This window comes from Streptomyces sp. NPDC087859, from assembly GCF_044742595.1.
Taxonomy (GTDB): domain Bacteria; phylum Actinomycetota; class Actinomycetes; order Streptomycetales; family Streptomycetaceae; genus Streptomyces; species Streptomyces canus_F.
The window spans coordinates 55,237-100,110 of record NZ_JBIUUU010000031.1 but is presented as its reverse complement, the minus strand read 5'-3'; the positions used below and the strand labels follow the sequence as shown (position 1 = coordinate 100,110).

Sequence of the window (44,874 nt, the reverse complement as noted above, 5' to 3'; positions counted from 1 at the left end):
GCGGTGCATGACCGCGACATCAACGCGGCGCGCAACATCCTGGCCGCCGGGCTGGCGGCGTCTGCCTGTGGAGACGGTGTAAGACCTCAACGGGAATCCTCCCGGACGGGGCAGTCGTCGCTGAAGCAGGAACCCCAGCGGGCGACCGCTGGAATCCCCCGCCTTTAGGCGGAGGAGGAAGTCAAGCCGCTCGCTGGATGCCGATGGGCCAAGAGGCTGCCCTGCAAAGCCGGTTGCGGCAGCCTGCCGCGCCCATGACGTCGCAGGGGTTCCAGGTCGGCAACTCGAACGGCAGGTGCTTCCTGCCAGGGCGGGCTGGCCATCCGGCCTTCAACACGGCTGAGGCCGGCGCCCACGGATCAATGAGCCCGTCGTTGAGTCAACGCGTTTGCGCCTGCACTCGGTGTCCCCGGTCTCGGACTGCCTTGAACAGCTGAAAGACGTCAAATCGGGGGCGCGTAGGCGCTGTTGTTGGAAAGAATGACCGCCATGACGTACGAAGGCACCTCCATCGACCCGACCAGGCCCAGCATCGCCCGCGTCTACGACTACCTGCTGGGCGGCAAGGACAACTACGCCGTGGACCGTGAGATCGGCGACGTGTTCAGACGCGACCTGCCCGGCTCGGTGGCCATTGCCTTTGCCAACCGCGCGGCCCTGACCCGGGCGGTCAGAGAGATCGCGAGGACCACCGGCATCCGGCAGTTCGTCGACCTGGGCAGCGGCCTGCCGACGGCGGACAACGTCCACGAAGTCGCGCAACGCCACGCCCCCGAGTCCCATGTGGTCTACGTCGACAACGATCCCCAAGTCCTGGTCCACGGCAGGGCACTGCTGGAAAAGAACGAACGCACCCGCGTCGTCCCGGGCGACGTGCGTGACCCCGAAGCAATCCGCACCCACCCGGATACCGCCGAACTCATCGACTTCACTCGACCCGTGGCCGTCATCCTCAGCGCCATCCTCCACCACGTCAACGACGACGAGGACCCGGCGGGCATCGTCCGCTACTGGCGCGAGCACGTCCCCTCGGGAAGCTACTTCTTCATCAGCCACTTCCGCTCAGGCGACAACCCGGAGACTGCGGAGGCTGAGGCGGTCCTCCAGCAGACGTTCGGCCGCGGACGGTGGCGCACCGACGCGGAGATCGCCTCCCTGCTGGACGGCCTGGAGATCCTCGACCCGGGGATCGTTCCCGCGTCCCTGTGGCGCCCCGATGACACCGACAGCACCAGGGACATCGGCCAGGGAAGAGAACTCACCGTCTGGGAACATCTCATCGCGGCCGGGCTGGCCCGGAAGGCCTAGACGCGTAGTTCCGAACGCGGTCAGCCCGATCTCCTCGGGGTGATGCAGCGGATCGGTGCCGTGAACCTCGTAGCGCCGGGTGAGCCTTCTGCCCCACGGGATTGCCGCTGCCGGGAGGGGCCGTATGGCGCGGTGGCAGGGGGTGGAGGCCGCACCGGAGCGCGGGCGGCCGGCACGGGTTCACCGCAAGAGGCCGGTCTTCTTCTTGCTCCGGCGTCTTCGCGCAGACAGCGCCGGTTCGGCGAGAGCTTTCACCTTGTCACCGCTGACGTGACCGAGCGTGGTACAGAACTGCTCGCGCTACGGCGAATACGGCGACCTCGGTGATCTTCGCGCTGCTTTCGAACGCGGCACCGGCCCTGATCAGACGGTCGCCAAGCGGGCCCTGGCCCTCATTTTGGGCAGAAACTCATGGAACCGCCTCACGTCCGAAGCGCCGAGCAGTGCCCACCCCGCATATCCCCGGAACACCGCAGCACGCGCCCACACACGAGGTCACGGCGGCGCGTGACGCTACAGGCCGTGCATCCGCGGCGTCGAAGTGGGCCGACCGCAGCAGATGCCGGTGCAATGAGGTCGGCCGCGCCCTTCTCAGTGGTGGCGGGGGCGGGGCAGGAGTGCGAACGCGCTTTCCGCGATCGAGGTCAGGCGGTCGGGACTGTGGCCGTACGCGCCTACGACATCGCTCCCGCGGATGACGGTCAGCAGAAGGTACGCGAGGTCGTCGGGATCCGCGTCGGGGTCGATGTCACCGTTGCGCTGCGCCGCTCGCACACACTCGGCCACCGCTGTCCGGACCACGGAGAAGCAGTCGTTGGCCAGGCGTTTCACCTCGGGGTCGGAGGCGCCGATCTCCAGGGCCATCTTGGCGGCGAAGCAGGCCGCCGCCGTCCGGTCGGGGGCGGGGGGTACGTCGGCGGCGAGGGGCACCCCGTGGACGGCGCGGAGCAAGTAGGCGTGCAGTCGTTCCAGGGCGCCCTCGTCCGGTCCGGCGAGCATCTTCCGCGGACCCTGTGCCAGCCGGGCGAAGTAGCCGGTCATCGCCTGCAGTAGCACGCCGTGTTTGCCGTCGAACGCGGCGTAGAGGCTGCCGCGGCCCAGGCCGGTGGCGGCGCTGATGTCGTCGACGCTCGTGCCGTTGTAGCCCGAGGTGCGGAACTGTCGCTCGGCGGCATGCAGGACGTGGTCGGGGTCAAAGCTTCGTGGTCTCGCCATACATAGAAGGTAAAGCCGACCCACCCTTCTTGACAAGTCAGTACAGAACCGCCTAGGTTCCTTACTGTTCAGTCCACAACCATCCTGAGCTCACCGGACAGGCTTCGTCCGGGCTTGCAGGACCGGTGCGACCGTGTCGACCTGAGCACAGGCGACCCCACACAGGGCACGACGAAGTCATGTCCACAACCGAAGGAACCACCATGCAGACAGCTTCCCCAGTGGCCCTCGTGACGGGTGCCTCCTCCGGGATCGGGCGGGCGGCTGCGCTCGCCCTCGTGGGCGCCGGCTTCGCGGTGGTCGGCACGAGTCGCAACGCGGCGAACGCCAAGCCGATCGCCGGGGTGACGTTCCTCGATCTCGACGTGGCCAGCGACGAGTCGGTCCGCTCCCTGGTCGGGGAGGTGATCGATCGGTTCGGCCGGATCGACGTCCTGGTCAACAACGCAGGCGTGGGCGCGGTCGGCGCCGGCGAGGAGAGCTCCATCAACCAGGCCATGGAGGTCTTCGACATCAACGTCTTCGGTCTGATGCGGATGACCAACGCAGTGCTGCCCCACATGCGCGCCCAGCGCAGTGGCCGCGTGATCAACGTTTCCTCGGTACTGGGTCTGATCCCAGCCCCCTTCATGGCCGTCTACGCCGCCACCAAGCATGCGGTCGAGGGCTACTCCGAGTCCGTCGACCACGAACTTCGCGAGTACGGCGTGCGGATGCTGCTGGTCGAGCCGGCCTACACAAGCACGAGCTTCGAGGCGAGCAGCATGGCACCCGACTCGCCCCTGCCGATCTACGCCGCACAGCGGGAGGTCTCCCGAGACGTGCTGGCCACGGCCGTGCGCAACGCCGACGCCCCGGCCGTTGTCGCGAAGGTGATCGTCGCGGCCGCCACCGATTCCAAGCCCAAGCTCCGGTACACCGCCGGCCCGATGGCCCAACGCGTCAGCCTCCTGCGCCGGATCGTGCCCTCGCGCGCCTTCGACCAACAAATCCGCAAGCTCAACCGACTGGCCGGCTGACCCCGCACTACACCCGGCGCCCGAAAAGACGCACATGTCCAAAACCAGAGACACTGAAGCCAGCATCAGCCTCTCTCGTCCGACCGCTCCTGGAAAATGGCTGACACCCATGGAATTCGAACACGTCACCTTCGACCTGCCACACGGCACCTTTCACGCGCTGCAGGGTGGTGACCCCGATGGTCAACCGACGGTCGTCCTGCACGGCTTCCCGGACCACCCGCCGACTGCGAAGCCCTTCCTCGCCGAGCTCGCCCGCCAAGGACGTCGCGTCGTCGCACCCTGGCTTCGCGGTTACGCGCCGTCCCCGACCGCGGGACCGTTCGACTTCGCATCCCTCACCGGCGACGTGCTCGCGCTGATCGACCGCTGGTCTCCCGGGCGACCCGTGGAGTTGGTCGGCCACGACTGGGGCGCCCTGATCACCTACGATGCCGTCGTCACCGCGCCGGAGCGGATCGAGCGCGCGGTCACGCTCGCAGTCCCCCACCCCATCACGTTCCTGAGCCGGCCGCGCCTCGCTCAGCTACGCCGGATCTGGTACATGGGGCTCTTTCAACTGCCGGGAAGCGGCTGGATAGCCGGCGCCCGCGATCTCGCCTTCATCGACCGCCTCTGGCGTCAGTGGTCGCCCGGCTTCTCGCTCGATCCAGCTCTGCAGGCGGAGCTGCACGAGCACCTGCGGGCGAGCATGCCCGCGCCTCTGAAGTACTACCGGGCGATGATGCGACCCAGCATGATCGGGGCGACGCGCCGCCTGTCTCATCCGATCGAGGTGCCCCTGCTGCAGCTTTACGGTGCCGACGACGGCTGCTTCCTCCCCCCGAAGGTCGACGACCGACATCGCTTCGCCGCCCCGCACGCGATGGAGATCGTCCCCGACGTCGGTCACTTCCTGCACATCGAGGCCCCCGAGGCGATCGCGGAACGGATCGCGGCATGGGCCAAGTAGCGGATCACATCCCTCGGAATGGGGAACGTACGGCACAGGCCCCGGACGCTGCGCGGACCGTCATCCTGACCGTGGACGACGATCCCGGGGTGTCCCGTGCCGTCGCCCGGGACCTGCGACGGCGCTACGGCAAGTCGTACCGGATCGTGCGCGCGGAGTCCGGCGAGTCCGCGCTGGAGGCGCTGCGCGAGCTGAAGCTGCGCGGTGATCTGGTCGCGGTGATCCTGGCCGACTACCGGATGCCGCAGATGAACGGCATCGAGTTCCTCGAACAGGCCATGGACGTCTATCCGGGCGCCCGGCGCGTGCTGCTGACCGCGTACGCGGACTCGGACGCGGCGATCGACGCGATCAACGTCGTCGACCTCGACCACTACCTCCTCAAGCCGTGGGACCCGCCGGAGGAGAAGCTCTACCCGGTGCTCGACAACCTGCTGGAGGCCTGGCGGTGCAGTGACTTCCGGCCGGTGCCGAGCACCAAGGTCGTCGGGCACCGCTGGTCGGCCCGCTCGTCGGACGTACGGGAGTTCCTGGCCCGCAACCAGGTGCCGTACCGCTGGTACTCCACCGAGGAGCCCGAGGGGCAGCGGCTTCTCGCGGCCTGCGGGCAGGACGGGCAGCGGCTGCCGGTGGTGATCACGGCGGACGGTACGGCGCTCGTCGAGCCGGAGGTGCCCGAACTGGCCGCGCACGTGGGGCTTGCGACGACACCCACGGCCGACTTCTACGACCTGGTCGTCATCGGCGGCGGGCCGGCCGGGCTGGGCGCGGCCGTGTACGGGGCCTCGGAGGGCCTGCGTACGGTGCTCGTGGAGCGGTCTGCGACCGGCGGGCAGGCCGGGCAGAGTTCGCGGATCGAGAACTATCTGGGCTTCCCGGACGGGGTGTCCGGCGGCCAGCTCACCGACCGGGCGCGACGCCAGGCCACAAAGTTCGGCGCCGAGATCCTCTCCGCACGGGAGGTGACCGGTCTGGAGAGCAGCGGGGCGGCGCGGCTCGTACGGTTCGCGGACGGGTCGGCGATCGCGGCGCACAGCGTGATCCTGGCGACCGGTGTGTCCTACCGGCAGCTGGAGGCGCCGGGTGCCGACGAGCTGTCGGGCCGCGGGGTGTTCTACGGGTCCGCGCTCACCGAGGCCGCCGCCTGCCAGGGCCACGACGTGTACATCGTCGGCGGCGCCAACTCGGCCGGGCAGGCGGCGATGTACCTGTCCCGGGGCGCCAAGTCGGTCACCCTGCTGGTGCGCGGAGCGGACCTCACCGCGTCGATGTCGCACTATCTGATCCAACAGATCGCCGAGTCGCCGAACATCTTCGTACGGGCCCACACGGTCGTCGAGGCCGCGCACGGCGACAACGACCTGGAACAGCTGACGTTGCGCGACACGACGAGTGGTCAGACCGAACTGGTCGACGCGCAGTGGCTGTTCGTGTTCATCGGCGCGGCCCCGCTGACCGGCTGGCTGGAGGGTACGGTGTTGCGGGACGAGCGCGGGTTCATCCTCGCCGGGCCCGATCTGACCGCCGACGGGCGGCCACCGGCGGATTGGGAGCTGAACCGGCCGCCGTACCACCTGGAGACCAACATCCCCGGCGTGTTCGTCGCCGGGGACGCGCGCGCGGAGTCCGCGAAGCGGGTCGCGTCCGCCGTCGGAGAGGGAGCCATGGCCGTGATGCTCGTCCACCGGTATCTGGAGCAGTCGTGAGCGGGCGGCCGATGCCGTGCAGCGCGGCGGAGATCAGTTCGCTGTTCCTCTTCGAGAAGCTGAACGCCGAGCAGATCGGCAGGCTGTGCAGCGAGGGACGGGTCGAACTGTTCGACCCTGGGTGGGTGTTCGCCGAAGGCGACCCGGCGACCGACTTCTACGTGATGATCGAGGGCACGGTCGTCATGTCGCGCCGGGTCGGCGACGACGACATCGAGGTGAGCCGCACGTCCCAGCCAGGGGTGTACGCGGGGGCCGTGATGGCGTACCTCGGGGACGGAAAACCGCAGCGGTACATGAACTCGGTGCGGGTGCCGGCGCCGACGCGGTTCTTCGTCCTGCCCGCCGAATCGTTCGCGAACTTCATCCACGAATGGTTTCCGATGGCGGTCCATCTCTTGGAGGGGCTCGCCCTCGGTTCGCAGACCTTTCAGCGGGCCGTCGGGCAGCGCGAACGGCTGCTGGCGCTGGGCTCGTTGTCAGCGGGTCTCACCCATGAGCTCAACAACCCGGCCGCGGCGGCCGTACGGGCCACCTCGGCGCTCAGGGACCGGGTCGCGCACATGCGCAACAAGCTCGGTGTCATCGCCTCGGGCCCCTACCACGGCGACGCCCTGAAGGCCCTGGTCGACCTCCAGGAGCGTACGGCCGAGCGGGTCTCCAAGGCGCCGGCACTGAGTCCGCTCGAGGCGTCCGACCGGGAGGACGAACTCGCCGACTGGCTCGACGACCACGGTGTCCAGAACGGCTGGCAGATCGCGCCGACCTTCGTGCAGGGCGGTCTCGACGTCGACTGGCTGGAGCAGATCGCCGCGGCATGCGACCAGGAGGAGATCCTGCCGAGTGCCATCGGATGGCTCAACTACACGGTCGAAACCGAGCTGTTGATGTCCGAGATCGAGGACTCCACCACCCGTATCTCGCACCTCGTCGACGCCGCCAAGCAGTACTCGCAGCTGGACCGGGCCCCCTACCAGGTCGCCGATGTCCACGAACTCCTCGACAGCACGCTGCTGATGCTGTCGGGCAAGATCGGTCCCCAGGTCAAGGTCGTGAAGGAGTACGACCGTTCGGTGCCGAGGATTCCGGCCTACCCGGCCGAGCTGAACCAGGTGTGGACCAACCTGATCGACAACGCCGTCTCCGCCATCAAGGGCGCGGGCGGCGAAGGGACGCTGACCGTACGCACCGCTCTGGTGCACGACCGGCTGCTGGTGGAGTTCCGCGACACGGGCCCGGGAGTGCCGGCCGAGATCCGCGGCCGGATCTTCGACCCGTTCTTCACCACCAAACCGGTGGGCGAGGGCACGGGGCTGGGGCTCGACATCTCCTGGCGGATCGTCGTCAACAAGCACCACGGTGACCTGAAAGTCGAGTCCGTACCCGGCGACACCCGCTTCCAGGTGCTGCTCCCCCTCACCGCAACCGAGCCCGATACCGTCCCCGACCCGGACCAGGAGCCCTCATGACCAAGGGCACCGGCATCGACCCCAGCGTCCCGCCCTGCGGGGCAGGGACGAGTCGCTGACCCGTCTCGCCGGTGTGCTGGGCTGGCCCCGTGTCCGTCGCCCCGGGTACACGGTCACCGCGAAGGACACGGTGTTCCACGTCAACTATCACGCTTCCTACAGGGACCCCGCACGAGGACGACGCTTGTGAGCTCCTGGCGAACCTCCGTGAAGACGTGAGCGCCCCGTGGTCGCGACAGCCCTGTACGGGATCGAAACCAGCGAAGCCGACTGCCGCCATTTGGGTTGCTGGTCGAATCGAGGGGCGGGCATGGGCTCCTCGGGTCGCGGAAGGGCAGGGACAGTGCTGCGGTCAGGTGGCTGGCCGGGACAGGCTGCGAGGCGGGTGAATGCGCTGGTCAGCTCGTGTCGCCAACGCCAGGTAGCGGAGATCCGGAGGCAGGCGGAGCCTCTTCGGCTCGGCGGTGGCCAACTCGCCGTCCAGCAGCAGGGTCTGGGTCCAGACGAGCAGGCGGATGCGCTCCTCCACGCGGTAGCGGGCCTCCAGGCGTCGCGCGGTTCCCCACCCGTGACCGGGGTGTCGGTGAGAAAGGCCAGGTGCTCTCACGCCGCACGATGACGCGGGTGCCGTCGGGGTAGCCGGTGAGGTCGATCATGCCGGTCAGCTCGGCGGCCTCTGCTCCGTCGCGCAGGGATCCGTCCTATTCCAGGGCCGGGTGCCAGACCCGGTCGGGCAGGGCCCGGATGTGGTGCAGGAAGCACCGCAGCGGGTGGTAGCCGAAGCCGCGCTTGTAGGCGGCTGCCTGCTCCTTCTCGGAGTGGCAGGTGACCAGGGTGGCGTCGAGGTCCAGGACCAGGCAGGGCAGGTCGCGCCCGGCCGCGCGGGACGCTGGTACGCCGTCGCGGGTGTCGGCGGCTTGCAGTCAGGCGAGATTTCGCGTGCGGTGGCCCGGGCTTCTCGCAGGGCGGCCAGTGGGGGAGGGCCGATGTCGGCGCGAAGCGCCAGGCGGTGGGTGTGGAGGCGACCGGGCCGAACACATCGCGTTGGCCACACAGGACAGCGAGGTCAGTGATGGTCTCGCCGCCGTCGGCGTCACGGCCAGGTCGACCGTCACCCGGCCGGGGGCGTGCCCCGTGCCGCGCGGCCGCAGCCGACGCAACGCGCTGGTGAAGGCGCTGGTCAGCCCGGTGACTTCGGCCAGATCGGCCGGCAGGCGGGATCCGGCATGGCCGACCATCCCGCGACCGTCGGCCGAGACGAGAATTCGCGGACGTGACCCGGTGGTGTGCACGTGGAAAGTGCCTTCCCCCGCGAGACGGCAGAAGCCTTGGACAGCCCTGTCGTCCCAGGTCGGAAGGCACTTTCGCTGTGCCGCTCATGATCCGGACACGTCCCCGAGCGAAACACGCGGGCCAGGGCGTGTTCCCGTGCCCGTTGCCTCGCCGCCGGGCTCAGAAGCCGGGGAAGACCCTGCGCAGGTCGTCGAGGGTGACGGTGTCGCCGGTGAGGGTCACGGAGGGCGGGGTGTGGGCGGGGGCGTGCCGACCGGCGACGAGTCGCAGCCACCACTCGGCGGGAGCCGTCAGCACGGCGTCGGCGTTCTCGGGTTCGCCGGTGAGCGCGACCGTCTCGCCGACCGAGAGACCGAAGGTGCGCTCGGGTGCGGTGGTGTGCACCGCGATGGCGACGGGGCCGTTCTCCAGGGCGTCCGCCTTGCCGAGGAAGCCCAGCATCATGCCGGCCTGGTCGAGAAGCGGCCCGGTCGCAGCGGACGCCAGGGTCGTCGACGGGTCGAAGGCCACCTCGACGTCCCACGAGTGGTGGGCGAGCTCGCTGAGCCGGAGCCCTGCCGCAGTCGCGACGTCCACCGGCGCGGGCAGGAAGCCGAGGTCGATCCGGAGGTCGCTGCGGGCCCCCGCGTCGAGGCCCTCGTAGCGTTCGACCAGCGCCTGGTTGGCGGCGACGAAGCCTTCGGCGCGCTCGGCTGGGGTCATCGCGTCCCAGCGGGCCCACACCGACTTGTTGAAGTCGCCGTCGGGGGCACCCGTACCGTCCGTCGCGCCCTCCAGTGTGGCCAGGCCTATTTCGGCGCCGCTGCCCAGATGGCTGAGCACCTGGGAGACGTCCCACTCCGACGCGCCGGACGGGCGGGTGAGATCGGCGGCGGTGAGTCTCTGCACCACGGCGGTGAGGTGGTTGTGTCCGCTGCGGAGGGCGTCGATGATTCGGTCTGTGGCTTCGGTCATCGGGTCTGTCCTTCGTGGATACCCCGGCCTTCAGGCCGGGGAGGAAACGAAGCTCCTGCGGAGCAGGGCAGGGAAAGCCGGTTCGCCGCCAGGGCGGACCGGCGTGCGCCGTCCACCGGACGACACCCGCTGCTCTCAAGGAAGTTGATACGGCGTGAGGCGTGACGCGGCAGGTCAAGCGGGCGTTCAAGTACCGCTTTTACCCCACGAACGGGCAGGCGGCTGAGTTGTCGCGCACGTTCGGCTGTGTCCGCCACACCCTCCTCGGCCACGGGTACGTGGCCATCAGCGGCACCCAGGCCCCGTGGTCGAGCCCTCGGCCGGCGTGCTGGTGGACCGGTTCGCCGTTCGGCATGGTTCTGGCGACCCGGTGGGCGAGCGCGGTTGCGTCGGGGGTGTCGTACCGCATCGTGTAGTAGCGCGAGTGGAAGCAGCCGAAGGCGTGGACGAGCGGGGTGTGCGCGGCCGGTTCGGACAGGGACAGCGACCGGGCAGTCACGTGACGCGGGCCGGAGAGGTCACACGAGCCTGACCGGTCCGGCGTCGATCGGCAGGCGGACCAGGACATAGGGCTTGCGGCGCAGATCCTCGCCCTCGTGGAAGAGCGACATCCGGTTGAGCTGGTTGGCGGTGGCGTACAGATGCCGGTCCGAGGCGACCGAAAGGGTGTCGACCCAGATGAGGTCGGTGCCCTGGGCGAGGGTGCGGTAGGTGCCGTCCGGGTTCCTGCGCCAGATGGAGTTGTGTTCCAGGTCGCCGCCGTAGAGCCGTCCCTTGTCGTCGCTCTCCAAGCCGTCGGCCATCGGCTTGAACCCGTGGTCCTCGACCGTCGCCGCCACCTCGGCGTCGGTGGCGTCGGGGGCGGCGAGGGCGTCGGTGGCCACGCTGTGCAGTCGGCGGCTGGACAGGGGGGAGTAGTAGAGCCGCTTGCCGTCGGCGCTGAGGGCGATGCCGTCGGAGCCGGTCTCGTAGTGCATGGGTTCGCTGCCCGCGGGGCGGATCATGAGGGGTTCGCCCTCGATGATGGGAAGGAACTGCTTGTCGGGGAGCACTGAGGACTGCCCGGTCAGTCGCCGCCAGGAGCGGCCTGTGGCGAGGTCGACCACGATCACGCCGTTCGAGCCGCCCGAGTCGGTGATGAACGCCATGCCCTCGGCGCCGCGCCGCAGGTCGAAGCGCACGTCGTTGGGGTAGCTGTTCGACGGCACCACCTCGGGCGGGAAGAGGATCTTCCGTACGATCCGGTCGGTGCGCAGGTCGACCGCCACGAGCTTCGGGCCGCCGTAGGAGGACCCGGCGAACAGCGGGTTTCCGGTGTCGAGGATCCACAGCCGGTCGGCCGGGTCGACGACGACGCTCTGCACCGACTGGAAGTGCCCTGCCAGGTCGGAGGCGTCCTCGCGGTTCACCTCGGCGTTGGGGTACGCCACCGGTTTCCCTTGCCGCAGTTCGGCGACGGTGAACGGGACGTCGTCGCCCCAGCGGGGGAAGTTGACGAAGATACGGCTGTGGCGTGAGACGGTGACACCCGTCGGCATCGAGCCCCAGAAGCGGGCGACGACCGTGTACCGCTCGGCGGTTGAACTGGTGGCGTGGGCGGGCCCTGCGAGTTGGGTGGCGGCCAGCGACGCGGTGGTCGCGCCGAGGAATGTACGTCGTTTCATGCGAGTGCCTCCTGTTGGGTCTGGTTGCACCATGGACTTCGCCGTGGACAGCAGTTCTCTGGTGCGCGGGTGGCGGGTGGTGAGGTCCATCGCGGTAAAGGCCCTGTCGTGGATTCGTGGGGCGAGACGGTCGCGGTGGAACCCTGGAGATGCCCTGCTTTCCTGTGCTGGTTCGTGTCCTGAGAACAACAGTCATCGCAGGTGGCAGGGCATCTGTGGGGTGGATCCAGGCTCAGTGGGCCATCACGGGCTCGCCCTCGGACGGCTCCAGAGCCCGGTTCGGAATCAGGAATGCCGCGATCACCGCACCGACCACGAAGAACCCGGAGCCCCATGCCAGGGTGGCCGTGTAGCCCTCGACCCCGGCCTGCGCCGCGGCCAGCGCGCTGGGCTTGTGCGAAGTCAGGTAGTCGGTCGCGGCTGACGAGGCAATGGTGGTCAGTAGCGCCGTGCTGATGGAGCCGCCGATTTGCTGACCGGTGTTGATCAGCGCCGAGGCGACGCCCGTGTCCTCGTGGTGAATGCCTGAGGTCGCCCCCTGGATTGCGGTGCTCATCACCGCGCCGATGCCGAGACCCAGCAGGATCAGGCCGGGCATGATGTGGGTGGCGTAGGTGCTGTCCAGCTCGAGCCGGGTCAACAGGGCCATACCGGCTGCGGCGACCAGGAAGCCGGCGCTGACGACGATCTTCGGGCCGACCCTGGGCAGCACCAGCGAAGGCATCGTGGTCGACGAAGCGACGACGCCCGCGACCATCGGCAGGAACGCCAGACCGGTCTTGATCGGCGAGTAGCCGAGGCTGGCCGCGAAGTAGTAGGTCAGGAACAGGAAGATCGAGAACATCCCCATGCCTAGGACGAACACCGCCATGAACGAACCACCGCGGGTCCGGTCCAGTACGAGGCGCAGCGGCAGCAGCGGATGGGCGACCCTGGACTCCAGCCAGACGAACACCACGAGCAGCACCGCGCCGACGATCATGGATCCGAGGGCGACCGGGTCGGTCCAACTGGTGGATTCGACGTGCGCGAACCCGTAGACGACGGCGAACAGCGCCGCGCTCACCACGATGATGCCCGGAATATCGAGTTTGGGCTTCTTGGTGATCACGGGCTTGGCCAGCAGCAGCAATGCACCGATCAGGGCGGGTACCGCGAAGGCGACGTTCACGTACATCACCCAGCGCCACGACGCCCATTCGGTGAGCATCCCGCCGAGCAGCAGCCCGATCGCTCCGCCCGCACCGCCCAACGCACTGAAGATACCGAAGGCCTTCGCCCTTTCAGACGGTTCGGTGAAGGTCACACTGAGCAGTGAGAGTGCCGCGGGCGCGAGCACCGCGGCGAAGAGGCCCTGGGCCACACGTGCCGCGACGAATATCTCGAAGCTGCCGGCAGAGCCGCCGACGACGGACGCAGCCCCGAATCCTGCCAAGCCGACCACGAAGAGGGTGCGTCGGCCCAACAGGTCACCGAGTCGGCCGCCGAGCAGCAGCAGGCTGCCGAACGCCAGCGCGTACCCCGTGATGACCCACTGCCGGCTGCCGTCACTGAAGCCGAGGGCTTGCTGCGCCTCGGGCAGCGCGATGTTCACGACGGTGGCATCGAGCATGACCATGAGCTGTGCCACGCCGATGACGACCAGCACCCACCAGCGCACGGCATGTGAGCCGCGAAGGCCCGAGTCTGTCTTTCCGGAGGCGGGCGCCCCGCGGTCGATGCTGGTACTCATCTTTTTCCTTGCTTGCTCGGCATGACGGAAAGCCGTCTGGAATCTGATCGGTTTCCTCACCGACGAAGGTGAGGCGAGCGGATGACGTGCTGAGATCTCAGGACTTCAAGATCATCGTGTGGCCGCTTTCGGGCTTCCCTCGGCCATCCTCTGGAGGCTGTGTCGGTGTCCGTGGTGGCCAACATCCTGTTGATGCCGGCGCCGGCCAGTCATCGCGCCGGGCGTGCACGCACCCTGTCCACTGAGCTCAGGATGGTTATGGACTGAACGGTAAGGAACCTAGGCGGTTCTGTACTGGGGTGTCAAGAAGGGCGGGACGGCTTCACCTTCGGCGCATGGCCAGACCGCGAAGCTTTGACCCCGACCGCGTCCTGCATGCCGCCGAGCGGCAGTTCCGCACCTCGGGCTACAACGGCACGAGCGTCGACGACATCAGCGCCGCCACTGGCCTGGGCCGCGGCAGCCTCTACGCCGCGTTCGACGGCAAGCACGGCGTGCTGCTCCAGGCGATGGCCGGCTACTTCGCTCGGCTGGCGCAGGGTCCGCGGAAGGTGCTCGCCGGACCGGACGAGGGTGCCCTGGAACGACTGCACGCCTACTTGCTCCGCGCCGTCCACGGGGTGCCACTCGCCGCCGACGTACGCCCCGCCCCCTACCGGACGGCCGCAGCCTGTTTTTGTAGCCGCCTTGAGGATCGCCACGTCCTCACGCAGTCGGCGGATCTCCTCGTTCTCCTCGATCGTGACCCCGGGTGCCTCGCCACCCTCAATCTCGGCCTGAGCGCCCCAGCGCCACAACTACTTCTGCCTACCCCGACCTGCTTGGGCACCGTCAGCACCGCTGCGGTATTTGGTCGGGTACTCGGCACGGTGCTATAGCACCAGCCGGACGGCTCGGGCCCTCAGCCCGGGATCACCTTCTTCGGCATGGCATGCATCCTTCCAGCTCAGAAAGATGCGGCCTTAGGTCGACCGCACTTGACAACTCAGTACAGAACCGCCTAGGTTTCTGACTATTCAGTACACAACCGTCCTGAGCTCACCGGACAGGCTGCGTGCACGCCTGGCGCCTCACCGTCCCGTCGCTCGAGCTGTACGGGGCCATAACCCGGCGCAGGGCACTTCCTGCACCTCGAACAGCCCAAGACGGCCGCCGACCACATCCTCGGCTTTCTGAACAACTGACCCCTCTGCAACCACCCGGAACTCGAAGGGCTGACGGAACCATGACTGGTAAGGAAAGGCAGGAGGCCATGGCTGTGGCGACTCCTCCGTACGCGAGCGACGCACTGGCCGAGGGGACCGTCGACGCGGTGGTGATCGGCGGGGGTGCCGCAGGGCTGAACGGTGCACTGATCCTCGCCCGCTCCCGCCGCTCGGTCGTCGTGATCGACAGCGGCTCCCCGCGCAACGCCCCCGCCGAGGCCGTGCACGGCCTGCTGGCCCTGGACGGCACCCCGCCGTCCGAGATCCTTCGCCGGGGCCGGGAGCAGGTGCGCCAGTACGGCGGACGCATCGTGTTCGGCGAGGTGGTCTCGGCCGAGTCCGCCGCCCCGTCGGCGGACGGGGACCTGCGGTTTACCGTCACCCTGGCCGACGGCCGCAGCATCACCGCCCGCCGCATCCTGATCGCCACCGGCCTCACGGATGTGCTGCCACAGGTGCCCGGGCTCGCCGAGCACTGGGGGCACAGTGTGGTGCACTGCCCGTACTGCCATGGCTGGGAAGTGCGCGACGAGCCCATCGGCATCCTCGCCACCGGCCCGGCCTCCATCGGCCACGCCTATCTGTTCCGTCAGCTGACCGAGGACCTGACCTACTTCACCCACGGCACCGACCTGGACGAGGACAGCCGCGCCCGCTTCGCCGCCCGCGGCATCCGCGTCATCGACACCCCGGTCACCGAGGTCGTCAACGACGAGGACGGTGCCCTCGCCGGGGTGCGCCTGGCCGACGGCCAGGTCGTGGCCCGCCGCGTCGTCGCGGTCGCCGCGCCGATGCAGGCCCGCACCCAGGGCCTGGAAGGTCTGGGCCTGCCGGTGCGGGACCTGCCGAAGGGCCGCGGTTTCGCCTCCGGCACGGCCGGCGCCACCGAGGTGCCGGGAGTGTGGGTGGCCGGCAACGTCACCGATCTGGTCGCCCAGGTCGGTGCCTCCGCAGCGGCTGGCGCACTCGCCGGTGCCGACATCAACAGCACGCTGGCCACCGCGGACACCGACGCGGCCCTCCACGCCATCGCCGAGGCAAGCCCCGAAGCGGCCACACGATGATCTCGAAGCCCTGAGATCTCAGCCCGTCATCCGCTCGCCCCACCTTCGCCGGCGAGGAAACCGACCTGTTTTCCCGTCCGGAAGCTGATCAGTTTCCAGACGGTTCTCAGCCATGCCCGGCAAGCAAGCAGCAGGAGCGTCCCACCGAGGTCAACGCCTCCTTCTCGACCTCCTCGCCCGCCTCGACGACTCCACATCCTCGGCTTCCTGAACGGCCGACCCACCCCCCACCAGATGAAGGACACGGCAATGTCGGAGCGCAATCCCATAGACGAGAACACGACATCGCGACAGCGGGCCCTGGTGGTCGGCCTCGGGATCAGCGGGATCGCCTCCGCGCTGCGACTGCATCGCGCGGGCTGGGACGTGGTGTTGCTGGAGAAGGCCCCCGAGCGGCGCCGCGGCGGATACTTCCTCGCCTTGTTCGGGACCGGGCTCGCCGCCGCCGAACGGCTGGGCTTCGCCGATGCGGTGTCGAATCGCGTCGCTCCGGAAAGCGTGAGCTACGACGTCGATCGCACGGGCCGGCGCCGACGCGGTTTGGGCTACGCCGATGTGTTCCCCGGGTCTCGACTGGTGGTGCGGGGCGACATCGAAGACGCGGCCTTCACCGCCCTGCCCGACGAGGTCGAGATCCGGTACTCGACCGTGCCGATCGCGCTGGATCAGTACCTCGACGGGGTGGATGTCGAGATCCGCGACCTGACCATGGAGACGACGACCGTCGAACGGTTCGACCTGGTGGTCGGGGCAGACGGACTGCGCTCGACGGTGCGCCGGCTTGCGTTCGAGCCCGATCAGAGCCCGATCCGTCGGCTGAACTACATGATCGCCGTGTACAGCCTGCACGAGCCGATACCCGGCTACCGCCCACAGGACGGGCTGATCATGGCCGAGGCGGGCCGATCGGTGTGGGTGTTCCCGTTCGCCAACCGTCCGCCGTCGGTGCTGTTCTCCTACCGCACCGACGACGTGGACGCCGAGTTCACCCGGCCGGCCATCGACTCGCTGCGCGCCGCCTACGGCGCCGAGCCCACCGGCTCCACGCTCGGTTGGCTGCTCGACCAGTTCGAGAAGGCCCCGGACCACCTGTTCGACTCCGCGGAGCAGGTGCACCTCGACCACTGGCACCGCGGCCGAGTCGTGCTCGTCGGCGACGCCGCGTGGTGCCTGACCCTCTACTCCGGCATGGGAGCATCCGCCGGCCTGGCCGGGGCGGACCTGCTGGGCACCATGCTGGAACGCCACCCGCACGACGTGCCACGAGCGCTGCAGGACTGGGAGGACCAACTGCGGCCGTTCATCGACTACCACCTCGGCAGCGGTATGAGCATGCGCGGTTTCCTCACCCCAGGCAACCGCGCCGAGTTGCTGCTGCGGTCCGTCATGATCCGCCTCGGCCGGCTGCCGATCGCCGGCCGACTGCTCGCCAAGACGAGGACCAAGAGTGCGCGGATGAAAAGTCTGGATATCGCCGCCGCTGCAGCGTGAGTGGAGTTCCTCGAATACGAGCGGGAGAACGAGGTCGTCTGGGCCCGCAATTTCGTCGACGAATGCTCGGACGCAGGTTGTGGCGATGGCCGGGAGAGGCATGTACCGGAGAGCAGGCTGTTATCCGCTGCATCGGGGTTCGTCCGAGCTACTTGCTCCACGCGTTGTAGCAGCCGCGGTCGACGAGCCTGGTCCAGTCTGCGTCGAGGGTGGCAACTACCGTGGTCTGACTGCGGGTGCCGCACCTGCTGCACGCGATCCCGGTCTTGCGGTCGAGGCGGTGCAGCTGCAGCGGGCCCAGGGCGGGTTCAGAGCGCACGACGCGGTTGGCGAGGCGGGTCATCGGCGCCGCGGCTTGGTCGTGGAATCGCCGCCACGGCATCAGGTGCCTGCGCGGCGAGACCAGTTGTGTCCTTGTCAGGGGTGGCGCGGGCGGGGCAGGAGTGCGAACGCGCTTTCCGTGATCGAGGTCATCCGCGGGAGCGATGTCGTAGGCGCCTACGACATCGCTCCCGCGGATGATGATCAGCAGAAGGTACGCGAGGTCGTCGGGGTCGGCGTCGGGGTCGCCGTTGCGCTGGGCCGCTCGCACACACTCGGCCACCGCTGTGCGGACTACGGAGAAGCAGTCGTTGGCCAGGCATTTCACCTCGGGGTCGGAGGCGCCGATCTCCAGGGCCATTTTGGCGGCGAAGCAGGCTGCGGCCGTCCGGTCGGGGGCGAGTGGCACTCCGTGGACGGCGCGGAGCAAGTGGGCGTGCAGTCGTTCCAGGGCGCCTTCGTCCGGTCCGGCGAGCATCTTCCGCGGACCCTGTGCCGGCCGGGCGAAGTAGCCGGCCATGGCCTGGAGCAGCACGCCGTGCTTGCCGTCGAACAAGCTTCGTGGTCTCGCTATGCACCGAAGGTGGAGCCGACCCGCCCTTCTTGACAACCCAGTACAGAACCGCCTAGGTTCCTTACCGTTCAGTCCACAACCATCCTGAGCTCACCGAACAGGCTTGGTCCGGGCGTGCAGGATCGCGATGCCGCGCAGGCGGTTGGGACGTTGAACTCATGACATTCAGGGCGTCGCGCGCAGCTCGGCGCAAGAACGAGCCAGCCGATGAAGGCTGCTTCAGACCCAATACTCCGGAGGACCTCATGACCGCGGTCAGTACGGACAACACCGCACCGGAAGGCACGATGTCCCGTGATTGCTGCTGACGAGACGTTCGACGGCACGTGGCCGTATCCCGCCCGCTTCAACGAGGCGGCCGGCGTCCGCCAGCACTACGTCGACGAAGGCCCCGAACGGCCCGATCAGACGATCGTCATGCTGCACGGCGAGCCCACGTGGGGCTACGAGTGGCGCCACCTGATCGGTCCACTGTCACGTATCCATCGCGTGGTCGTTCCCGACCACATGGGCTTCGGCAAGAGCGAAACGCCGCAGGACCGCACGTACGACGCGAGCGAACACATCCTGAATCTCGAATCGTTGCTCGTCGACACACTCGACCTCACCGACATCACCCTGGTGGTCCGTGACTGGGGCGGCCCCATCGGCACCGGGTTCGCACTGCGTAATCCCGGCCGGATCTCCCGGATCTTCGCGCTGAACACCGTGCTGCCTCTCGCCGAAGGCATCGAGGATCTGATGAAGGCCAACGGCGCCGAGAGCCGGTGGTTCCAGTGGGCCCAGTCGGCGCTCGCGGACGGTTCGTTCGAGCAGATCCTCGGAAACGCGGGTCACACCATTGCCCAGCTGATGATCGACCTGCAGCATGTCGCCCGACCGGAGATCGCCACGCCGACCTGGATCCGCGCCTACTCCAGTCCCTTCCCCACCCCCGCCGAGTCCCGCGGTGCCATCGCCTTCCCCCGGCAGGTCCTGGAGGGCCCGCAGGGCCCCCCGCCCGGCCCGCCGCCCATGGAAGCCATCGCCGCACTGCGCGCCGTGCCGGCAATGCTGGCCGTCGGGATGCGTGACACCGCACTGCTGCCCCAGTACGTGATCCCCTCGTTCCGGCTCAGCTACCCCGACGCACCCGTGGTCGAGATCCCGGGCGCCGGCCACTTCCCGACCGAGGACGCTCCCGAGACGCTGCTGGCACTGCTGGAGCTGTTCCTGCAGACGACGCCCGCCCGCACCTGAACCCTCAATGCCGAACGGGCAGCTCCGCGCGTGCGGAGCCGCCCGTTCACCGTGCGGCAGGTCGTGGCTACGAAGCCGAGCCGCCGCCGGGACGACGGTGCCCGGCCACGACACCCCGTCGTCGACGGCTTTCCCCCGTCCTCCGACTACACCTCACCCAATCAGTTTCCAGACGGCTTTCAGTCATGCCCGGCAAGCAGGCAGCAGGAGCGTCGCGCCGAGGTCAACGCCACCCTCCTCGGCCTTCTGAACGGCCGACCCACCCCCCACCAGATGAAGGACACAACAATGACGGAACGCAATCCCATTCTGATCACCGGCGCCGGCGGCCAAGTCGGTGGCGTGAGCAGGCTGATGGTCGAGATGCTGCTCGAACAGGGCCACCCGGTGCGCGCGTTCGTGCGACGGGACGACGAACGCGCGCAGTCGCTGCGCGAGGCCGGGGCCGAGGTCTTCGTCGGCGACCTGCTCAAACTCGCGGACGTGGCCGCCGCGCTGAAGGGTGTCAAGCGCATCTACTTCAGCATGACCCCGCAGCCGTACTACGTCGATGCCCTCACCGTGATGGCCGCGGCGGCGCGAGCCCAGGGCGACATCGAGGCCTTCGTGCACCTGTCCAACTACGAGCAGTCGTACATGACGCTCGAGAAGATGACCGCACCGGATGAGGAGCGGCATTCCTGGCTCGGCGGAGTGGTCACGGACTGGTCACCACAGCAGCGGGCCCACTGGGTCTGCGAGCGGGTGCTGGACTGGTCCGGCCTGCCGACCATCAACGTGCGTCCGACTCTGTTCGCCGAGAACCCCCACCTGACCTGGATGCAACAGGGCCCGCTGAGCAACGGTGAACTGCGCCTGCCCTTCGGTAAGCAGCGGCTCGCGCCCATCGCCGTTCACGACGTGGCAGAGGTGTGCGTGAAGGTGTTGGTCGACCCCGCACCGCACATCTCGAAGTCCTACGCGCTCACCGGCCCGGAGCTGAAGGACATGTACGGGTTCGCTGAGGACTACGCAGCCGTGCTGGGACGCGAGGTCACCTACATCCCTGAGGAAGTGGAGGCCTGGAACGAGGCCTTCCTTGACGAGACCGTCCTGCAGGAGTCCCTGGGCGATCCGGGTGCGGCCAGGCACGTGGTGGCGCACCTGAGGATCCAGACCAGGCTGATCGCCAGCGGGCGGTACGACGCCCTCTCCGACCAACTGGAAACCCTGCTCGGGCGCCCACCGCGGACCGTGCGGTGGGCGCTGCAGAACAATACGCGCCTGGGCGAACTGGTGGGTGCTCCGAACCACTGAGCGCTTCGGAGTTACACCACACCGGAGTCCCCAGCCTGAGGGGTGCCTCTCAGGCGTCGGGGCGGCCGAACAAGGGGCGCTGTCAACGAGCGGCGAATCAGGTGACAGGTAACCCCTGACCAACCTTGTCGGACTCGTCGTGGTTCTCGTCCTCGCGGGGATCGGGCCAGCGGTCGAACGGGCCGATCTGGCCAGGGCGTTCGGCTCCGAGTGCCCCGGGGCCCTTCGTACGGTGCGACACCAAGGGGATCACGCGTGCTCCCCTTGGTGTCGGGCATGCGCGAGCACCGCGGTCACGATGTCGTTCGCCTGGTTCTCGGTCTGTTCAACGACCGTGCCCACCGCGTCGGTGGTGTCGTTTCCGGGCTTGGTGACGTCCACCCGGGATGGCCGGTGCGGGGCGATGATCTCCGGCCCGGCCGGGGCGCCGGTCTCCTCGGCTTCGGCGAGCGCGCGGTGGACGGAGACGACCGAGGGGTGCTGTCCGGCGTTCTTACCGGTCTTGATGGTCAGCTTCTTCGCGATCTCGGGACGGGGACGCCTTTGCCTTCAAGGCGGGGGCGAAGATGAGCATGTCGCCGTCGATGACCTTCGGCCGTGGCCGTGGTTACCCCGGAGGTAGTTGCGCTCGATCTGGGCGGCGGCGGCCAGGACGGCGAAGAACATCGCGCCCATGCCGCCGGGGCCGTGGGTGCCGTTGAGCGGGCCGGTGAGAAGTTCGAGCTGCATGCCGGCGGCCTGGAGCCGGCCGGAGAGGGCCATCAGCTCGGCGGCGTTGCGGGCCAGGCACTTGAGCACGTGGACGGTGAGGATGACCTCCTGGCCGGGGGCGGCCTCCTTGATGTCGTACGCCAGCTTGCCTTCTCCAGCTCCGGCCGGGTCTTGACCCGGATGGAGATCTTCTCGGAGAAGATTCGCTTGCAGACCGGTCCCAGTGCGTCGAGCTGGCTCTGCAACTCCTGCTTCGCGATCGAGCAGCGGGCGTACCCGATCCGGATCGGCTCGGCGGTCGACGCCGCCGGGGCCGCTTCCACGGCCACCCCGGGACGTGGTCCTCGGGCACCGGCACCTCATTCCTTCCCGCCGGCAAGGCATCCCCGACAGGGACCAGAAGGACTGACCTGGGACCAACTGGCGAATGCCGGGCTGCAGTTGCGGCGCCCGGAGGACGGCGGGCGGCACGTCGACGTGGGGGGTCTACGGCGACTACGCCTTCGTCAACCGCGGTTACACCACCGCCCCGATGCCTCGGGCCGCTGGCAGCAGAGCCGGACGCCCTTCGACCTGTCCGCCCGCACGGTCTGCCTGCGCGTCCTCGTCGACCGCACGTGCGACGAGATGTTCATCGACGACGGCCGTTAAGCGCACTCGACCGCGGTCTTCCCCGACCCGTCCGACACCGGGCTGGCCCTGCTCACCATCAACGGGCAGGCGGTGTTCCGGCCGGTGGGATGGCCGCGACGGATGAGGTCGGCGGCGCCCGGCGCGCCGGGGCTCTGGTCGAGGAACAAGCGCGAGGACCTCACCGGGCGCGCTCGGTTCCGCTTCGGCCGAGCCTCGGGGCCATGAGGTGGGGTGGGTCCCGCGTGAGGCAGCGGCCGCTGGGGCGTGATACGGGGGCTTCGGCTCGTCGTGACAAAATGGGGGGCGTTCGTCCGTCCGTTGATACTGCGAGGTTCTTCGTGAGCAAGCCCGTGGCCCGCGAGCCGGTGCGCCGTAATGCGCGGTCCAACCGGGCGCGCATCCTGGCCACGGCCCGTGAGGAGCTGGGGCGGAACCCCGATGTCACGCTGGAGGAGCTGGCGCGGGCCGCCGGGGTCGTCCGGCGCACCCTCTTCGGGCACTTCCCGGGGCGGGCGGCGCTGGTGGAGGCGCTCGCCGAGGAAGCCGCCGAGACGTTGCGGAACACGGTGGAGGCCAGGCCGGAGCCGGGGGAGTCGGCCGAGCAGGCGTTGGCGCGGTGCGTACTCCGGATGTGGCCCGTGGGCGACCGCTACCGCATGCTGCTGGCGCTCACCCGGCGGGACCTCGGCGCCGAGCGCGTCGCCGAGGTGCTCGCGCCGGCCCGGGAGGCCGTCACCGGGATCGTGGAGCGCGGGCAGCGGGACGGCGTCTTCCACTCCCATCTGCCACCGGCCGTGCAGAGCGCCGGCCTGATGGCGTTGATCGTGGCTCTGGTGGAGTCCGTCAACACCGGCGCGCTGGAGGACGACGGGCACCGAATCGCCACGGCCACCCTCATCGCGGCCGGCGTGCCGGAGGATCGGGCGAGCGCGGTGGTCGAGGAGGTCGCGTCGGCGATGGCTACGGCTCTCCCTGCCCACGGCACCTGATTTATCTCCGACTGACCCGTTCGACGAGGTGTCCCGGGCATCGTCGCGGCGGAAGGTGCCCGACTTGCCGGAGAAGTGGGCGGTGAGGCCCTGCTCCGTGGTGGTGACCGAGCGCAGTCGGAGGCCGTCGGGGATGTTCCGTGGCGCGAGCGGCTCGGCGAAGACCTGGACGAGCAACTTCTCACCGGCCTCGGGCAGGGCGACGCGGCCCGCGACCTTGAAGTCCTTGAACATGACGCGGTTGCCGGAGGCGCCGTAGCCCTGGTGCAGTTCCAGGCAGAGGACAGGTCCGCGTACGACAGGAAGGCGGTCGCCTCCGCCATTCCTTCAAAGGGAGTTCGGGGGCGGGGAGTGCGGGGCGGACATTCGGGTGAGTGGTGTACGGGCACGGGGCTTCAGACGGGACTCGGGGGCGACCCGGACTTCCGTACCTGATCGACCTTCGCGGCGGCTGTGTCCGGGGCGACTCCCGCGGCGATGAGGGCGGCGGTGGCGGCGCCGGTGCCGTCGTCGGACCACAGGCCGCAGTCTGCGCAGTCGAGCAGGGTCAGCACTTGGGCCTCGATGGCTCGGGCGAGCGGATCGGGCGGGACGGTGGTCTGGAAGACGCCCTGTCGGCGGCCGTGGGCGAAGACCCTCGTGGCCATGTCGCGGGCGGGGGCCAGTAGTTCGTCGACGCGTGCGCGTGCGAGGTCATGGCCGCGGGCCAGCCGGATGAGGGCGCGGTAACGGTCGCCGACGGGCCACACCATGAGGAGGAATCGCGCCAGGTCCGCGACGGCGTCGGGAGTCGGGGCCGGGGCACCCGCGACGGCGCGCCGGATCGCCTCCGCGGCCTCGGCGGCAAGGCCCTCGACGAGCGCGGCCCGGCCGGCGAAGTGGACGTACACGGTGCGCCGGGCCACACCGGCGGCACCGGCGATGTCCTCCAGGCTGCTGTCGGGGTCGCGGGACAGTTCCCGCCGAGCCGCGTCGAGGATCCGAGCACGGGTGGCCCGCGCGTCGCGACGCTGCGCCGAAGTCGCGGTCGAAGTCGGTGAGGGGGATGAAGTCGGAGCAGGAGGGGGCGGCGTCTCGTTGGGCCGGGCCGGAGACCGTCTCGGCCTCATCGTCGGTGTTCGTGCTGGTCGGCTGGTCACGTCGGTACCTCGAGGGCGGGTGGGAGGAGGGAGTCATCGCGATAGTTGCACACCGAGGGGCAATAAACTAGTCTGCACATCGATGGGCAATTAAGTGTTTCCGCTCATCCGCCCGTCCCTCTCAGGAGCTACTGATGCCCTTCCTTGCAAATACCCCCGTGGAGAAGATGACCGGGCCGTACGCGCGGCGCTGGTGGGCGCTGCTCGTGCTGTGCCTGAGCCTGCTGATCACGGTGATGGCGAACACGTCGCTGATCGTCGCCGCCCCCGACATGACCACCGACCTGGGTCTGAGCAGCAGTGATCTGCAGTGGGTCGTCGACTCCTACACCGTTCCGTACGCGGCGCTGATGCTGGTGCTGGGCGCGATCGGCGACAAGTACAGCCGGCGCGGTGCGCTGGTGCTGGGTCTGCTGATCTTCGCCGGCGGCTCGGTGATGGGGAGCATGGTCGACGAGACCTCGCTGGTCATCGTGGCCCGCGCGATCATGGGTGTGGGTGCCGCGGTCGTGATGCCGGCCACGCTGTCCCTGGTGGTCGCGACCTTCCCCCGGAGCGAGCGGGCCAAGGCCATCACCGCCTGGGCCGCGACCTCCGGGGTGGCGGTAGCCGTCGGCCCGCTGGTCTCCGGCTGGCTGCTTGAGGGCCACGCCTGGGGCTCGACCTTCCTGATCAACGTGCCGATCGCCGTCCTCGCCGTGTTCGGCGCGCTCGCCCTGGTACCGCCGTCCAAGGCGGAGGGGATGAGCCGGATCGACTACGTCGGTGGTCTGCTGTCGATCGTCACGGTCGGCTCCCTGATCTACGCCGCCATCGAGGGCCCGCACTCCGGCTGGGGCGTCGGCCCTGTCACCGCCGCCGTGGTCGCCGGTGTCGGTCTGGTCGCCTTCGTCGCCTGGGAGCTGCGTCACCCGCACCCGATGCTGGACGTCCGAAAGTTCGCGCTGCGGCCCTTCAGCGGCTCGATGCTCGCGGTGATGTTCTTCTTCTTCGGCATGTTCGCCGTGATCTACTACTCGACGCAGTTCCTGCAGTTCGTCCTCGGCTACGGAGCCCTGGACACGGGTGTACGGCTGCTGCCGCTGGGCGGTGCGGTGTTCCTCGGGTCCGCGGTGACCGGGGTGCTCGCCCCGAAGCTGGGGGTGAGGGTGATGGCCGTGACCGGCATGGCCATCGGCACGGCGGGCATGTTCCTGCTCACCCAGATCGACAAGGGGTCGACGTACGGGGACTTCCTGGTGCCGCTGATGATGCTGGGCCTCGCACTCGGACTGGCCATCTCCCCGGCGACCGACACGATCATGGGCTCCTTCCCCGAGTCCGAGCTGGGCGTCGGCGGCGGGGTCAACGACACCGCGCTGGAGCTGGGCGGGGCGCTGGGCATCGCGGTGCTGGGCTCGCTGCTGGGCACGGCCTACCGGGACGAGCTGACCGACCTGGTGGGCAACCGGCTCCCGGCGGAGGCGATGGAGACCGCCAAGGACTCGGTCGGCGCCGGCCTGGCCGTCGCGGAGCGGGTCGCGCAGGATCCCTCCGCCGGGCCCCAGCAGGCCCAGGCCGCCGTGGACGCCGTCCACCAGGCCTTCGCCCACGGAGTCGCCCAGACCAGCCTCATCGGCGCAATCATCATGGCCGCCGGAACACTGATCGTCCTCGCCATCCTGCCGGGTCGGCGCGGCTTCGCGAAGCAGAGCGCCGAGCCGGGCGCCGGGACGGCGGAGAGCGAGGCGGCGACTGTGAGGGAGCACACCGGGGCCACCCGATAGATCGCTGGCGGGGCGTCCACTGGATCGCCGGAGACGCATCCGCCAGGTCGCCCGCCGGGTGCGTCGGGCAGGAGCCCGGCGGCGCGAGACGCGCAGGGCACGGGCGTGGTCCACGGCCACACGGATCCTCAGCCGGAACACCTCACCGTCCTTGGCCTCCGGGCCGCCCCGAGTCTCTCCTCCGGGGCGGCCCGGAGGCCAAGGCCGTGAGGTGACCGCGGCGGTCGCCGCAGACGCCGCCCTGCGACGACAGGCGACCGCCGCTACGCCGCCGTGCAGCGCCTGCACGTCGAGCGCGGGGTCACCGCCGGGCGGCGCCTGGTGGGCCGCAATATCGGACTGACGTCCCCCGCCGTGCAGCGGCAGCTCGGCGTGGACCAGCCGGACTTCGGCGCACTGTTCGCCGACATGGCGGTGCCCGAGGGTCAGCCGATCGCCCCCGGCCGACTCCTCCAGCCGAAGGTCGAAGCTGAGGTCGCCCTGGTGCTGGGCACGGACCTGCCGCATCGCGCCCCGACCGTCGCCGACCTGTTGCGCGCCACGACGTTCGCGCTGCCCGCACTGGAGATCGTCGACAGCCGCATCGTCGACTGGGACATCACCATCGTCGACCCCGTCGCGGACAACGCTTCCTGCGGCCTGTACGTCCTCGGCGGTACCCCCGTCCCCCTGGACCGCGTCGACCTGCGGGTCGTGACGATGACCCTCACCAAGAACGGCGAGGTGGTCTGCGACGGCACCGCCGCCGACTGCCTGGGCAGTCCCCCTCTCCGCCGCCTTCTGGCTCGCCTCCCCACCCTCGCCGGGCTCGGCGACCCGCTGCGGGCCGGCGACATCGTCCTGACCGGTGCGCTCGGCCCGGTGGCCGTCGCCGCCGAGGGCGACGATTTCACCGCGCACATCGAAGGGCTTGCCAGCTCAGCGAGAGCATCGGCTCGGCGGCGCTCGACGTCGCTGAGTCCCGTGCCCTCGGGGCCGAGCAGCACCGCGGGCCGGCGGTCGATGCCGGTCGGGAGCGAGAGGTGCCCGATCATCGTCAGACCGTCGGCCGGATACCGGAGTCATTGAGTGAGTGCCAGGTTGTTAAGCCGGGCGATGCCTAGATGTTGCGGGTCAGGCGGTTGATGACGTTTCGCTGATCAGCGGATCTCGTTGTCGGGGTGCTCGCTGTCGTAGGACTCGCGGGCGCGAGCGATGTGGGCCCGGTGTTCGAGGGACCAGTCGGCAAGTGCCTTGACGAGGTGGGTCAGGCTTGCGCCCGTCTCGGTGAGCCTGTAGTCGACCTGGGCCGGTACGGTCGGATACACGGTCCGAAGGACCAGACCGTCTCGCTCCAGCCGGCGCACCGTAAGGGTCAGCATGCGCTGAGAGATCCCATCAATGGCGCGCTGAAGTTGCCGGAAGCGCTGTGGGCCGCTGGCGAGCTCGACGATGACGAGGACCGACCACTTGTCACCGACCCGGTCGAGGACGTCGCGGATCCCGCAGTCGGGGTGGTCCTGCTGTCCGCAGGGTTCGAGTTCAGCGGGTCCAGCGGTTACCTCGGTGTGCGTCACTGACACGAAACTGCCTCCTTGTGGGGCGACCTGGGCCGGTTGAAGATCTCACCGTAGTTACTGAAGAGAACCACGGTAGGGGACAGAACCACAATGATCATGGTGACCGGCGCGAACGGACAGCTCGCCTCCCTCACGCTCCAGGAGTTGGCCGAGCGCCACGTGCCCGCCCTGGGCGGCACTCGATCGCCCGCAGAAGGGCAGCGGCGACTCGACTTCGACGACCCCACGAGCCTCGACCTCACCGGCGTTTCCACGCTGGTCTTCGTCTCGGCGGGGTACGCCGAGGACGACCAGGTCATCACCCGGCATCAGGCAGCTCTGGACGCTGCGGTGCGCGATGGCGTGAGCCACGTGGTCTACACCAGCCTCACCGGCGGCGGTGACCACCTCGGCTTCGCGCTCGCCCATCGGGTCACCGAGCAGCTGATCAAGGTCAGTGGACTTGGGTGGACGGTCCTGCGTAACGGGCTGTACGCCGAACTCTTCGGGGCGCTCCTGACCTGGACTGCTGACGGCGTGGAATCAGCGTTCGCCGACGGCGCGCTCGCCGCTGTGGCGCGAGCGGACCTGGCCGCGGCCGCAGCCGTCGTGGCCAGCAACCCGACTTCGCACGCTGGCAAGACCTACGACCTGGTCGGCGAACCGATCAGTGCCGTCGGCATCGCCGCATCCCTCGGAGTCGCGCACCGGACCATCGGGCTCGGGGAGTACCGGGCCCAACTCCTCGCCGACGAGGCGCTACTGCCGTTCCAGCCGCCGATGCTCGCCTCGATCGCGACCAGCGTCCGCCACGGGTTCCTCAGCACCACCAGCCCCGACCTCGCCCAACTACTCGGCCGACCGCTCACCGACCCGCTCACCGTCGCCACGGACACCGCGGCCGCGATGCGCCCCGACGCTGGCTGACACGGATGGTTCACCGCAATGCGCCGCTGTCCATCGAAGGCCGCCGTCGCCTGATCGAACGCTGCCGCACCCGACCAATCGCGCACGTCGCCGCCGAGATGGGCATCTCTCGGGCGTGCGCCTCGAGGTGAGTTAACCGCTATCGGCAACACGGGGACCTCGGACTGTTCGACCGGTCCTCGACTCCGTCCCGCCAGCCGACCGCAACCAGCGCAGACGTCGTCGCGCAGTTCGAGGACCTGCGACGCAGGAACAAGTCGTCCACCTCCCGAATCGCCTTTGAGCTGCCAGAAGACGGCTGGACGATCAGCCGCCGTACCGCCTCACGGCATCCGCACACACTCGGATTGAACCACCGCCGGTTCCTCGACCCGAACGGAGAATCCAACCGCGAGCCACGGCGGATCAAAGCCCGCCGGCGCGGACACATGGTCCACATCGACGTGAAGGAGGTCGGGCGGATCCCCGACGGCGGCGGTTGGCGAGCCCATGGTCGAGGGAGCGATCAAGCCAAGGCTGCCGAGCGTCGGAAGCGGAAGGGCCAGCGCGCCGGATACGCCTACCTGCACTCGGCCGTCGATGGGTACAGCCGACTCGCTACCCGAATCGCTGAGCGATGAGAAGGCCAGCACCGCCATTGCGTCCATGCACAGAGCGCGCGCCTGGTTTGCGGCACACGGCATCACCCGCATCGAGCGGATCGTCACCGACAACGGCTCCTGCTACCGAGCCGACGCCTTCGCTCGGGCTCTCCTCGGGTCACGGCACCAGCGGATCGCTCCATACACGCCCTGCCACAACGGCGAGGCAGAGCGATACAACCGGATCCTTGCCGAGGAGTTCCTCTACGCCAGGACCTGGCAATCCGAAGACCAGTGAAGCCAGGCGCTCAACATGTGGAACGTCCACTACAACTACCACCGGCCGCACAGGGGCGCGGGAGGGCAACCGCCAGCTGCCCGACTACGTGACGGCGTCACCAACATCGTGGCCTCGTACACCCAGGTGGAAGGCCGGTGGGACAGGTCCTGAACCGGGCGTCGGTGGCTACCGCCAGGGGGTGCAGGTGATGGTGGTCTCCCTGACGGGGATGGTCGCCTTCGCGCAGACACGGAAGGCTCGGCTCGACGAGCTGCTGGTCGGGTAGGCCGCGGTCGTGATTCTGCCGTGGCCGACGACAGGTAGAACGGGCCGCGCTGGATCCACGAGGCCCCGCCGTTGTTCGTGACGTCCATCCAGACCAGGCTCGAGGCCGAAGGACAGTCACAGCTGTTTCGCGGCGTGTCGCGTCTGTCTTCGGCGAGAGTGGCACCCGAGTGATTCGCAATAGGCCGTGCCCGATGAGTAAGGCAGCCATGCCAGGTCTACAGCATGGAAACCAGTCTGGATCGATACAACAGGAGATTGAAGTGTCTACATCAGTGCTCGATATGTCGGTGTCTCTCGACGGGTACATCGCCGACCCTGACGACTTCCTGGGCGGTGAGGACGGCGAGCGGCTGCACAAGTGGGCCGACGCCAAAGGCGAGTCCGCTCGGACCGCCGCGCGGTTCCAGGAGGAGTGGAACGCGGCCGGTGCGGTACTCGCGGGACGGCGGACCGCCGAACTCATGGATCACTGGGGCGGCGATCATGGAGGCCTCCCGATCTTCGTGCCCAGTCACCGCCCGCCCGGCCCGGCCGCCCGCTGGGGCTATCCGTTGGTGACCTACGTGAACGACGGGATCGAAAGCGCGATGGCCCAGGCCAAGGCCGCCGCCGGCGACAAGGACGTGCAGGTGCGCGGTGCGTACACGGGGCAACGAGCGCTGGAAGCCGGAGTCCTGGACGAGGTGCAGATCCACCAGATCCCGGTGCTGCTCGGCCGCGGACGACGACTGTTCGACGTCCTGCCCTCGGAGATCGAGCTGGAGATCGCCCAGGTGATCGACACGCCGGAGGCCACCCACATCCGCTACCGCGTCCGTCGCTGATCCGGTCGCCCAGCAGAGCTGCCCGATCGCCTACGACCAGAGATCCATGACGGTGACCATGGCTGCATGAGAATCGATGTCCACGATCAAGGGGGAGGCCCCAAGGCCGGGTAGTTAGCGTTTTCGCAGGTCACGCAAGTGAGGCTGGAGACCATGGTGTTGCGGCGTAGAGGCCGGGGCCGAGCTTGTGGATGAGGCCGCTGGCGGCCCACCGATTCAGTTGTCTGTACATGGTTTCCAGGGTGATGTCGCCGAATTGGGCGGCGATTTCACGGGGCTGCCAGAGTCGCGTCGGGTCTTCCTGGAGCAGGGCCAGGATGCGGTGTCGGCGCCGCGCGACAGAGGTGGCGTGTCGGTCGTCCCGGGAGGCCGTGGGCAGCAGGGGTTGATCCACGGGTTCGAGGACGGTGACGTCGAGGCGGGTGACAGTGCGGCTGGTGTCGGGCCGGCCGTCGGCGTGGCGCTCGCTGTAGCGGGACATCGGTGACTTGACCTTGCGGGTGCTGACCCGCTGCCGGCGGGGCGGGAGCAGGCCGGTCAGGATCCGGCGGCCGATCGTCCCGAGGAGCGTGTCCGGCTCGGTGTCCGCGGTGACAATGCCGGCGGCCTGGACGACCTGGTCGCGGGCGGTTTGGAGCGCGATGCTGAAACAGCAGCGGTCCGGGTCGGTGCCGGGGAGGGACTCGGCGGCACCGACCATCACGGTGCGCAGGGCCTGGTAGAGCGTGAGCAGGGACCACATCTCCTGCTCGATGCCGGCCGGGTCACCCGAGCGCAGATTGCGCCCGTTCATGATCGTGTGGCGGAGCGCGTAGTACGCCGATTCATGCTCCCACCGCTGGTGATAGAGACCCACCAGCGCGGTGGCGGGGTGACGGCGGGCGTCGGTCAAGGTGGTGACGAGTCGGTAGGACCCGGTGAAGGACGTGCCGTCCGCGCAGGTCACGGCGATCTGTGCGTCGATGACCCGCACTTTCACGGTGCCGATCACCGAGAGGTAGGAGCCGTCGACGAGGCGGGTGAGGACCGGCGTGCGCCGGTTGTTGCGGAGCCGTCCCAAGACCTGGGCGCCGGTGTCGGTGACCTGCGCGAGGAAGGCGTTGCTGTCGAATCCCTTGTCCCACAACACCAGCATGTCCGGCCGCAGCAGGTGCAGCAGTCGGCGAGCGTAGCTCGTCTCGCCCTCAGCAGTGGGACCGAACACCGCGCCGACCAGAGCCCGGGTGCCGGTCTCGACCAGCGTCATCAGCTCCAGCGTCGGATAGCCATGATGCGAAGTCCTGCCCAGCCAGGCCCGGTTCCGCTCTGAATCGGGGACCCTCAGCGAACTGCAGCCGTCGAACGACACCATCCGGAACGGACCGAAACGCGCCCCTGGCGTCGTCGGCCGGGCCAGCAACCCGGCCAGCACCTCGAACAACTCCCGTACCGGTGCGCTGCCGATCCGTCGGCGCAGGTCACGCAACGCCTTCGCCGACGGACAGACCACGGGCATCCCGGACAGGCCCGCGGTCAGCTTGTCCCAGACCAGCCGGTAGCCGACCTCGGGGAACAGGCACATCGCCAGCAGGAAGTAGACCCCGACCCTCGACGGAAGATCACGCAGCCGCCGCTGCACCGCCCTCGCCTCCGCAAGGACCGCGTCCACGAGCTCGAACGGCACGACCGCCGTCAGCTCTCCCAGATGCCCCGGTGCGAACCGGCCCCCGGCCACCGTAACCGTACGTGTGATGGTCGTCAGTGCGGGCGGCACGACACAATGCGAAGGCAACGGAGCTCCTCGGATACAAGCTGTCTTGGACGACTGCCTGTACCAACGAGCTCCGTTGTTCTCAGTCGGAAATCCTTCAACTGGCTTGCGTGACCTGCGAAAAAGCTAACTACCCGGCCTTGGGGGAGGCCCCGGTGGCGAGGCGGCAGGGCCCAGATCAGTCATGCCGCCAGCCAATCACCATGCCCAGCAGCGATCAAGATGCGCCGGACGATCAAGCCATCCCAGCGTAGTGCTCAAGGTGTTGAAGACGAAACAGGTGGTCGGGGCCGAGCGCAGTGTCGCCTGGGATACGCCTGCGGAGGGTGTCCTGATCGGCAGGGAGGACGAAGTGCCGGAGCGGAGTGGCAGGTTGGGCAAGGCCTGAGTTGGTTTCGTGTCAGTACTGCTCGACCGGGACCGTCATGGCGTGGGATGTCATGGGCGCAGGGGGTTGCAGGTGTTCAGGCGTTGCGTGGGTGTCCTGGGCTGTTCACGTTCGGGGCCTCTGTACGGCGGATCATCTCCACCACCTGTACCGCCTGTTGGGTGTGGGCCCACAGCCGTACCGGCCCGGCGGAGGATTCGCATTCGATCACCAGCGCGCTGGACGGGAGCCACAACATTTCCCGCAGGGTCGTTTCGCGTGCGCGGACGTATCGCAGGTCTGTCGGGAGTTCGCGCAGCCGCGTCCGCGACCAGCGGGGCTCCCATCGGAACTCGCGTCCGGTCTGCACCCGGCCCAGGCTGTATCGGCGTCCCTCGGCGGGCAGGTTGGCCCCGACCGGGAAGGAGACGACGGCCCCTGCTGCAGCCCGGGCAGCGGTCCGCCGCACGCGCCATGCCACGACTATTGACCCGATCACCATGCCGAGGAGGGTGCAGAAAGCTGTACTCATGCGCGAAGTAAAACAGGCGGCCGACGAGAACGGCTGCTTGACCTGCCTCGAGCTTTCCTCGTCCTTCACCACGCGTCAGCGTGAGGTGGGAAAGGCTCGCTACCGCGTTGTGCCAGGCGGCTTCCGACTGGGGGCGCGGGCCGGCCGAGGCGGCCTGGGCGGTGGAGACCTGGCGGGACTGCCGCAGGGTGAGCTGATCACTGCCTGGTTCGGCCCCGGCCCGCTGGTGGACAGCGCCGTGTGACGGTGCAGACCGCGACCGGCTGCCGGTCACGCGGATCGGCAGCCGGCGCTCGCCACGGTTGGCGGGCGAACGGGTCAGGAGGCGCTCTCGTGCAGCCAGCCCGAACACGAGTTCATGTCGTAGGTTTGGGTGGGGTATTCACCGAGGCAGACCCGGTACTCGACCCAGCCGGACTCCGGAAGGCTCATGTTGATGTCAAGCCGGGATCCATATCCATACTGGTTCCAGTCTCTGATCTGCGTGTTGCCGCTGTCGGACCGGTAGTACATGACCATCACCGAGTGGCCGTCGGCATTGTTGTCCCAGACCAGCAGGTGCTCGCCGTCACGGACGAACGACGCGGACCCGTCACAGTAGTTCGGCTCATCGGTGCACAGGTCGCCGGCGTGGGGGCCGGGGTAGGTGACGGTGTAGGTAGAGGCGGAGGCGGGGGCGGCCACCGCGAGTACGGCCAGCATGCCTGCGGCAGCGGCGCCTATGAGCTTGGAGTGCTTCTTCATCCTGGTGATCCTCTGATTGACGGTGGCGCACCTGCGGCCGGCGAGTGCAACGGGCGTCGGACGCAGGTGAATCGAGAGCGAACGGATGCTAGCGAAAAGGTTGATCTTGGACCAGGGTCAGGAGCCGTTTCCTGATCATTCCTCATCGCCGACGCCTCGTCCCTGGCGTCCGGAACTCGGGGCCGTCGGCCGGATCGCCGCCTACGACGAGCGGGGAACCGACCTCGTGGGCACCTTCACCGCCTGCTTCGCCCGCTCCCGCAACGTCGCCGGCATCGTCCGCGCCCTGCACATCCACACCGACACGCTTCTCAAGCGGATCGAGCGCATCGGCGGGCTGCTCGGACAGGCTGGCAGCGGCCCGACAACGCCCTGGGACTCCAGCTCGCGGTCCACCTGCACGACCTGGCCCGGCAGATCGACCAGGGCGACATCGGACCGGTCTGATCACCTTCGCCGCGGTGCCCGACCGGATGACCTACTGGCTTCCCGACCCGTTTCCCGGACCCCGGAAAGTTGAATTCTCCCTGGCTGGAGTTCTTTTGCGCCGCCATTCTTGCCTCTGAGGCAATTCCGTGCAGTCGAATGCATGTGCGTGGTGAGAATTCCGTAACCCTGCTTTATTCCGGATGACCTCATTCGGTAATTCCCGCTGGCTGGAGTGGTCTTCACAAGCAGCGGCGAGGCCTCAAAACCTCGGCGCCCCGCATGGAGGATTTCATGCCTGAGCTGTATTTCCATGTGCGCTGGCCCGACGGCGAGACCCAGCGTTGCTACTCACCTTCCACGGTAATCGAGGACTATCTCACCACAGGTGGCGTGTACGAACTCGGGGATTTCCTGGAGCGGAGCCGGACGGCGCTCGGTATCGCGAGCGAGCGGGTCCGCGAGAAGTACGGGTTCGTGTGCACCGGGGCCTTCGACCAGCTGGCGCAGATCGAGGAGACCGCGGCCGCGTATGCCTCCCTGGACCGGCCCGAGGTCACCGTCGAAGCCCTGAGCAACGCCGACGGGAGCGCACGGTGAGCCCCCGGCTGGCCGGGGCCCACTACCCGGTGGCGGTCGTCGGCGGCGGTCAGGCGGGACTGTCGGTCAGTTACTGCCTGCGCGAACGCGGCATCGACCATGTCGTCGTGGAGCGGCACCGGGTCGGCCACGAGTGGCGCGAGCGTCGCTGGGACTCGTTCTGTCTGGTGACCCCCAACTGGCAGTGCAAGCTGCCCGGTTACCCGTACCAGGGCAGCGACCCCGACGGCTTCATGGTCCGCGACGAGATCGTCCGCTACCTGGAGGATTACGTGGCCCACTTCCGGCCCCCGCTGGTGGAGGGGGTGTCCGTCACCGGACTGCGCCGGGGTGCCGGTGGCGTTTTCGAACTCGCTACCAGCGAGGGGGAGTTCACTGCCGATCAGGTGGTCGTGGCCACCGGCCCGTACCATACGCCGTCCGTTCCGCGTCTGGCCGAGCGGCTGCCCGCGAACATCGAGCAGATCCACTCCTCGCGCTACCGTAACCCGGATCAACTGCCCGCGGGCGGCGTCCTGGTGGTCGGCACCGGGCAGTCCGGCGGCCAGATCGCCGAGGACCTGCACCTGGCCGGCCGACAGGTCCACCTGGCCGTCGGCGGCGCACCGCGGGTCGCCCGTTTCTACCGCGGCCGCGACTGCGTCGCCTGGCTGGACGACATGGGCTACTACAACAAGGGCATCGACGAGTTCGACGACGCCGGCGCTGTCCGGATGCGGGTCAACCACTACGTCACCGGACGCGATGGTGGCCGCGACATCGACCTGCGGGCCTTCGCCCGTGACGGAATGCGCCTGTACGGGCGGCTGACCGGCATCGACGGCACGGCACTCGCCTTCGCCGACGACCTGAAGGTCAACCTCGACCGGGCGGACGCCGTCGCCGAAGGCATCAAGGACAGCATCGACGCGTTCATCACCGCACGGGGGATCCAGACTCCCGACGAGCCCCGCTACGTCCCGGTGTGGGAACCCTCCGAGCAGCCCGAGGCGCTGGACCTGGCCGAGGCCGGCATCACCTCGGTCGTCTGGTCGACCGGGTTCCGCCGTGACCACCGGTGGATCGAGGCACCCGTCTTCGACGGCCGCGGCTACCCGATGCACTGGCGGGGCGCCACCAGTACCCCCGGCCTGCACTTCCTGGGCCTGCCCTGGCAGTACTCCTGGGGTTCCGGGCGCTTTGAGGCGGTGGGCCGGGACGCCGAGTTCCTGGCGAACCACATCGATGTCTCGCGCCGCATGGCCGACGTCTGCGGCACCCTCACCGGCGCCCCCACGGAACTCACCTCCGCGCTCCCGATCGGCTGAAGGACGTATCCGGTCATGGTCTTCGACGCACACCGCCACATCGGTGTCCTGCCCGCCTACCCCTTCTACGGCGGCCCGCCCGTCAACCCCGATACCACCGCCCGCGCCACGGTCAAGCAGCTGATCGCCGACCTGGACGCGGAGGGCACCGAACGCGCCCTGGTCATCCCCAACTACGGTGTCCCCGACCCCGCGCTCGCCTTCTCCTTCAACGAGTTGGCCGTCGAGGCCGCTCAGAGCGACGACCGTGTCCGGGCCGGACTGTGGGTCTCGCCGCGCCCGGAGGACGCGGAGCGCACCGAGCGCGCCCTCGCCCTGGCGGGGGAGCGAGGCGTGAAGGCGCTGAAGCTGAGCTTCCTGCTGGGCGGGCGCCCTACCGATCCGGCCTGCCGTCCGATGCTGGACCGGATTTTCCAGGAGGCCGGCCGGCACGGCCTGGTCGTCCACGTCCACACGTCACCCGGCGCGGCCTCCGACATCGACGAGGTCGGCAACCTGGTGGACTGGTACGGCGACCAAGTCCCCGTCCATCTCGTGCACTTCGGCGGCGGGATGAGCGGCCACATCAAGCTTGTCGGTTCACGCTTCTTCGACTGGATCGAAGGCGGCAAGCGCGTCTACACCGACCTCTCCTGGGCCATCGGGTTCACTCCCCGCTGGCTGGCCCAGGAGATCGAGCGCCGCGGCATCGGTCACGACCGCGTGCTCTTCGCCAGCGACCAGCCGTGGGGCGACTTCACGGGCGAGTACGCCCGGCTCGCCGAAGCGACCGGCGGCGGCGAACTCGGCGAACTGGTTTTCCGGGGCACGTTCGCCGCGCTCTACGACTGACCACCGACCCCACCAGACCGCCTACAGCGACCTCCACCACACCGCATCCAGGGAGACATCCATGTCCGAAACCGTCGAACTCTCCGAGATCGAGCAGAAGTCCCTCAACGAGATCCCCCACCCGTCTCTGCCCGAGGGCACCAGCATCTACGGCGCCACCAAGGTCTTCCCCGACTACATGGCCGAGGACGGCGAGACCTACTTCACCCTCGTCCACGGCATCGCCCACGAGTCCTCGGTCTCCTTCGTCGCCGTGCTCCAGGCCACCCGCGCACTGCGCAAGGGCTTCGAGACGGCCATCTACTTCTACGGCCCCGGCTCCCTGAACTGCCTTGCCACGCGCGGCTTCCCGACGGTCGGCAACTCTGCCTTCCCCGGCGAGCACAACATCAACAACCAGCTCAAGACGTTCATCGCCGAGGGCGGCAAGGTCTTCTGCTGCCGCTTCGGCCTGTCCCTGCACGGCGCCCGCGAGGAGGACCTCATCGAGGGCGTCATCCCCACCCACCCCCTCGACGTCCAGGACGCGCTGATCCACTACGCGCGCAAGGGCGCCATCATCAACTCGACCTACCAGCTGTAAGGGGCACGCCGTGAGCGTTGGCACCGATACGACCAGTACGGCGGTGGACGTGCGGATCATGACCCGCGCCGAACTGGCCCTGCACGGCGTCGCGTTGGACGCGCCTGTGCGACGGCCGGACGGCGCGGGGCCCAGCGACGACGGACACGTCCTCGTCGACGGTGCCAACGCCGCGCTGCCCACCAACCCCGACAGCCCCTACTCCGTACGCGACGGCAAGGTGTGGCTCGGAGACGAGGAGACCGGGCTCACGTTCAAGGCCGTACAGCGTCCGAGGTTCTACGACCTGACGACCGCAGACGGCATCCGCTACGAACAGATCGCCCGTCTGCACGGCGCCGACGTCCTCGCCACCACCATCGTCCAGACCTGTATCCGCTACGCCGAGTCCGACCGCTGCCGCTTCTGCACCATCGAGGAGTCGCTGCGCTCCGGAGCGACGGTCGCCGCCAAGACTCCCGCCCAGCTTGCCGAAGTAGCCGAAGCGGCGGTGCGGTTGGACGGTGTGCAGCAGATGGTGATGACCACGGGCACGACGACCGGACCGGACCGGGGCGCACGGAATCTCGTACGGTCCGTGCGAGCCGTACTGGAAGCGGTACCCGGACTGCCCATCCAGGTGCAGTGCGAACCGCCCGGCGACCTGTCCTGGATCCGCGAGCTGCACGCGGCCGGGGCCACCGCCATCGGCATCCACGTCGAATCCCTCGACGACGAGGTGCGGCGCCACTGGATGCCCGGCAAGTCCACCGTCCCGATGTCCGAGTACGAGGCGGCGTGGGACGAGGCCGTCCGCGTCTTCGGACCCAACCGGGTCTCCACGTACCTGCTCATCGGCCTGGGCGAGGATCCCGACGAACTCATCGCGGGTGCGGGGCAGTTGATCGACCGGGGCGTGTACCCGTTCGTCGTGCCCTTCCGTCCGATGGGCGGCACGCTCGCCGCCCGTGACGGGGTCGGTGCCCCGAGCGCATCGGTGCTGCGGTACGTCACCGAGGGCGTCGCCGCGAAACTGCGCGCCGCCGCGATGAGCGGCGCCGACCAGCAGGCCGGCTGCGCGGCCTGCGGGGCGTGCAGCGTGCTGAAGACGGCGGGCGGCTGATGGCCGTGAACCTCGACGGCTCCACGGCACCGCCTGCGGCGGACTGGCCGGTCGACATCCTGGCGCTCCTCGGCGACCGCAGCACACTCGCTCGCCGGCCCGCGTTCCACATCGAACAGGCCGCTGACACAGGTGAGGTGGCCGCCTATCTCCGACTGCGCCGGGACGCGTTCGTCCACGTACAGGGCCTGTTCACGGGCCACGACCTCGACGACCGCGACGCCGACCCTCGTACGCTCGTGCTGGTGGCCAGGGACCACGCCGGCACCGTCGTCGGCGGCGTACGACTCGGCCCTGTCGCCGACGGCCCCGACATCGGCTGGTGGGCCGGCGGCCGGCTCGTCGTCGCCCCCGGCGCCCGTGGCCCGCACGGCATCGGCGCCGCACTCGTCCGGGCGGCCTGCGCCCGGGCGGAGGCCGAGGGCGTGCTGCGTTTCGACGCGACGGTCCAGCTCCGCAACGAAGTCCTCTTCAGGCGGCTCGGCTGGCACCGGGTGCGGGAGACGACGGTCGCCGACGCGCCACACGTGCTGATGCGCTGGCCGATCGGGCGGATCGCGGATCTCGTGGCGGCCACCAAGGCGCCCCTCGGGCCACTCCTCGCGGCCCTCCCCACAGCGGCGGCCCGCGCCCTCGGCCGGGACCCGGTCGGCGGGGCCCTGGGAACCAGCGCGCGGTCCGTCCCCGGCGGACCCGGCTTCGTAGGCGATGACGGGGCCCCGGTCCCCGGCACGGACGTGATCGCCGCCTGCGACGCGATCGTGCCGTCCATGGTCGAGCGCGATCCCGAGTGGGCGGGCTGGTGTTCGGTCCTCGTGAACGTCAACGACCTTGCGGCGATGGGTGCCTCACCGCTCGGACTGCTCGACGCCGTGGGCGCGAAGGACGCCGCGCACGCCGCACGGATCCTCGCCGGACTGGGGCGCGCGGCGCAGGCGTACGGCGTGCCGGTCCTCGGCGGGCACACCCAACTCGGCGTGCCCGCCGCCCTGTCGGTGACGGCCCTGGGCCGCACCGACCAGCCGGTGCCGGGCGGCGGCGGGCGTCCCGGACATGCCGTACGCCTGACCGCAGACCTCGGCGGGAGCTGGCGCGCGGGTTACCGGGGCCGCCAGTGGGACTCCACCAGCCACCGTCGTACGGACGAACTGCGCACGATGACCGGCGCGGTGGCCGCCGCGAGGCCCGCCGCCGCCAAGGACGTGTCGATGGCGGGGATCGTCGGGACCCTCGGCATGCTCGCCGAGGCGAGCGGCTGCGGGGCGGTGCTCGACGTGGCCGCCGTGCCCCGACCGGATACGGCCTCCATGGGCGACTGGCTGACCTGCTTTCCGGGTTTCGCGATGCTCACCACCGACATGCCGGGCGCCCCGCCCCTGTCGGCCGGACCCGCGATGGGCGCCGTCTGCGGGGAGCTGACAGAAGGACAGGGGGTCGGGCTGCGCTGGCCCGATGGAGAGATCACAGAAGCGGTCACCTCCACGGTGACCGGGATGGGGACCGCATGAGCACCCTGCGTATGGCGGCCGTGGCCGCCCAGTTCGGCCGTGACCTGGAAGAGGACTTCGCGATCGCCGAGCGGCTGATCAAGGAGGCCCGGGCCGAGGGCGTACAACTGCTGGCGCTGCCGGAGGCGTGCCTCGGCGGGTATCTGCTGAGTCTCGACGACGACAGCGAACTGGACGAGGGCCCGCCCGCCCTCGCACTCCACGGCCCCGAGATCCGCCGACTGGCCACCCTGGCAGGCGAGATGACGGTCGTCGCCGGCTACTGCGAAGCGGCCGGTGAAGCCCGCTACAACAGCGTGGTGTGCGTCAACGGCGACGGCGTCCTCGGCAACCACCGCAAGGTCCACCAGCCGCTCAGCGAGGACGCCAGCTACGCCTCCGGCGACCGTTTCCATGCCTTCGACACGCCGGTCGGGCGGATCGGCATGATGATCTGCTACGACAAGGCGTTCCCGGAGTCCGCGAGGGCGCTGGCCCTGGACGGCGCCGAGATAGGTGTGGTCGTCTCGGCCTGGCCGGGCTCGCGCACCAACGCCGTGACCGACCTCGCCGGTGACCGCTGGAAGCGCCGCTTCGACCTCTTCGACCGGGCCCGTGCACTGGAGAACCAGATCGTGTGGGTGTCCGCGAACCAGGCGGGTACCTTCGGGTCGCTACGCTTCGTCGGCAGCGCCAAGGTCGTCGACCCGGGCGGCGACATCCTCGCCGACACCGGTGTCGAAGCCGGCCTGGCGATCGCAGAACTCGACGTCGCCCAGGCCCTGGAGACCGCCCGCCGCTCGATGGGGCACCTGCGCGACCGGCGCCCGGAAACCTACACCTACGCAGGAGCAGGCAGGACATGAGCACGATCCGGATCGCGGCCGCCGCCGCCCACTTCGGCCGCGACCTGGAGTTCGACCTCGCGCGCATCGCGAAACTCATCGACGACGCCCGGTCCTCGGGGGCCGGGCTGCTGGTCCTGCCCGACGCCGCGCTCGGCGGCTACCTCGCCGACCTGCGCCACCCCGACCCGGAGGCGCTGCCCCCAGCCCTCAAGCCGGACGACCCGCTGATCCTTCACGTCGCCCGCCTGGCAGCCGAGATGGTGGTCTGCGTCGGATACTGCGAGGACGGCGGCGACGAGCGCTACAACGCAGCCGTCTGCGTCAGCGGCGACGGGATCCTCGGCCGCCACCGCAAAGTCCACCTCCCGGCCGGTGAAGTCGCCGCCTACGCGCCGGGCGACCGCTTCGACGCCTTCGACACCCCGGTCGGCCGGCTCGGCATGCTCATCGACTACGACAAGACGTTCCCGGAGTCCGCACGGTCGCTGGCGTTGGACGGCGCGGAGATCCTCGCCTGTCTGTCCGCGTGGCCCACCAGCATCACCAACCGCGCCCCGCGCATGGCCCAGGACCGCCAGGCCAAGCTGTTCGACCTCTACGACCAGTCCCGCGCCGCCGAGAACCAGGTCGTCCTCGCCTCCTCCAACCAGACCGGCGCCATGGGCGGCATGCGCTTCCTGGGCCAGTCCAAGGTCGTCGGCCCCGGCGGCGACATCCTCGCCCGTACCTGGGCCAAAGCAGGCCTCGCGGTCGCCGAGGTCGACGTCGCCGAAGAGATCGACCGCGCCCGCCGCATCCTGCGCCACCTCGACGAACGGCGCCCTACCGCCTACCGGGAGACCCGCGCGTGAACATCGCCCTCCTCAGCTATTCCACCAAGCCGCGCGGCGGCGTCGTGCACACCCTCGCCCTCGCCGAGGCGCTCGCGGCGGCAGCGCAGGACGTCACGGTCTGGTCGCTGGGGCGGGGAGGCGACTCCGGCTTCTTCCGCGAGGTCGGCCCAGATGTGCGCGTACGGATCGTGCCGTTCCCCGACGGCCCCGCGGGCGAGACCGTCGGCGAGCGCATCCTGCGCTCCATCGCCGTCCTCGGCGACGCCTTCGAACCCTTCGCGGCGACCTACGACATCGTCCACGCCCAGGACTGCATCAGTGCCAACGCGGTGGGCGGCCGCTGCGTCCGCACCGTGCACCACCTCGACCAGTTCACCACCCCCGAACTGGCGGCCTGCCACGAACGGGCCGTCGTCGAGCCGCATGCCCACATCTGTGTCTCGCGCGCGGTCGCGGACGAACTCACCGCGGGCTGGGGCATCAAGGCGCAGGTGATCCCCAACGGCGTGGCCTACGACCGCTTCGCGGCCACCGACCCGGCGGACCGAGAGGCCTGGCACGCCCGCCTCGGCCCCTACGTCCTCACCGTCGGCGGTATCGAGCCCCGCAAGGGCTCCCTCGACCTGCTAGAGGCGTACGCGCTCCTGCGGATCGACCATCCCGGCGTACGGCTGGTGGTCGCGGGCGGCGAGACCCTCTTCGACTACCGGGAATATCGCGCCCGTTGGGAGACCCGGGCGTGCGAACTCGGCGTCGAACCCGTCGTCCTCGGACCGGTACCCGACGAGCAACTCCCGTCCCTGGTCGCCGCCGCCGACGCCTTCGCCTTCCCGTCCCTCAAGGAGGGCTTCGGACTCGCCGCGATGGAGGCGCTGGCCGCGGGGGTGCCGCTGGTCGTCCGCGACCTCCCCGTCCTACGCGAGGTCTTCGGCCCCGTCGCCCGCTTCGGAGCCACCCCGGAAGGCCTCGCCGACGAACTCGGCCGAGCCCTCACACGGCACGACCCGGTCAGGCGGGCCGCGGGCCGCGAACTGGCCGCCCGCCACACCTGGAACGCAGCCGCCCGACGCCACCTGGACTTCTACCGCTCCCTGACCTGAGCGCTCCGCGCCGCTTCGACGGACATGTGCCGGGTAACTGATCGCCCATCGCCGTGAGCTGCCCCGAGTTCCGCAGCGGCCGGTGTGCGTGATGTGAGGCAGCGTTCATGGCGGCATGGGATCGGTGGTGCTGGGTCTCGAAATCCCTGGGCGGGAGGTATCGAGAAGCAGCTGGAGCCCGCCCCCGATGCGGAGCTGACTAGTGTTGGGAGCCCGACGGATCATGGGGGGCTTGTGAGTCTGAAGAACGCCTACGTGGAGATCGCCGCGCAGGCCGTAGCGTTGCTGGACGCACCGGAAGTGGCCGCTTCGTGGGAGAAACCCAGCGCGTTGGCCCAGTGGACGGTCAGCGGTCTGGCCGGCCACCTCGCGTATCAGATTTTCAGCGTGGATCCGGCGCTGGAGGGGCCCGTCTCTGAGCAGGAACCCATCCCCGTGCTGGAGCACTATGCGCGGGCGGTGTGGATCGACGCGCCGCTCGACGGCGAGATCAGCTCTGGAATCCGAGCGAAGGGCGAAGGCATCTCCTTCGAAGGGGTGCGGGGTCTGGTCGAGCGCGTCCATGCCGCGCTCGACCGGCAGCGAACCGGCCTTGAGGAGGTGCGCGGCGACGGGGTGGTGTTCATGCCGCAAACAGGGTGGGCACTGACCCTGGACGATTTCCTCGTGACCCGGATGGTCGAGCTCGCTGTACATATGGACGACCTGGCGGTCAGCGTGGGCCTCAGCACGCCGGAACTTCCTGGCGCCGCCCTCGATCCTGTGGTGGCGCTGCTGACCGGGCTTGCCGTCCGGCGCCACGGCCAAGCGTCACTGCTGCGTGCCCTGACCCGCGCGGAGCGGGCACCAGCTGCGATCAACGTGTTCTGAACGCTGCGTCGGCCCGTTCGATCTGGGCTTTGGAGCGGGCGAGGCGGTAGGACTCGGTGCCGGTCTGGATGATGGCGCCGTCGCAGGTCACGCACGTGTCGTCGAAGCCCTCGGGGCGCCACGGCCGCAGCGAGCTGCTCGTGCAGGGGGGATCCTGCCGTGCGCGGCCGGGGTGTCGACAGCGGGGTGCTGCGGGGCTGCGAGGCCGCGGCGCCGCCTATGCCCAGCTCCGGTTCGCCCGCCCGCTGGCCACCGACCTGCGGCCGGCCTTGGGAAAGGCCGGCGGAGCCGAACAGACTGACACCCGCCCGCGTCCGCAGAGGCTTGGGAAACCTGCACGCGAAGACCGGGCCGCCAGCCGGTGCACCGAAACCGTCCCGGCCCGGACCAGGTCGGCCCCGGGGTCGAAGAACCGCCGCCAAACCACCCGTCATGGCCTGGGCAGAATTCTCGCCCCCCGCGAGGCGTACAGCCGAGCCGCCCACCACAAAGTCGGCATCAAACCACGGCGCACGCTTCATCGCCTTGGCTCGCGAGGTCCACCGCGCTACCGAAGTCGTCGTCCTCGAAGGGCCGGCTTCCCTCGCGGAAGTCGCCTCGCGAGTCACCCACGCCTCCAGCGATCTCTCCCACATCATGCGGCGGATGACCGAGAACGCTCACGCGGGAGACAGAACCGGCAAAGCCGAGGACACTGCCCTTGCTGCCGAACGAGAGCGAATCCTCTACCAAGCAGTCAAGAACTTCCGCGTCGCAGCCCGCAGTGTCATCGGCAACACGAACTGACACAGCGAATCCTGGCTGGAACGACCACCACCAACATGCAGCCGACCTTGTCCGGCACCGGCGAACCCCTGCTCGTCCAGTCCACGGAGCGCCTGCGCAAGCGACCCGTCTTCCAAGGCCGCAACGCCCAACTGGCCTTCTTCCACGCTGATTCCCACGCCAAGGTCTCGATCACACCATGGCAGTACAGTGCATCCTGAATTCACGAGGTGGTGGACTATGGTGGCGTTCATGACGGGCGACAGGCAGGACCTGGTCGGCGCGCAGCAGATGCACTGGCAGGAGACGTACACCGCGCACCCGGGCATGTACGGGGAGGGGCCCTCGGCTGCAGCCGTGCACGCCGTCGGCGTCTTCCGTGCGGCCGGGGCCCGTGACGTTGTCGAGCTCGGCGCAGGCCATGGCCGCGACGCTGTGTACTTCGCCCGCGAGGGCTTCGGCGTCCGGGCCACCGACTTCTCCACCACCGGCCTCGAGCAGCTGCGGGCCGCCGCCCGGCAGCAGCAGGTGGCCGATCGTGTGACCGCCAT

40 protein-coding genes and 11 pseudogenes (1 of these 51 only partly in view) are annotated in these 44,874 nt (G+C 69.2%); 34 read left to right on the top strand and 17 right to left on the bottom strand.

The annotated features are described in order from the left end of the window. Together ACIOHP_RS47000 and ACIOHP_RS46995 are read left to right on the top strand one after the other, a co-directional pair. Positions 1–168: pseudogene (locus ACIOHP_RS47000) on the top strand (RNA-guided endonuclease TnpB family protein); the annotation flags it as partial. Positions 169–489: 321 nt separating this feature from the next. After that, positions 490–1,308, top strand: a complete 819-nt coding sequence (locus tag ACIOHP_RS46995; RefSeq protein WP_401897544.1) for an SAM-dependent methyltransferase — start codon at positions 490–492, stop codon at positions 1,306–1,308. Between the two features lie 591 nt (positions 1,309–1,899). Here the strand turns inward: ACIOHP_RS46995 and ACIOHP_RS46990 are convergent. Further along, entirely contained in the window at positions 1,900–2,523 is a 624-nt protein-coding gene (locus ACIOHP_RS46990) for a TetR/AcrR family transcriptional regulator (protein WP_401897542.1), read from the bottom strand. Between the two features lie 203 nt (positions 2,524–2,726). Here ACIOHP_RS46990 and ACIOHP_RS46985 point away from each other — a divergent pair, with 203 nt between their 5' ends. Genes ACIOHP_RS46985 through ACIOHP_RS46970 form a run of 4 tightly spaced genes read left to right on the top strand, consistent with a single transcriptional unit; the run spans position 2,727 to position 7,669 of the window. Beyond that, positions 2,727–3,542 (top strand): oxidoreductase, encoded by an 816-nt coding sequence (locus ACIOHP_RS46985; protein ID WP_401897540.1) that lies wholly within the window; start codon positions 2,727–2,729, stop codon positions 3,540–3,542. A 34-nt stretch (positions 3,543–3,576) separates the two neighbouring features. Then, on the top strand, positions 3,577–4,494 hold the full coding sequence (locus ACIOHP_RS46980) for an alpha/beta fold hydrolase (RefSeq protein ID WP_401897538.1): 918 nt from the start codon (positions 3,577–3,579) through the stop codon (positions 4,492–4,494). Further along, positions 4,482–6,200, top strand: coding sequence for an FAD-dependent oxidoreductase (locus tag ACIOHP_RS46975; RefSeq protein WP_401897537.1), 1,719 nt, complete (start codon positions 4,482–4,484; stop codon positions 6,198–6,200). Before ACIOHP_RS46980 ends, ACIOHP_RS46975 begins: the two co-directional genes overlap by 13 nt. Positions 6,201–6,211: 11 nt before the next feature. After that, positions 6,212–7,669: an ATP-binding protein gene (locus tag ACIOHP_RS46970; RefSeq protein WP_401897554.1), complete on the top strand. Its 1,458-nt coding sequence runs from the start codon at positions 6,212–6,214 to the stop codon at positions 7,667–7,669. A 366-nt stretch (positions 7,670–8,035) separates the two neighbouring features. On the opposite strand, the pseudogene ACIOHP_RS46965 reads toward ACIOHP_RS46970, so the two are convergent. Both ACIOHP_RS46965 and ACIOHP_RS46960 read right to left on the bottom strand, forming a co-directional pair. Next, positions 8,036–8,961 (bottom strand): annotated as a pseudogene (locus ACIOHP_RS46965) (transposase); the annotation flags it as partial. 160 nt (positions 8,962–9,121) lie between these two features. Beyond that, entirely contained in the window at positions 9,122–9,916 is a 795-nt protein-coding gene (locus ACIOHP_RS46960) for a maleylpyruvate isomerase family mycothiol-dependent enzyme (protein ID WP_401897535.1), read from the bottom strand. Between the two features lie 161 nt (positions 9,917–10,077). Between ACIOHP_RS46960 and ACIOHP_RS46955 the strand changes: the two are divergent. Beyond that, positions 10,078–10,170 (top strand): annotated as a pseudogene (locus ACIOHP_RS46955) (helix-turn-helix domain-containing protein); the annotation flags it as partial. A 264-nt stretch (positions 10,171–10,434) separates the two neighbouring features. Here the strand turns inward: ACIOHP_RS46955 and ACIOHP_RS46950 are convergent. Both ACIOHP_RS46950 and ACIOHP_RS46945 read right to left on the bottom strand, forming a co-directional pair. Continuing rightward, positions 10,435–11,580: an L-dopachrome tautomerase-related protein gene (locus ACIOHP_RS46950; RefSeq protein ID WP_401897534.1), complete on the bottom strand. Its 1,146-nt coding sequence runs from the start codon at positions 11,578–11,580 to the stop codon at positions 10,435–10,437. A 232-nt stretch (positions 11,581–11,812) separates the two neighbouring features. After that, the gene (locus ACIOHP_RS46945; protein WP_401897532.1) at positions 11,813–13,312 is read right to left on the bottom strand and encodes an MFS transporter; all 1,500 of its coding nucleotides are present in this window, start codon (positions 13,310–13,312) and stop codon (positions 11,813–11,815) included. 335 nt (positions 13,313–13,647) lie between these two features. Here ACIOHP_RS46945 and ACIOHP_RS46940 point away from each other — a divergent pair. Continuing rightward, positions 13,648–14,001 (top strand): annotated as a pseudogene (locus ACIOHP_RS46940) (TetR/AcrR family transcriptional regulator); the annotation flags it as partial. Here the strand turns inward: ACIOHP_RS46940 and ACIOHP_RS46935 are convergent. Continuing rightward, positions 13,990–14,262 (bottom strand): annotated as a pseudogene (locus tag ACIOHP_RS46935) (hypothetical protein); the annotation flags it as partial. The pseudogenes ACIOHP_RS46940 and ACIOHP_RS46935 overlap by 12 nt on opposite strands. 302 nt (positions 14,263–14,564) lie before the next feature. Here ACIOHP_RS46935 and ACIOHP_RS46930 point away from each other — a divergent pair. Together ACIOHP_RS46930 and ACIOHP_RS46925 are read left to right on the top strand one after the other, a co-directional pair. Next, entirely contained in the window at positions 14,565–15,581 is a 1,017-nt protein-coding gene (locus ACIOHP_RS46930; protein WP_401897530.1) for an NAD(P)/FAD-dependent oxidoreductase, read from the top strand. Positions 15,582–15,830: 249 nt separating this feature from the next. Beyond that, positions 15,831–17,072: an FAD-dependent monooxygenase gene (locus ACIOHP_RS46925; protein ID WP_401897528.1), complete on the top strand. Its 1,242-nt coding sequence runs from the start codon at positions 15,831–15,833 to the stop codon at positions 17,070–17,072. A 148-nt stretch (positions 17,073–17,220) separates the two neighbouring features. Here ACIOHP_RS46925 and ACIOHP_RS46920 read toward each other — a convergent pair whose 3' ends face one another. Beyond that, the gene (locus ACIOHP_RS46920; RefSeq protein ID WP_401897526.1) at positions 17,221–17,949 is read right to left on the bottom strand and encodes a TetR family transcriptional regulator C-terminal domain-containing protein; all 729 of its coding nucleotides are present in this window, start codon (positions 17,947–17,949) and stop codon (positions 17,221–17,223) included. Positions 17,950–18,261: 312 nt separating this feature from the next. Here ACIOHP_RS46920 and ACIOHP_RS46915 point away from each other — a divergent pair, with 312 nt between their 5' ends. Together ACIOHP_RS46915 and ACIOHP_RS46910 are read left to right on the top strand one after the other, a co-directional pair. Next, a complete protein-coding gene (locus ACIOHP_RS46915; protein WP_401897524.1) occupies positions 18,262–19,206 on the top strand; it encodes an alpha/beta fold hydrolase in 945 nt (314 codons plus the stop codon). Between the two features lie 288 nt (positions 19,207–19,494). Further along, positions 19,495–20,502 carry an NAD(P)H-binding protein gene (locus ACIOHP_RS46910; protein ID WP_401897522.1) on the top strand — a complete coding sequence of 336 codons (1,008 nt, stop codon included), beginning with the start codon at positions 19,495–19,497 and terminating at the stop codon, positions 20,500–20,502. A 249-nt stretch (positions 20,503–20,751) separates the two neighbouring features. Here ACIOHP_RS46910 and ACIOHP_RS46905 read toward each other — a convergent pair whose 3' ends face one another. The 3 genes from ACIOHP_RS46905 to ACIOHP_RS46895 form a co-directional block, all read right to left on the bottom strand. Next, positions 20,752–20,883, bottom strand: coding sequence for a hypothetical protein (locus tag ACIOHP_RS46905; protein WP_401897519.1), 132 nt, complete (start codon positions 20,881–20,883; stop codon positions 20,752–20,754). Between the two features lie 168 nt (positions 20,884–21,051). Then, positions 21,052–21,300, bottom strand: a complete 249-nt coding sequence (locus ACIOHP_RS46900) for a resolvase (RefSeq protein WP_401897516.1) — start codon at positions 21,298–21,300, stop codon at positions 21,052–21,054. After that, positions 21,264–21,536, bottom strand: coding sequence for a recombinase family protein (locus tag ACIOHP_RS46895; RefSeq protein WP_401897514.1), 273 nt, complete (start codon positions 21,534–21,536; stop codon positions 21,264–21,266). Before ACIOHP_RS46895 ends, ACIOHP_RS46900 begins: the two co-directional genes overlap by 37 nt. 82 nt (positions 21,537–21,618) lie before the next feature. On the opposite strand from ACIOHP_RS46895, the pseudogene ACIOHP_RS46890 reads away from it, so the two are divergent. After that, a pseudogene (locus tag ACIOHP_RS46890) lies at positions 21,619–21,945 on the top strand (GH32 C-terminal domain-containing protein); the annotation flags it as partial. 239 nt (positions 21,946–22,184) lie between these two features. Next, complete coding sequence (locus ACIOHP_RS46885; RefSeq protein ID WP_401897511.1) at positions 22,185–22,835, top strand: TetR/AcrR family transcriptional regulator; 651 nt, start codon at positions 22,185–22,187, stop codon at positions 22,833–22,835. A 395-nt stretch (positions 22,836–23,230) separates the two neighbouring features. On the opposite strand, the gene ACIOHP_RS46880 is transcribed toward ACIOHP_RS46885, so the two are convergent. Then, the gene (locus tag ACIOHP_RS46880) at positions 23,231–23,815 is read right to left on the bottom strand and encodes a TetR/AcrR family transcriptional regulator (RefSeq protein ID WP_401897553.1); all 585 of its coding nucleotides are present in this window, start codon (positions 23,813–23,815) and stop codon (positions 23,231–23,233) included. 293 nt (positions 23,816–24,108) lie between these two features. Between ACIOHP_RS46880 and ACIOHP_RS46875 the strand changes: the two genes are divergently transcribed. Together ACIOHP_RS46875 and ACIOHP_RS46870 are read left to right on the top strand one after the other, a co-directional pair. Next, complete coding sequence (locus ACIOHP_RS46875; RefSeq protein ID WP_401897509.1) at positions 24,109–25,740, top strand: MFS transporter; 1,632 nt, start codon at positions 24,109–24,111, stop codon at positions 25,738–25,740. Between the two features lie 408 nt (positions 25,741–26,148). Continuing rightward, positions 26,149–26,598: pseudogene (locus ACIOHP_RS46870) on the top strand (2-keto-4-pentenoate hydratase); the annotation flags it as partial. A 56-nt stretch (positions 26,599–26,654) separates the two neighbouring features. On the opposite strand, the pseudogene ACIOHP_RS46865 reads toward ACIOHP_RS46870, so the two are convergent. Beyond that, positions 26,655–26,774, bottom strand: a pseudogene (locus ACIOHP_RS46865) (dienelactone hydrolase family protein); the annotation flags it as partial. Positions 26,775–26,879: 105 nt separating this feature from the next. Continuing rightward, positions 26,880–27,302, bottom strand: a complete 423-nt coding sequence (locus ACIOHP_RS46860; RefSeq protein ID WP_401897507.1) for a winged helix-turn-helix transcriptional regulator — start codon at positions 27,300–27,302, stop codon at positions 26,880–26,882. Between the two features lie 87 nt (positions 27,303–27,389). Here ACIOHP_RS46860 and ACIOHP_RS46855 point away from each other — a divergent pair, with 87 nt between their 5' ends. The 3 genes and pseudogenes from ACIOHP_RS46855 to ACIOHP_RS46845 all read left to right on the top strand — a co-directional run bounded on the left by ACIOHP_RS46855 (position 27,390) and on the right by ACIOHP_RS46845 (position 30,178). Beyond that, positions 27,390–28,205 (top strand): NAD(P)H-binding protein, encoded by an 816-nt coding sequence (locus ACIOHP_RS46855; protein ID WP_401897505.1) that lies wholly within the window; start codon positions 27,390–27,392, stop codon positions 28,203–28,205. Positions 28,206–28,210: 5 nt separating this feature from the next. Next, positions 28,211–29,237 (top strand): annotated as a pseudogene (locus ACIOHP_RS46850) (IS481 family transposase). Positions 29,238–29,614: 377 nt separating this feature from the next. Beyond that, positions 29,615–30,178: a dihydrofolate reductase family protein gene (locus tag ACIOHP_RS46845; protein ID WP_069757968.1), complete on the top strand. Its 564-nt coding sequence runs from the start codon at positions 29,615–29,617 to the stop codon at positions 30,176–30,178. 130 nt (positions 30,179–30,308) lie between these two features. Here the strand turns inward: ACIOHP_RS46845 and ACIOHP_RS46840 are convergent, their stop codons facing one another. The 4 genes and pseudogenes from ACIOHP_RS46840 to ACIOHP_RS46825 all read right to left on the bottom strand — a co-directional run bounded on the left by ACIOHP_RS46840 (position 30,309) and on the right by ACIOHP_RS46825 (position 33,571). Continuing rightward, positions 30,309–31,931, bottom strand: coding sequence for an IS4 family transposase (locus ACIOHP_RS46840; protein ID WP_401897502.1), 1,623 nt, complete (start codon positions 31,929–31,931; stop codon positions 30,309–30,311). 235 nt (positions 31,932–32,166) lie between these two features. Further along, positions 32,167–32,355, bottom strand: a pseudogene (locus ACIOHP_RS46835) (ATP-binding protein); the annotation flags it as partial. A gap of 37 nt (positions 32,356–32,392) precedes the next feature. After that, a complete protein-coding gene (locus tag ACIOHP_RS46830) occupies positions 32,393–32,899 on the bottom strand; it encodes a hypothetical protein (RefSeq protein WP_401897500.1) in 507 nt (168 codons plus the stop codon). A gap of 246 nt (positions 32,900–33,145) precedes the next feature. Then, a complete protein-coding gene (locus tag ACIOHP_RS46825; protein WP_401897499.1) occupies positions 33,146–33,571 on the bottom strand; it encodes a hypothetical protein in 426 nt (141 codons plus the stop codon). A gap of 106 nt (positions 33,572–33,677) precedes the next feature. Between ACIOHP_RS46825 and ACIOHP_RS46820 the strand changes: the two genes are divergently transcribed. From ACIOHP_RS46820 to ACIOHP_RS46750, 15 genes and pseudogenes are all read left to right on the top strand, one after another. After that, on the top strand, positions 33,678–34,091 hold the full coding sequence (locus ACIOHP_RS46820) for a helix-turn-helix domain-containing protein (protein WP_401897496.1): 414 nt from the start codon (positions 33,678–33,680) through the stop codon (positions 34,089–34,091). A gap of 200 nt (positions 34,092–34,291) precedes the next feature. Further along, positions 34,292–34,597 (top strand): MSMEG_0570 family nitrogen starvation response protein, encoded by a 306-nt coding sequence (locus ACIOHP_RS46815; RefSeq protein WP_401897494.1) that lies wholly within the window; start codon positions 34,292–34,294, stop codon positions 34,595–34,597. After that, positions 34,594–35,904 carry an MSMEG_0569 family flavin-dependent oxidoreductase gene (locus ACIOHP_RS46810; protein WP_401897493.1) on the top strand — a complete coding sequence of 437 codons (1,311 nt, stop codon included), beginning with the start codon at positions 34,594–34,596 and terminating at the stop codon, positions 35,902–35,904. Before ACIOHP_RS46815 ends, ACIOHP_RS46810 begins: the two co-directional genes overlap by 4 nt. 15 nt (positions 35,905–35,919) lie before the next feature. Continuing rightward, positions 35,920–36,735 (top strand): amidohydrolase family protein, encoded by an 816-nt coding sequence (locus ACIOHP_RS46805; RefSeq protein WP_401897491.1) that lies wholly within the window; start codon positions 35,920–35,922, stop codon positions 36,733–36,735. 61 nt (positions 36,736–36,796) lie between these two features. After that, a complete protein-coding gene (locus tag ACIOHP_RS46800) occupies positions 36,797–37,318 on the top strand; it encodes an MSMEG_0572/Sll0783 family nitrogen starvation response protein (RefSeq protein WP_361559034.1) in 522 nt (173 codons plus the stop codon). 10 nt (positions 37,319–37,328) lie between these two features. Further along, positions 37,329–38,420, top strand: a complete 1,092-nt coding sequence (locus tag ACIOHP_RS46795) for an MSMEG_0568 family radical SAM protein (protein WP_401897489.1) — start codon at positions 37,329–37,331, stop codon at positions 38,418–38,420. After that, positions 38,390–39,928 (top strand): MSMEG_0567/sll0787 family protein, encoded by a 1,539-nt coding sequence (locus tag ACIOHP_RS46790; protein WP_401897488.1) that lies wholly within the window; start codon positions 38,390–38,392, stop codon positions 39,926–39,928. The genes ACIOHP_RS46795 and ACIOHP_RS46790 overlap by 31 nt, the downstream gene beginning before the upstream one ends. Next, a complete protein-coding gene (locus ACIOHP_RS46785; RefSeq protein WP_361559025.1) occupies positions 39,925–40,773 on the top strand; it encodes a carbon-nitrogen hydrolase family protein in 849 nt (282 codons plus the stop codon). Before ACIOHP_RS46790 ends, ACIOHP_RS46785 begins: the two co-directional genes overlap by 4 nt. Beyond that, positions 40,770–41,606 carry a carbon-nitrogen hydrolase family protein gene (locus ACIOHP_RS46780; protein WP_401897487.1) on the top strand — a complete coding sequence of 279 codons (837 nt, stop codon included), beginning with the start codon at positions 40,770–40,772 and terminating at the stop codon, positions 41,604–41,606. The genes ACIOHP_RS46785 and ACIOHP_RS46780 overlap by 4 nt, the downstream gene beginning before the upstream one ends. After that, entirely contained in the window at positions 41,603–42,688 is a 1,086-nt protein-coding gene (locus ACIOHP_RS46775) for an MSMEG_0565 family glycosyltransferase (RefSeq protein WP_401897485.1), read from the top strand. The genes ACIOHP_RS46780 and ACIOHP_RS46775 overlap by 4 nt, the downstream gene beginning before the upstream one ends. A gap of 234 nt (positions 42,689–42,922) precedes the next feature. Next, entirely contained in the window at positions 42,923–43,558 is a 636-nt protein-coding gene (locus tag ACIOHP_RS46770; RefSeq protein ID WP_401897483.1) for a maleylpyruvate isomerase N-terminal domain-containing protein, read from the top strand. A 212-nt stretch (positions 43,559–43,770) separates the two neighbouring features. Beyond that, a pseudogene (locus ACIOHP_RS46765) lies at positions 43,771–43,967 on the top strand (transposase); the annotation flags it as partial. 23 nt (positions 43,968–43,990) lie between these two features. Continuing rightward, positions 43,991–44,344, top strand: a complete 354-nt coding sequence (locus ACIOHP_RS46760) for a hypothetical protein (RefSeq protein WP_401897557.1) — start codon at positions 43,991–43,993, stop codon at positions 44,342–44,344. A 35-nt stretch (positions 44,345–44,379) separates the two neighbouring features. After that, a complete protein-coding gene (locus ACIOHP_RS46755; protein WP_401897480.1) occupies positions 44,380–44,544 on the top strand; it encodes a hypothetical protein in 165 nt (54 codons plus the stop codon). A 31-nt stretch (positions 44,545–44,575) separates the two neighbouring features. Continuing rightward, positions 44,576–44,874, top strand: partial view of a class I SAM-dependent methyltransferase gene (locus tag ACIOHP_RS46750; protein WP_401897478.1) — the start only. It continues 367 nt past the right edge of the window; 299 of the gene's 666 nt are visible here — the first part of the coding sequence; it begins with the start codon at positions 44,576–44,578; the stop codon falls past the right edge of the window.

What these genes read in the sequence shown, in the direction of transcription:
- ACIOHP_RS46960 (WP_401897535.1), bottom strand. Translation starts at nt 9,916, where the DNA reads ATGACCGAAGCCACAGACCGAATCATCGACGCCCTCCGCAGCGGACAC.
- ACIOHP_RS46995 (WP_401897544.1), top strand. Translation starts at nt 490, where the DNA reads ATGACGTACGAAGGCACCTCCATCGACCCGACCAGGCCCAGCATCGCC.
- ACIOHP_RS46805 (WP_401897491.1), top strand. Translation starts at nt 35,920, where the DNA reads ATGGTCTTCGACGCACACCGCCACATCGGTGTCCTGCCCGCCTACCCC.
- ACIOHP_RS46785 (WP_361559025.1), top strand. Translation starts at nt 39,925, where the DNA reads ATGAGCACCCTGCGTATGGCGGCCGTGGCCGCCCAGTTCGGCCGTGAC.
- ACIOHP_RS46975 (WP_401897537.1), top strand. Translation starts at nt 4,482, where the DNA reads ATGGGCCAAGTAGCGGATCACATCCCTCGGAATGGGGAACGTACGGCA.
- ACIOHP_RS46925 (WP_401897528.1), top strand. Translation starts at nt 15,831, where the DNA reads ATGTCGGAGCGCAATCCCATAGACGAGAACACGACATCGCGACAGCGG.
- ACIOHP_RS46800 (WP_361559034.1), top strand. Translation starts at nt 36,797, where the DNA reads ATGTCCGAAACCGTCGAACTCTCCGAGATCGAGCAGAAGTCCCTCAAC.
- ACIOHP_RS46910 (WP_401897522.1), top strand. Translation starts at nt 19,495, where the DNA reads ATGACGGAACGCAATCCCATTCTGATCACCGGCGCCGGCGGCCAAGTC.
- ACIOHP_RS46755 (WP_401897480.1), top strand. Translation starts at nt 44,380, where the DNA reads ATGCAGCCGACCTTGTCCGGCACCGGCGAACCCCTGCTCGTCCAGTCC.
- ACIOHP_RS46875 (WP_401897509.1), top strand. Translation starts at nt 24,109, where the DNA reads ATGCCCTTCCTTGCAAATACCCCCGTGGAGAAGATGACCGGGCCGTAC.
- ACIOHP_RS46760 (WP_401897557.1), top strand. Translation starts at nt 43,991, where the DNA reads ATGGCCTGGGCAGAATTCTCGCCCCCCGCGAGGCGTACAGCCGAGCCG.
- ACIOHP_RS46855 (WP_401897505.1), top strand. Translation starts at nt 27,390, where the DNA reads ATGATCATGGTGACCGGCGCGAACGGACAGCTCGCCTCCCTCACGCTC.
- ACIOHP_RS46970 (WP_401897554.1), top strand. Translation starts at nt 6,212, where the DNA reads ATGCCGTGCAGCGCGGCGGAGATCAGTTCGCTGTTCCTCTTCGAGAAG.
- ACIOHP_RS46930 (WP_401897530.1), top strand. Translation starts at nt 14,565, where the DNA reads ATGGCTGTGGCGACTCCTCCGTACGCGAGCGACGCACTGGCCGAGGGG.
- ACIOHP_RS46825 (WP_401897499.1), bottom strand. Translation starts at nt 33,571, where the DNA reads ATGAAGAAGCACTCCAAGCTCATAGGCGCCGCTGCCGCAGGCATGCTG.
- ACIOHP_RS46815 (WP_401897494.1), top strand. Translation starts at nt 34,292, where the DNA reads ATGCCTGAGCTGTATTTCCATGTGCGCTGGCCCGACGGCGAGACCCAG.
- ACIOHP_RS46950 (WP_401897534.1), bottom strand. Translation starts at nt 11,580, where the DNA reads ATGAAACGACGTACATTCCTCGGCGCGACCACCGCGTCGCTGGCCGCC.
- ACIOHP_RS46985 (WP_401897540.1), top strand. Translation starts at nt 2,727, where the DNA reads ATGCAGACAGCTTCCCCAGTGGCCCTCGTGACGGGTGCCTCCTCCGGG.
- ACIOHP_RS46780 (WP_401897487.1), top strand. Translation starts at nt 40,770, where the DNA reads ATGAGCACGATCCGGATCGCGGCCGCCGCCGCCCACTTCGGCCGCGAC.
- ACIOHP_RS46990 (WP_401897542.1), bottom strand. Translation starts at nt 2,523, where the DNA reads ATGGCGAGACCACGAAGCTTTGACCCCGACCACGTCCTGCATGCCGCC.
- ACIOHP_RS46980 (WP_401897538.1), top strand. Translation starts at nt 3,577, where the DNA reads ATGTCCAAAACCAGAGACACTGAAGCCAGCATCAGCCTCTCTCGTCCG.
- ACIOHP_RS46945 (WP_401897532.1), bottom strand. Translation starts at nt 13,312, where the DNA reads ATGAGTACCAGCATCGACCGCGGGGCGCCCGCCTCCGGAAAGACAGAC.